The 56,096-nt window shown below is 70.4% G+C and carries 54 protein-coding genes, 1 tRNA gene and 3 pseudogenes; 29 read left to right on the top strand and 29 right to left on the bottom strand.

Annotated elements, in window-relative coordinates; translation table 11 throughout:
* Positions 1-171 precede the first annotated feature (171 nt).
* Positions 172-477 (bottom strand): hypothetical protein, encoded by a 306-nt coding sequence (locus FB457_RS32415; RefSeq protein WP_173534859.1) that lies wholly within the window; start codon positions 475-477, stop codon positions 172-174.
* 221 nt (positions 478-698) lie between these two features.
* On the opposite strand from FB457_RS32415, the gene FB457_RS32410 reads away from it, so the two are divergent.
* From FB457_RS32410 to FB457_RS32395, 4 genes are all read left to right on the top strand, one after another.
* On the top strand, positions 699-1,556 hold the full coding sequence (locus FB457_RS32410; protein WP_047016686.1) for a bifunctional DNA primase/polymerase: 858 nt from the start codon (positions 699-701) through the stop codon (positions 1,554-1,556).
* 133 nt (positions 1,557-1,689) lie between these two features.
* Positions 1,690-2,097 (top strand): VOC family protein, encoded by a 408-nt coding sequence (locus FB457_RS32405; protein ID WP_047016687.1) that lies wholly within the window; start codon positions 1,690-1,692, stop codon positions 2,095-2,097.
* 98 nt (positions 2,098-2,195) lie between these two features.
* Positions 2,196-2,283 (top strand) — tRNA-Ser (locus tag FB457_RS32400).
* Positions 2,284-2,868: 585 nt separating this feature from the next.
* The gene (locus tag FB457_RS32395) at positions 2,869-6,462 is read left to right on the top strand and encodes an NACHT domain-containing protein (protein ID WP_145784183.1); all 3,594 of its coding nucleotides are present in this window, start codon (positions 2,869-2,871) and stop codon (positions 6,460-6,462) included.
* A gap of 321 nt (positions 6,463-6,783) precedes the next feature.
* Here the strand turns inward: FB457_RS32395 and FB457_RS32390 are convergent, their stop codons facing one another.
* From FB457_RS32390 to FB457_RS32340, 11 genes and pseudogenes are all read right to left on the bottom strand, one after another.
* Positions 6,784-8,193, bottom strand: a complete 1,410-nt coding sequence (locus FB457_RS32390; protein ID WP_145784181.1) for a site-specific integrase — start codon at positions 8,191-8,193, stop codon at positions 6,784-6,786.
* A complete protein-coding gene (locus FB457_RS32385) occupies positions 8,187-8,411 on the bottom strand; it encodes a helix-turn-helix transcriptional regulator (RefSeq protein WP_486589221.1) in 225 nt (74 codons plus the stop codon). Before FB457_RS32385 ends, FB457_RS32390 begins: the two co-directional genes overlap by 7 nt.
* Positions 8,411-9,433, bottom strand: a pseudogene (locus FB457_RS32380) (AAA family ATPase). Before FB457_RS32380 ends, FB457_RS32385 begins: the two are co-directional and overlap by 1 nt.
* Positions 9,430-10,323: a bifunctional DNA primase/polymerase gene (locus FB457_RS32375; protein WP_145784179.1), complete on the bottom strand. Its 894-nt coding sequence runs from the start codon at positions 10,321-10,323 to the stop codon at positions 9,430-9,432. The pseudogene FB457_RS32380 and the gene FB457_RS32375 overlap by 4 nt, the downstream one beginning before the upstream one ends.
* 86 nt (positions 10,324-10,409) lie before the next feature.
* A complete protein-coding gene (locus FB457_RS32370) occupies positions 10,410-10,769 on the bottom strand; it encodes a hypothetical protein (protein ID WP_145784177.1) in 360 nt (119 codons plus the stop codon).
* Between the two features lie 11 nt (positions 10,770-10,780).
* The gene (locus FB457_RS32365) at positions 10,781-10,972 is read right to left on the bottom strand and encodes a hypothetical protein (protein WP_145784175.1); all 192 of its coding nucleotides are present in this window, start codon (positions 10,970-10,972) and stop codon (positions 10,781-10,783) included.
* Between the two features lie 15 nt (positions 10,973-10,987).
* On the bottom strand, positions 10,988-11,239 hold the full coding sequence (locus tag FB457_RS32360) for a hypothetical protein (RefSeq protein ID WP_486589219.1): 252 nt from the start codon (positions 11,237-11,239) through the stop codon (positions 10,988-10,990).
* 142 nt (positions 11,240-11,381) lie between these two features.
* Entirely contained in the window at positions 11,382-13,466 is a 2,085-nt protein-coding gene (locus FB457_RS32355; RefSeq protein ID WP_145784172.1) for an FtsK/SpoIIIE domain-containing protein, read from the bottom strand.
* Between the two features lie 92 nt (positions 13,467-13,558).
* Entirely contained in the window at positions 13,559-14,728 is a 1,170-nt protein-coding gene (locus FB457_RS32350) for a hypothetical protein (RefSeq protein WP_486589218.1), read from the bottom strand.
* A complete protein-coding gene (locus tag FB457_RS32345; protein WP_145784170.1) occupies positions 14,725-15,042 on the bottom strand; it encodes a hypothetical protein in 318 nt (105 codons plus the stop codon). The genes FB457_RS32350 and FB457_RS32345 overlap by 4 nt, the downstream gene beginning before the upstream one ends.
* An 81-nt stretch (positions 15,043-15,123) precedes the next feature.
* On the bottom strand, positions 15,124-15,501 hold the full coding sequence (locus FB457_RS32340; RefSeq protein WP_145784168.1) for a hypothetical protein: 378 nt from the start codon (positions 15,499-15,501) through the stop codon (positions 15,124-15,126).
* 324 nt (positions 15,502-15,825) lie between these two features.
* Here FB457_RS32340 and FB457_RS32335 point away from each other — a divergent pair, with 324 nt between their 5' ends.
* Positions 15,826-16,614, top strand: coding sequence for a GntR family transcriptional regulator (locus FB457_RS32335; RefSeq protein WP_145784166.1), 789 nt, complete (start codon positions 15,826-15,828; stop codon positions 16,612-16,614).
* A 5-nt stretch (positions 16,615-16,619) separates the two neighbouring features.
* Entirely contained in the window at positions 16,620-17,378 is a 759-nt protein-coding gene (locus FB457_RS32330) for a glycosyltransferase (RefSeq protein WP_145784193.1), read from the top strand.
* Between the two features lie 232 nt (positions 17,379-17,610).
* Here FB457_RS32330 and FB457_RS32325 read toward each other — a convergent pair whose 3' ends face one another.
* Positions 17,611-18,291: a restriction endonuclease gene (locus tag FB457_RS32325; RefSeq protein ID WP_145784164.1), complete on the bottom strand. Its 681-nt coding sequence runs from the start codon at positions 18,289-18,291 to the stop codon at positions 17,611-17,613.
* Positions 18,288-18,647, bottom strand: coding sequence for a PadR family transcriptional regulator (locus FB457_RS32320; RefSeq protein ID WP_186462080.1), 360 nt, complete (start codon positions 18,645-18,647; stop codon positions 18,288-18,290). Before FB457_RS32320 ends, FB457_RS32325 begins: the two co-directional genes overlap by 4 nt.
* Before the next feature lie 465 nt (positions 18,648-19,112).
* Between FB457_RS32320 and FB457_RS32315 the strand changes: the two genes are divergently transcribed.
* Genes FB457_RS32315 through FB457_RS32310 form a run of 3 tightly spaced genes read left to right on the top strand, consistent with a single transcriptional unit; the run spans position 19,113 to position 20,390 of the window.
* Positions 19,113-19,922, top strand: a complete 810-nt coding sequence (locus tag FB457_RS32315; RefSeq protein WP_145784163.1) for a GntR family transcriptional regulator — start codon at positions 19,113-19,115, stop codon at positions 19,920-19,922.
* A complete protein-coding gene (locus tag FB457_RS35535) occupies positions 19,915-20,091 on the top strand; it encodes a hypothetical protein (protein WP_018836450.1) in 177 nt (58 codons plus the stop codon). Before FB457_RS32315 ends, FB457_RS35535 begins: the two co-directional genes overlap by 8 nt.
* A complete protein-coding gene (locus tag FB457_RS32310; RefSeq protein WP_018836449.1) occupies positions 20,088-20,390 on the top strand; it encodes a hypothetical protein in 303 nt (100 codons plus the stop codon). The genes FB457_RS35535 and FB457_RS32310 overlap by 4 nt, the downstream gene beginning before the upstream one ends.
* An 84-nt stretch (positions 20,391-20,474) precedes the next feature.
* On the opposite strand, the gene FB457_RS32305 is transcribed toward FB457_RS32310, so the two are convergent.
* On the bottom strand, positions 20,475-21,404 hold the full coding sequence (locus FB457_RS32305; RefSeq protein ID WP_145784160.1) for an FkbM family methyltransferase: 930 nt from the start codon (positions 21,402-21,404) through the stop codon (positions 20,475-20,477).
* A gap of 113 nt (positions 21,405-21,517) precedes the next feature.
* Between FB457_RS32305 and FB457_RS32300 the strand changes: the two genes are divergently transcribed.
* Together FB457_RS32300 and FB457_RS32295 are read left to right on the top strand one after the other, a co-directional pair.
* Positions 21,518-22,123, top strand: coding sequence for a hypothetical protein (locus FB457_RS32300; RefSeq protein ID WP_486589217.1), 606 nt, complete (start codon positions 21,518-21,520; stop codon positions 22,121-22,123).
* Between the two features lie 162 nt (positions 22,124-22,285).
* Positions 22,286-22,714, top strand: a complete 429-nt coding sequence (locus tag FB457_RS32295; RefSeq protein ID WP_145784158.1) for a hypothetical protein — start codon at positions 22,286-22,288, stop codon at positions 22,712-22,714.
* A gap of 45 nt (positions 22,715-22,759) precedes the next feature.
* Here FB457_RS32295 and FB457_RS32290 read toward each other — a convergent pair whose 3' ends face one another.
* On the bottom strand, positions 22,760-23,209 hold the full coding sequence (locus FB457_RS32290; protein WP_186462079.1) for an HIT family protein: 450 nt from the start codon (positions 23,207-23,209) through the stop codon (positions 22,760-22,762).
* 36 nt (positions 23,210-23,245) lie between these two features.
* Between FB457_RS32290 and FB457_RS32285 the strand changes: the two genes are divergently transcribed.
* Together FB457_RS32285 and FB457_RS32280 are read left to right on the top strand one after the other, a co-directional pair.
* Positions 23,246-23,809 (top strand): TIR domain-containing protein, encoded by a 564-nt coding sequence (locus FB457_RS32285; RefSeq protein WP_486589216.1) that lies wholly within the window; start codon positions 23,246-23,248, stop codon positions 23,807-23,809.
* A 19-nt stretch (positions 23,810-23,828) separates the two neighbouring features.
* The gene (locus tag FB457_RS32280; protein ID WP_145784153.1) at positions 23,829-24,908 is read left to right on the top strand and encodes a TIR domain-containing protein; all 1,080 of its coding nucleotides are present in this window, start codon (positions 23,829-23,831) and stop codon (positions 24,906-24,908) included.
* Positions 24,909-25,403: 495 nt separating this feature from the next.
* Here the strand turns inward: FB457_RS32280 and FB457_RS32275 are convergent, their stop codons facing one another.
* Positions 25,404-26,414 carry an alcohol dehydrogenase catalytic domain-containing protein gene (locus FB457_RS32275; RefSeq protein WP_145784151.1) on the bottom strand — a complete coding sequence of 337 codons (1,011 nt, stop codon included), beginning with the start codon at positions 26,412-26,414 and terminating at the stop codon, positions 25,404-25,406.
* Between the two features lie 62 nt (positions 26,415-26,476).
* On the opposite strand from FB457_RS32275, the gene FB457_RS32270 reads away from it, so the two are divergent.
* Positions 26,477-26,893, top strand: a complete 417-nt coding sequence (locus tag FB457_RS32270; protein WP_486589215.1) for a VOC family protein — start codon at positions 26,477-26,479, stop codon at positions 26,891-26,893.
* 6 nt (positions 26,894-26,899) lie between these two features.
* On the opposite strand, the gene FB457_RS32265 is transcribed toward FB457_RS32270, so the two are convergent.
* Positions 26,900-27,355 (bottom strand): GNAT family N-acetyltransferase, encoded by a 456-nt coding sequence (locus tag FB457_RS32265; RefSeq protein WP_145784149.1) that lies wholly within the window; start codon positions 27,353-27,355, stop codon positions 26,900-26,902.
* 24 nt (positions 27,356-27,379) lie between these two features.
* On the bottom strand, positions 27,380-28,357 hold the full coding sequence (locus tag FB457_RS32260; RefSeq protein WP_145784147.1) for an aminoglycoside phosphotransferase family protein: 978 nt from the start codon (positions 28,355-28,357) through the stop codon (positions 27,380-27,382).
* Positions 28,358-28,587: 230 nt separating this feature from the next.
* On the opposite strand from FB457_RS32260, the gene FB457_RS32255 reads away from it, so the two are divergent.
* Positions 28,588-28,845 carry a hypothetical protein gene (locus tag FB457_RS32255; protein ID WP_047016690.1) on the top strand — a complete coding sequence of 86 codons (258 nt, stop codon included), beginning with the start codon at positions 28,588-28,590 and terminating at the stop codon, positions 28,843-28,845.
* A 381-nt stretch (positions 28,846-29,226) separates the two neighbouring features.
* Here FB457_RS32255 and FB457_RS32250 read toward each other — a convergent pair whose 3' ends face one another.
* Complete coding sequence (locus FB457_RS32250; RefSeq protein WP_047016691.1) at positions 29,227-30,849, bottom strand: S1C family serine protease; 1,623 nt, start codon at positions 30,847-30,849, stop codon at positions 29,227-29,229.
* Positions 30,850-31,045: 196 nt separating this feature from the next.
* On the opposite strand from FB457_RS32250, the gene FB457_RS32245 reads away from it, so the two are divergent.
* The 3 genes from FB457_RS32245 (at position 31,046) to FB457_RS32235 (ending at position 33,867) form a co-directional block, all read left to right on the top strand.
* Complete coding sequence (locus tag FB457_RS32245; RefSeq protein ID WP_145784145.1) at positions 31,046-31,990, top strand: glycerophosphodiester phosphodiesterase family protein; 945 nt, start codon at positions 31,046-31,048, stop codon at positions 31,988-31,990.
* Between the two features lie 134 nt (positions 31,991-32,124).
* Entirely contained in the window at positions 32,125-32,712 is a 588-nt protein-coding gene (locus FB457_RS32240) for an ATP-binding protein (protein WP_047016693.1), read from the top strand.
* Between the two features lie 177 nt (positions 32,713-32,889).
* Positions 32,890-33,867, top strand: coding sequence for a DUF5926 family protein (locus tag FB457_RS32235; protein WP_047016694.1), 978 nt, complete (start codon positions 32,890-32,892; stop codon positions 33,865-33,867).
* A gap of 351 nt (positions 33,868-34,218) precedes the next feature.
* On the opposite strand, the gene FB457_RS32230 is transcribed toward FB457_RS32235, so the two are convergent.
* On the bottom strand, positions 34,219-34,938 hold the full coding sequence (locus FB457_RS32230; protein WP_047016695.1) for a bifunctional DNA primase/polymerase: 720 nt from the start codon (positions 34,936-34,938) through the stop codon (positions 34,219-34,221).
* 531 nt (positions 34,939-35,469) lie between these two features.
* Between FB457_RS32230 and FB457_RS32225 the strand changes: the two genes are divergently transcribed.
* Entirely contained in the window at positions 35,470-37,320 is a 1,851-nt protein-coding gene (locus FB457_RS32225) for a PP2C family protein-serine/threonine phosphatase (protein ID WP_145784143.1), read from the top strand.
* A 139-nt stretch (positions 37,321-37,459) separates the two neighbouring features.
* Positions 37,460-39,001: an aminopeptidase P family protein gene (locus FB457_RS32220; RefSeq protein ID WP_145784141.1), complete on the top strand. Its 1,542-nt coding sequence runs from the start codon at positions 37,460-37,462 to the stop codon at positions 38,999-39,001.
* 210 nt (positions 39,002-39,211) lie between these two features.
* Here FB457_RS32220 and FB457_RS32215 read toward each other — a convergent pair.
* Both FB457_RS32215 and FB457_RS32210 read right to left on the bottom strand, forming a co-directional pair.
* Positions 39,212-40,360: pseudogene (locus tag FB457_RS32215) on the bottom strand (sensor histidine kinase); the annotation flags it as partial.
* 559 nt (positions 40,361-40,919) lie between these two features.
* Entirely contained in the window at positions 40,920-41,606 is a 687-nt protein-coding gene (locus tag FB457_RS32210) for a response regulator transcription factor (RefSeq protein ID WP_047016699.1), read from the bottom strand.
* Between the two features lie 130 nt (positions 41,607-41,736).
* Here FB457_RS32210 and FB457_RS32205 point away from each other — a divergent pair, with 130 nt between their 5' ends.
* Positions 41,737-42,270, top strand: a complete 534-nt coding sequence (locus FB457_RS32205) for a PepSY domain-containing protein (protein WP_145784137.1) — start codon at positions 41,737-41,739, stop codon at positions 42,268-42,270.
* 202 nt (positions 42,271-42,472) lie between these two features.
* Here the strand turns inward: FB457_RS32205 and FB457_RS32200 are convergent, their stop codons facing one another.
* Both FB457_RS32200 and FB457_RS32195 read right to left on the bottom strand, forming a co-directional pair.
* Positions 42,473-42,988, bottom strand: a complete 516-nt coding sequence (locus FB457_RS32200; protein WP_047016701.1) for an anthrone oxygenase family protein — start codon at positions 42,986-42,988, stop codon at positions 42,473-42,475.
* Positions 42,981-43,811 (bottom strand): NmrA family NAD(P)-binding protein, encoded by an 831-nt coding sequence (locus FB457_RS32195; RefSeq protein WP_047016702.1) that lies wholly within the window; start codon positions 43,809-43,811, stop codon positions 42,981-42,983. The genes FB457_RS32200 and FB457_RS32195 overlap by 8 nt, the downstream gene beginning before the upstream one ends.
* Before the next feature lie 80 nt (positions 43,812-43,891).
* Between FB457_RS32195 and FB457_RS32190 the strand changes: the two genes are divergently transcribed.
* The 3 genes from FB457_RS32190 (at position 43,892) to FB457_RS32180 (ending at position 46,879) form a co-directional block, all read left to right on the top strand.
* Positions 43,892-44,833: an AraC family transcriptional regulator gene (locus tag FB457_RS32190; protein ID WP_047016703.1), complete on the top strand. Its 942-nt coding sequence runs from the start codon at positions 43,892-43,894 to the stop codon at positions 44,831-44,833.
* A gap of 131 nt (positions 44,834-44,964) precedes the next feature.
* The gene (locus FB457_RS32185; protein ID WP_145784135.1) at positions 44,965-45,720 is read left to right on the top strand and encodes a calcium:cation antiporter; all 756 of its coding nucleotides are present in this window, start codon (positions 44,965-44,967) and stop codon (positions 45,718-45,720) included.
* A gap of 67 nt (positions 45,721-45,787) precedes the next feature.
* On the top strand, positions 45,788-46,879 hold the full coding sequence (locus tag FB457_RS32180) for a DUF3533 domain-containing protein (RefSeq protein ID WP_347613742.1): 1,092 nt from the start codon (positions 45,788-45,790) through the stop codon (positions 46,877-46,879).
* Positions 46,880-47,158: 279 nt separating this feature from the next.
* On the opposite strand, the gene gad is transcribed toward FB457_RS32180, so the two are convergent.
* From gad to FB457_RS32165, 3 genes are all read right to left on the bottom strand, one after another.
* Entirely contained in the window at positions 47,159-48,541 is a 1,383-nt protein-coding gene (gene gad, locus FB457_RS32175) for a glutamate decarboxylase (RefSeq protein ID WP_047016705.1), read from the bottom strand.
* A gap of 112 nt (positions 48,542-48,653) precedes the next feature.
* Complete coding sequence (locus FB457_RS32170) at positions 48,654-49,856, bottom strand: P1 family peptidase (protein WP_047016706.1); 1,203 nt, start codon at positions 49,854-49,856, stop codon at positions 48,654-48,656.
* A gap of 77 nt (positions 49,857-49,933) precedes the next feature.
* The gene (locus FB457_RS32165; protein WP_047016707.1) at positions 49,934-50,674 is read right to left on the bottom strand and encodes a hypothetical protein; all 741 of its coding nucleotides are present in this window, start codon (positions 50,672-50,674) and stop codon (positions 49,934-49,936) included.
* Positions 50,675-50,892: 218 nt separating this feature from the next.
* Here FB457_RS32165 and FB457_RS32160 point away from each other — a divergent pair, with 218 nt between their 5' ends.
* From FB457_RS32160 to FB457_RS32150, 3 genes are read left to right on the top strand one after another with little or no spacing between them, the layout of a single operon-like run.
* Complete coding sequence (locus FB457_RS32160) at positions 50,893-51,585, top strand: hypothetical protein (RefSeq protein ID WP_047016708.1); 693 nt, start codon at positions 50,893-50,895, stop codon at positions 51,583-51,585.
* Positions 51,586-51,598: 13 nt separating this feature from the next.
* On the top strand, positions 51,599-51,757 hold the full coding sequence (locus FB457_RS32155) for an SAM-dependent methyltransferase (protein ID WP_222439530.1): 159 nt from the start codon (positions 51,599-51,601) through the stop codon (positions 51,755-51,757).
* Complete coding sequence (locus FB457_RS32150) at positions 51,754-52,980, top strand: damage-control phosphatase ARMT1 family protein (protein WP_047020100.1); 1,227 nt, start codon at positions 51,754-51,756, stop codon at positions 52,978-52,980. Before FB457_RS32155 ends, FB457_RS32150 begins: the two co-directional genes overlap by 4 nt.
* Before the next feature lie 131 nt (positions 52,981-53,111).
* On the opposite strand, the gene FB457_RS32145 is transcribed toward FB457_RS32150, so the two are convergent.
* Positions 53,112-54,155 carry an NAD(P)-dependent alcohol dehydrogenase gene (locus tag FB457_RS32145; protein ID WP_047016709.1) on the bottom strand — a complete coding sequence of 348 codons (1,044 nt, stop codon included), beginning with the start codon at positions 54,153-54,155 and terminating at the stop codon, positions 53,112-53,114.
* Positions 54,156-54,249: 94 nt separating this feature from the next.
* Here FB457_RS32145 and FB457_RS32140 point away from each other — a divergent pair, with 94 nt between their 5' ends.
* Positions 54,250-54,846 (top strand): TetR/AcrR family transcriptional regulator, encoded by a 597-nt coding sequence (locus FB457_RS32140; protein WP_047020101.1) that lies wholly within the window; start codon positions 54,250-54,252, stop codon positions 54,844-54,846.
* 390 nt (positions 54,847-55,236) lie between these two features.
* A pseudogene (locus tag FB457_RS32135) lies at positions 55,237-56,096 on the top strand (hypothetical protein); the annotation flags it as partial.

Here is a 56,096-nt window from a genome sequence, read left to right as displayed (position 1 = left end):
GGGCGGGAGGCCCGTACGCGGGACGGCGGGGGGCGCGGGACGTACGCGGCACGCCCGGGCCCGTACGAGCCGGACACCCCCCCCGGGGGGGGCCCGGACGCGACCGCGCGGCCGCACCGTGACGGTGCGGCCGCGCGGCCATCCCCATGAGCACCCCGAACTGCGTGAGCCTTACCAGATGTTGGTGAAGGCGATCACGGTGTCCGACTGGTCGACGGTGTTGCCGAAGCCCTGGACGTTGGCGGTGTTGGACTCGTTGTAGCCGCCGTCGCCGTTGTTGACCTGCTGGGTCTGGGCGTTGTTCCCGAAGTTGTCGTCACCGACGCCGCCAAGCTGGCCGACGACCGCGGAGTGGGAGTCGTCGTTGGCGAACGCTCCGGCCCCGTTGTCCGCGTGCGCGACCCCTCCGAAGAGCGCGACAGCGAGTGGCAGTGAAGCTGCCGCAGCCAGGATGCGGGCCGTGCGAGTGCGTGCCATCTGCTTCCTCCTATGTAACGGAAGACGGTTCCGTTGCCGGGAGCGGGCCGGGGTCCGGCCGGCTCTCCGGCGGTTGTGCGACGTCGCGAGAGCATCGTTTCCCACGCGCCCCCGGACATTCGCGGACCTGCACCCATTTCCCCCGCAGGCATGATCGGCGGCGGGTAAACCCGCACAGCCGCCCACTTTCGCGTATCGAACACTTGTACGAGACTGGAGGGATGGACAGCTCCGTACACAGCCACGCCCTCACCACCGCGCTGGCCGCCGCCCGCCGCGGCCTGCCCGTCTTCCCGCTGTCCCGCGCGAAACAGCCCGCGGTCCGCTCCCCGCACCACGCTGACTGGCCGCGGGTGCCCTGCCGCGGGGAGTGCGGGCGCATCGGCCACGGCGTGTACGACGCGACGACGGACACCGCCGCGATACACGCCCTCTTCGCCGCCGCCCCCTGGGCGACGGGGTACGGGATCGCCTGCGGCCGGCCGCCGCATCACCTGATCGGGCTGGACCTCGACGTGAAACCGGGGACGGATGCGCGAGGGCTGTTCGAGTCGCTGCTCACGGCGCACGGCATCGTGCTGCCGCCGACGGTGGTGATCCTCACCCCGGGCGGCGGCCGTCACATCTGGCTCACGGGCCACCCCGACCACACGGTCCCCAACTCCGTGGGCCGCCTGGCGCCCGGCGTCGACGTCCGCGGCACCGGCGGCTACCTCGCCGGACCCGGCTCCCGCACCCTCCACGGCACGTACCGCCTGGCCCCCCGCTCGGCCCGCGTCCCGGCCCCCGTCCCGAGAGCCCTGCTCCGCCTCCTCGCCCCGCCCCCGCCGGACCCCCCGCCGCCGCCCCCGCACCCCCCGGGAGAAGAACGCCGGCCGGACGCCCTGATCCGCTTCGTCGCTGCCTCCCGCCCCGGCGAACGCAACGCCCGCCTGTTCTGGGCAGCCTGCCGCGTGTACGAGACGGGCCACGGCCGGGAGGTGGCGGAGGCGCTGATCCGCGCGGCGATGACGGCCGGGTTGCCGGAGCGGGAGGCGACGGCGACGGTGGCATCAGCGGCGAGGTACACGCCACGATGACGGGCGGCGGGCCCCTCGGCGAAAATCCGGGAGACGGGCCGGCCCACCGATGAGTCGGCCGCCCCCACGCCGTCTACCCCTGTGTAAGCGGCCCGAGAAGCCGACGACCGCAGCCCGGAGAGGGGCCACCACGATGCCGCACAAGATCTTCGTCAACCTGCCCGTGAAGGACCTGAACCGCTCGATGGCCTTCTTCACCGCCCTCGGCTACCGCTTCGACGAGAACTTCACCGACGAGAACGCCACCTGCCTCGTCATCTCCGACGACATCTACGCGATGCTCCTCACGGAGCCGTTCTTCAAGGGCTTCACGAAGAAGGAGATCGCGGACACCGGCACGTCGACGGAGGCGATCCTCGCCCTGAGCGTCGACAACCGCGAGGCGGTCGACGAGATCGTCGACAAGGCGCTGGCCGCGGGCGGCGGCGTGGCGAACGAGCCCAACGACCAGGGCTTCATGTACGGCCGCAGCTTCCTGGACCCGGACGGCCACCAGTGGGAGATCTTCTGGATGGACCCGTCCGCCGCCGCATCCGCGTAACGCACCCCACCCCCCCCTCACCCCCCACCGCCATCCCGCCCGCCACGCCGCCACCCGAACCGCTAGCCTTGGTCCCTGCCGCCGCGGAGCGGCGGCAGGGAGAGTTGCCCGAGCGGCCTAAGGGACCGGTCTTGAAAACCGGCGTGGCGTCCTGCGTCACCGTGGGTTCGAATCCCACACTCTCCGCCCCACGCGACAAAGCCCCAGCTCAGCAGGGGCACCGCCGCGTCCGGACGGCGCCCCTGCTGAGCTGGGGCTGTCTCACCTTGGCGCACCGAATCCCAGGTTGGACCAGTGCGTATGGGCCATGCGTGGGCCAGCAGAACCCGCTCCACACGTGTCGTTCAACCGAACATGATCGGTTGAACACGCACTCAGGGACTTCGGACCGTACCTGTATGTGACCGCCTCCCCCGTGTAGAACGCACAACCCAGGTCGCGGCCTCCAACTCAGCGCACGCTGCTACTACTTCCGCTCGATGCCCGCTCGTAACATCCGCCACAGCAAGCCGCACCCGCCTGGTGTGCTCCTCCTCCACCTGTATGACAGTGCGATGTTGAATCCACGCTCGCAGGAGCGAGACGATGGCACTCAGTGCGGCGAGCACGAGGAACAACACGGGGTGCGGAGCTTCCAGTGATCCCATGACGATCTCCCGGTCAACGAGGCGATGGTGGGTTGGGGTGCTCCAACTCTCCAAGTCGGCATGGGTTTCCCTCTAGGCTGGGGAAATCCCAGGAAACCGGGTCGCTGATGTGGTGGGGGGATCCATGGCCGGAGGACGTCCGCCGAAGGATGGCGGGGCTAAGCGCTACCCCGAACTGGAAGAACTGGCCTCCTGGTTCCGCCAGGCGATGGCCGACGCGGGCTATGAGAGCCCGAACGCCGTGGTCCGCGCGGAGATCGCCCACAAGAACGTCGTCTATGGCATCCACGGTGCGTCTAGGTTTCTGAAGCTGGAAGTCGTCCGAGCCCTGGCAGTCGGGTTGCGGCGTGACCCTACCGAGGTCGAACCACTGTGGCTCAGGGCGAAGGAAGCCGCGGATCGCGCGGCAGCGGCCCGCCACGCCGCCGAGATGCCTCGTCTCACCACTTGGACCCAGTTACCCCTGCCGGAGCTTGCCTTGCGCAACCTGTTGGAGGCACAGAGCCGGGCCGTGGAGCGGCTACCCTACGACAAACTCGGTGTGGAGGAGCCGCCGCTCTCCGCGGTGTACATTCGGCAGCGTTTTCGTGCCTCATCTCGCAGCGGGGACGGCTCTGCCCGAGGTGATACTCGGCCGGATGGCATCAGCGCGCAACGGACAGCTCAGCCCGGTCGGGGTGACGGCGCGCAAGCCCTCGATTCCATATTGCCCGTACCGGATGCGCTAGCACGACACGAACACCTTTTGATCACGGCAGAGCCGGGCGCGGGAAAGTCAACCCTGTCCAGTCATGTGGCGTGGACTCTCTCCAGGGTCTGGCTGCGCCAGGAAAGCAGTCTTGACGCACCGACCTCTGAACCTGTCCTCCCGATCCGCGTCGCGGCACGCACCCTTGTTGAGCAGGGTGGCTCATGGAGCGGAGTGCTCTGCCAGGCGGCCCGCCGCAGTCTTGGCCATAGTCTGGTCGCGGACCCTGACCCCAGCCTGTTCTCCGGGCGTGTCCAAGGCGCGAGGTGGCTCGTCATGGTGGATGGGCTCGATGAGGTAGCGGACCGTGACGCTCGCACGGGAGTCATCCGAACGATCGCGCAACACGCCCGCGCCGGCAGTGACTATCGGTTCTTGGTGACCAGCCGCCCGTTGCCGGAGTTCGAACTCGCGCCCCTGCGTGGGGCCCTCGTCGGCGCATACGACCTAGAACCCTTCGGCCCCGATGAATTGCGGGACTTCGCGCACAAATGGTTTTCAGCACAGTACGAATATAACGAGGAACGAGCCCGGGCCGCCGCCGACCGATTCCTAAAAGAGACCGAAGACGGTCGTTTGAACGAACTTGTGCGAAATCCCCTGCTTGCAACGATCGCTGCCGTAAACGCAACCGTTGACCGATCCCGCCCTCTACCCACCAGTCGACTGAGCCTTTACCGGCGCTTCTGTGATCATTTATTGACACGCGGTGCAAGCGCCTCCAAATTCCGCACGGACTTGAATCAACGCTATCGTGACGATCCCGAGCGGCACACTTTTCATCTTTGGCTCGACCAACACAAGCGCGAGTTACTGGGCGTGATAGGTAGATGCCGCATCAGCGGCGCGGGAGAACTATCGGAAGCGGCCTTTGAGTGGGTGCAAGAGCATACGGCTGAGAACAGGAGCCTGCCGGTAGGCTGGCAGACCGAGATTCAAGAATTTCTCCAGGGCACTGGACTGCTAGTTCCTGATGAAGAGGGCTACAGGTTCCTCCACCATTCCTTCGCCGAATTCATGGCAGCTCAATCGTACGCACTAGAGATCTCTCCCGATTTTCCAGATATTGAGGAATGGTTTCAACGGGCCTTTAAAGGTGACGAGCGAACCTATGCGATATTCGTCTTCTTGATGTGGTCCGAGCGCAACGAGTGTGCAGCGGACCTCATCGTGGACCAGCTGCTGCTCGGCACCTGGGGAGATCATGAGCGGCCATTACTGGCGGGGCTATTGTTGGCTGAGGGCGTTCCGCTCCATGAGGAGAATCAAGCACTGATCCTCGATCGCCTCGAAGCTGTAGCTCGAAATCATCATGAAATCCGGGATGATGCATTTGAAGTACTGGGAGCTCTAGGCGGGCAACCGGGCGTTCTCCAGCGACTCGAGCGCATGGCTGCGGCGGAGAACCTGAACCCAATGCTTCGGCTGTATGCCGTCGAGGCGTACAGCCAAGCGGGCGCCGCGGACGTGGCCGAGCAACTACTCAGCTCGGTGCTCGGATGGATCTACGGAGGCATTCCAGTGGCTGCTCGGGTGGCCTGCTCCATCAGTGAGAGAGCGCGCGAGCTAGTACGTCGACGGGCCTGGGCCGTCGCGGAGGAGCCGCATGACAAGACCTACCTGCTGGCTCGTGTCGCGACAGCTCTCGAACGGCTTGAACAACCACAGGAAGTCGCGGAGATTGCTCGCAAAGTGCTGGCGCACCCGCAGGCCGACACATTCGACCTGGAGCAAGCGGCAGAAGCCTGGATTAAGGCTACACCCGCCGAGGCAGCAATCCTGGCGCAGCTGGCGCTCGATCGTCCGGCAGCGGACCAACGTGGCCGGGCAGCCGTCGCCAAAATACTTGCGAAGTTTGCAGAACCGACCGCGGCCGCGAGCATTGCAGAGGAGGTACTTAGCTCGGGTACGTCCGACGCAGTAGCACTGACATCGGCGGCTGACATATGGATCAAGGTGCGCGGCGCAGAGGGCCGTTCTAGAGTAATGAAGGCCTTCACGAGTAGCAGCGCAGACTTGGGACACGACGTAGACACGCCGGCAGAACTGCTGTCGTCCATGGCCGCCTTCCTAGAGGACACAGAGATCGCCGACTGGGCTCAGGAGGTGCTCGGTGAACACCGCTGGGGAGCCTACTGCGGCGGCGAAGTGGTGTCCGCATGGCTGGCGGCTGGGGGCGCGGCCACGGCCGAGCAGGTCATGGAGAGAATCGGCCATGGACGACTGCTAGAGGCTTATTCCAGAGCTGATGCTGCGGCGGCGATGCTTGAGGTAGGAGCACGGCAAGAAGCAGGGGAACTGGCCGAATGCGCGTTGCGCACCCCTAACCTTTCCAAAGGTGGCTATGAGAAGGCGGCCGGCGTACTACTAAAGGTCGTGAGTGACGCGGCCTTTCGACTGCAGAGCATCTGGGTGGAATCGTCTGGCTTGGATGCTAATAGCGCTTGGCTACATGGCGTGCTGGACGCTCTCAGGGAACCAGAGGTAGGAACGCCACCCGTTGGCGCAGCAGCCTGCGGCTTCGCTCGCGAACTCATCTCTCTCGGCACCGCAAGTGGTGCGAACATAGTTCTCGCGTTGGACATCCTCGGGGCGTTCGAGGGACGGGAAGTAATTCCATATATTGTTGATACAGTGAAGACTCACTCTAAGCTCCACGTGTCACATCAATGTGACGTTGCGAAAGGCCTGGCGGCTTGGGGGGAACGAGCTGCCGCACTGGATGTGTGGCGATACGTAGTCAGCCTCTCCTACCCGCCGCAGAGCTACTCGGAGTTGCGACTTCTGATGGATCTCGAGGCAGCCGAAGCTACTCAAGAAGCCGCAGGTTGGATGCGCGAGCTGATTGCTGACCCAAGCACCTACCCCCCACGCCGCCTCCGGCTCCGCCAGATGCTTGCGTGGCTCACGGCGGCAGATTCCCACACATCGGCGGATACGGACGGGCTCACCCCTACCACTCAAGGATGAGCCCGTGCCGCATACCCGATCATGTCAGGGCTGGGGACACAGTCCGACTGCCGGTGGTTGCTGCTGAGCAGCGCATTCGCCGGGCAGATTGGTGCGCAACTACGCAAGACATCATTACAGCTCGGCGGCGCCACGGATCACGATCAAACCAGGAGTTCTGCGCTGGCGGTAGGGTCCAAGTACGCCCCCGGTTCATCGGCCCTGGCCACGATACAATGCGCGCGCTTCCGGGGAATTTCAATATTCTTTGACGGCTGCGCACGTCACTAGAGGCAGGTTCGGGCCGAGTGCCAGGTGACAGGAGCCCTATCGTGGTATTTCTTAATCCGCCTCCGCGAGCTGCCTCGCGATGAGCTGGTTGGAACGGGCCTCATCGCCGCGGAGAATCTTGGCGTAGAACCGGAACAGCACGGCAACACTGTGTCCGGCCCGGCGGGCGACCTCGACGGGGTCGACCCCAGATTTGATCCACAGGGACACACCGGCGTGCCGCAGCGAGTAGGGCACCCGCGCGAGCGGCGTCGCCACGTCCTTCTCCGGCAGCACGGCCCGACGTGCTGTGTCCCACAGACCGCAGTACTCGGTTGACCGGACCCGTCCGCCTTGAGCCGCACGGAACAGCCGGCCGTCCGGGGCCGTGCCGTACCGATTGATGTGCGCCCGCAGCATCCGCACGAGGACAGGCGGGATCGGAACGGAACGCGTCGCCCCACGGGCCCGCCGCTTCAGGCTCCGAACCTCGAACGAGGCGCCGTCGTCGGTCCAACCGCCACCGACCTCCGGGCGGCTTTCCCCGAGCAAGAGTTCTCCCCACTCGTCGGCGGCTGCCTGAGTGTCCGGCGGCAGCTTGCAGTCCTCCTCCTTGAGTGAGGCAATCTCGGCTGGACGCATCGCGGCGTAGTAGAGACATCCGAAAAAGGCTTCGAGATGTTCACCACGCACCCCGGTCTCGCTCACAGCCTTGAGGAACGAGCGGGCGAGCGAGGGACCGGGAACGTACCGAAAATCGATCTCGTCGCCCGTGTCCGGCGGTGTCCAGTCCACCCGCGGCAGCGGATTCGCGGACAGCAATCCCTTCTCATCCACGGTGTACCGAAGGAAGTTGCTCAGCACCATGCGCTTGCGGCGTGCCGTGTTCTCCGCCGCCTTCTTGCCGTCCAGCCGACGCGAGAGCGCTTCGAGCGTCGGCCTCAGCAGCTCCGGGTTCTCCAGAGCGTTGACCTTCATCGAGTGGCCCGCGATCCACGACAGCGCGCCGCGGACGTCCGCCGGGGGCTCCTCAACAGCGTGACGAGACACCCATACGCCGTCAGTGGTCTTCGACGCACGGAATGCCCACTGGTAGAGCGCCGCACGAAGCACCTTGGGGGCGGGCGCGCCCCGCGTGGTCGTGACGAGCGTGGCCACGATGACGGCCAGCGCATCCGCGATGCCTTCACGATGCTTGGCGGCGGCGCGCGGCCACTTCATCAGCGCGTACGCCGTCGCGTGCTCGAACCAGGTGGGCGAGGTACGCGCGGCCAACTCGCGTGCCGGAAGCCCCGTTTCCTCGTCGAACTGCTCACCATTTCTGAGCGCGGACATCAGCTCTGAGCGGCGCCCATCAGCCTGCGTCTTGAGCCTGTAACTCTTGGAGTGCCGACGAGAGCCGACACGCCACCGAAGCTCATACGGCTTCGGCCGTCCAGCCCGCTTGCGGATGGACCAGATGTCAGCGTCGTAGGTCAGCACGCCAGGTCCTCCGTCCACGACTCAAGCCAGGCGTCCAGGTCGACCCGGCGGAAACGGAGTTGGCCATTGGGGAGCTTGATGCACCGCGGGGCCTTGCCGCGAGCGCGCATCCGGTAGAAGGCCGCACGCGACATACCCAGTTCTTCGAGCACTTCGCAGAGCTTGAGGTGACGGGCACGTGCTCCGGCGGCGGTGACGCTGTGACGGGTGTGACTGATCACTCCTGTGCCTCCTCGCGGTTCGGGACGACGTAGCCGCCGGACTGCCGGATGAGTTGGACGTCGTTGGCCATGCGGGCGCAGGTCTGCCGGACGAGGTCCGGGGCCAGGCCGGTGGCCTGGGTGATCTGCTTGGGTTTGGCACCCGGGTGGTCGCGGACGTAGCGGAGGATGACCGCTCGGGTCTGGTTGAGGGTGTGGTCGGCGGCGGGGCCTTCGAGGAGCTGCCAGGCGCCGGCGCCCGCGTGGAAGCGCAGGGCGTATTCCGCCTCGTCCACGTCGCGGCCGGTGACATGCAGGACGCCGTCCGCTTGGCCGCGGGAGCGTTTCAGGACCAACGTTGCGTCGGCGGCGCCGGCCAGGCCGTTGGTGCCGGAGACTTCGGCAAGGAAGTCGTCGGAGGCGGCCTTGCGGACGTGGTGGACCAGGACGACGGCGATGCCGTAGTGGTCGGCCAGCCGCTTGGCGTGGCCGACCGCGGCGTAGTCCGCGTCATAGGCCGAGGCGCCAGGGGCGGAGGGGCCGCGCATCTTCGCGAACACGTCGATCACGATCATGCGGGCGTCCGTGTGCCGCTCGACCCACTACGCGATGGCTTCCCCTCCGCCCTGCGGCAGCGGCGGGCAGGAGGTGGCGAGCGTCAGCGTGGCCGGTGCGCGGTTGGAGTCGAGGAGCTTACGCATGCGGGTCTGGAGCCGCCGCGGGGTGTCCTCCAACGCCAGGTAGAGCACGGGGCCGCCGTCCACGGGGATGCTGTCCATCGCCTGTCCGCCGGCGGCGACGGCCAGGGCCAGGCCGAGGGAGAGCCACGACTTGCCCACCTTCGGCGGGCCGGCCAGAAGATTCACGCCCTCGGAGATGATCCCGGGCACCGCCCAACGCGGCTCCGGGAACTCCGTGGCCATCAGCTCGTCAGCGGTCCAGGCGGTACGGATGCGCTGCTGTGCCGGTTGCAGAGGGCTGGGCTCCGGTCCGGGTGGGACGGAGTACAGGTGGGGCAGGGTGACCGGGTCTTGCGTCATGCGGCTGCCCTCCGGGCGACCGTGCGGGGCCGGTGGGCGCCCGCGCGTAGGCCGGAGGCGATGGTGCGGTGGGCGGCGCGCTCGTCGAGGCCGACGCCTACGGCGGCGGAGGCGAGTAACGCGGTGACGTCCCCGGTGCCCAGCTCGCCTCCGGCGACGAGCTGGCCGAGGGCAACAGAGGCGCGGTAGAGGGCGGTGTTGCGGGTGCCGACTGGGGCGCCCGTGACCCGCTGCCACTCACCCTCCATCGCGCCGCGCAGATACGCGCTCAGCCGCCGCGGGCCCAACTCGGGCAGCGGAACTGGTCGCTGCGGCGGCAGCGGGGCAGGGGTGAGGAGTTCGGCGAGCCAGTCCGGGAGCGGGGCGGGCGGCGCGTCGTGGAGGATCGTGTATCGCTCGCGGCCGATGGTGCTGTCGGCTCCGACGATGTACCCGCCGCCGGCCCGGGTATCGATCTTCCAGCCCAGTTTCCCGGCGGTGTTGCGGAGCCGGCTAGCCGCCGGTGCGGTGAAGTACAAGTGCGTGCCGCCGCTCACGGTGCGGACCGCGTACGTCTGCGTCGGGAGCTGCTGGCTGTGCTCGTCGGCGAGGACGGCGAGCATGTCCGCGCCGTCGACCACTCCGGCGGGCGTACCCGGCGGCGGGGTGTCGTCGTGCTTGGGCACGTCCAGGTCGATGACGACCAGCCGCGAGGGGCCGGTGGCGATGCCGAGGTTGTACGCGCCGCTCGACCAACAGCGCGTGATGCGCGTGTGGTCGACGGTGGCGCGCTGCTCCCACGCGGCGACGGCGGGGCGCTTGGCGCCGGGGACGAGGGGGAAGACGTGCCAGCCACGTTCGGCGGCGGCGATTGCGGCGTGGTGCAGTGGGCGGGTGGAGCCGTAGGGCATCCTGAAGACACCTCCTGATTCCTGATGGGATGGGAGGCCGGGGCAGCGGGCTTCGTTGACCCGTCGGCCGCTGCCCCGGGCCCTGGTCAGCCGAGGTCGGTGTGAGCCGCCTCGTACTGTCGGCGGACGTAGACGCGGAAGTCCTCGTCCGTCGCCAGTTCCTCGCCTCGGAAGCTCAGGCCGTGGAACGAGGCGTCGTAGTCGGCGAGTTGGCGCGCGGCGCGGCCCGCGGCGGTGACCGCCTCGGCGGCGGCGTCGGGGGTGAACGTGGCCTCTTCGCGGAGCGCGATGCGGTCCAGGAGCGCCGCTTTGCGGAGCCAGAATTCGCGGTCGATGCCGTGGCTCAGTGGGTACTTGCGGAGGGCGCGCAGGACCCAGGAGATCTCCCACGCGATGCTCGGGGCGTTCGCGTACGCGGTGTCCGTGCTGGTCTCGGGCTCGTTCATGGCGTCCCCTTTCAGCCTGCGTCGTTCACGGCGTCGGCGAGTGCGGTCATGATTTGGTCGATGGAGTCGGCGGCTCCGGTGCGGGAGAGGTAGAAGCCGAAGAGCAGGGCGACGACGGCGGCGGGGACGCCGACAGCGCGGAAGCGGATCAGCAGCGCCAGTAAGAGGCCGAACAGGGCGAGTGCGGTGATCGTGATCGTCACGTGGACTCCTCGGGGTCAGCGGGTGCCTTCGCGGCGCATGCCGGAGAGGGAGTTGTAGACGTGGCGGCCGAAGCGGATGCGGCGTCCGTTGCCGCGGCAGGGGCGGCAGTCCCGGCCGCGGACGAGCCGTCCGCGGCGGGTCTGGCGCATGCGGAAGCCGAAGCCCCGGCAGCGGCGGCAGCTTCCGAACGGGCTGATCGCGCAGAGCGCGGCGTAGCAGAGGGTGACGATGAGGATGCCGGGCATAGCGGAGAGCAGGGAGGACACAACAACCCCTCTCAGGGCCGGGATCAGGGGGTGGGAGAGAAGGGCCGCTAGACGCTAGGAAGCAGGTCAGCGGCGCATTGATGTGCTAGCGGGGGTGCTAGACCTAGCAGGGGTGCCCGCTAGGTCTAGCGGCCCCCGCTAGTCAGGCAGCGACTGCGCTGCCGTCACGTTCAGCGATGGCGCGGAGGATGTCATCGCGGCGGATGCCGCGGCGGTTGGCGCCCTTGCCGTCCTCGGTGGTGCCCCAGACCTGGACCGTGCGGATGCCGTACGGGCGCAAGGCGGCGGTGAGTTGGTCCGTGTTCCACTCGTCGTAGACCTCCGGGCGGAGGTCGGCCAGGCGGGCAAGCACGGACTCGTTCCAGAGCTTCGGCTTTGCTGCCGGGATGGCGGCGGCCAGGTCGCTCAACAGGTCGTACGAGAAAGCGGGATCGGCCTCCGGCTGTTCGCCGAGGGCGTGTCCGGCGAGGGTGCCGGCGCGTTCCCGCGCGGCGCGGGCGCGGAGGGCGATCTCGTCGGCCTGCAAGGCGTCGATGTTGGCGGAGCGGACGATACGGGCGTCGGCACCTTCGCCGAGGAAGTAGCAGACACCCTTGTCACCCCACGCGAACATCGACGCTCGAACGCCCCGCTTGTACGCGCCGGTGCCCAAGACCATGTCGTTCTCGACCTGGCCCATGACCTTCAGACACCAGCGGGCGGAGGCGTTGGCGCTGATCGCGGTCGGGATGCTGTCCTTGTCCGGCCGCTGCGTCGACAGCAGGAACACGATCCCCAGAGCCGGGCCGCGCTTGACCAGGTCGGTGCAGATCTCCTTGAACTCCGCGCCGTGCTTGTGGTGCTCGAACCACACCTGGCACTCGTCGACGCCGACCACGATCGGGTGCAGCCCCAGGGAGCGCTTCGAGGCCAGCTCCGTCGTCACCTTCGACTCCGGGCACACATCACGCGGCAAGGACCGGATCACCTTCGCGCGGCGACGCAGCTCGCCTTGCAGCTCGCGCATAGCGGCGATGCCGTACGCGATGTCCTCGGGCTCCTCGCCGGCCCGGTGGCGGTAGGCCACGCGGCCGAGGGGGTCCAGGTCGCCGGTGCCCTTGAGGTCGTACGTGTGGAGTTCGGCCCGCGGGTCCAGGGCGGCGATGAGGAGGAGCAACCGGAGCAGGAACGTCTTGCCCATCCGCGGGATGGCTCCGATGACGCCCGCGATGAACATCAGCGTCACGCCGACCCACCGGCCGCGCTGGTCCGTACCCCAGGACACGGGACGGAAGAGGTCCACCGTGCCCGACTTGGCAAGCGGCCAGGGCTCCTGCCGTGCCTGCGACATGTCCTGATCACCGACCCACAGCCGCAGGCGGCCGGTGTGCTCGTCCGGCACCGGCTCCGGCCACACCGTGCCCAACGGGCGGCGCAGGCCGGAAGCCAGCTTGTCCCGGCGCTCGATGACGTCCGTGACGGTCACGCCGTACGGGAGATCGCCCTCGGCGAGCCAACCGGGCCCGTCGCGTGTGATGGGTGCCGAGAAGGAGAAGCCGGGGCCGCCCTTCGCCTGCTCCTGGTTGATCGCCTGGATACCCAAGGCACCGAGGGCGCGAAGGACGATGTTCGACGTGAGCTTGGTGGTCTTGGGGATCTCGACGGCGCGGTGGATCACTGGTTCGTCGGCTGGCTGGCCCAGCCAGCCGAGGGCCGTGGCGACCACGTAACCCGACAGCGCTAGCAGCCATGTGGGCGCCAGGACAAATAAGGCGAGTGCGGCGGCGAGTCCGGCGACGGAGGCCATCAGGGCGACGACCGTACGCCACCTGACCCGGCGGTCACGCTGCCGGGAGAGCTTCAGGTAGTAGTCGATGTCCTCTTTGCTGGCCGCCGCGCTGCGGAACGGCTGCCCCTCGGCGTCGGCAACCCACCGCAGCGCGCCGCCGACGAAACGGGCCGTGCCCCGCGGCAGTTGGAGGGTGAGCCGGAGCTGGTACCAGGGCGTACGCACCGCGTGGTACGCCACCACGTGCCACCCGTACGCCGCCACGCCGGAGCTGGCCGCCTTGAACTCACGCCAGGAGCGGGCCCAGGGCGGGACGACCGGCCGTCGCTTCGAGCCAGTGACTCGGTCCATGAACCGTACGGCGGAGGAGCCGCCGGGCCGGTCGACCAACGTGACCTCGTGGGGAGGAGGGCCGCCGGAATCGGCCGCGCTCTCCTCGTTCTCGTCGTCGTGCTTCACTGAATCTTCCTTCCGGTTCGGAGGGAAGCCAGGGCCCGGCCCTACCCGTCAAAGCAGCGGCCGGGCCCCGGCGGTGAGCGATTCAAGGGGCGCTACGGCCGCCCAGCAGCGGCGGGCCGCGGGCCGCGTTCGGTGTCAAGCCGCACGAACACGCCGTGCACGTAACTTGGCGCGCGGGTCGCCCGCTTCGCGGTCTCGCGTACGGTCTGGCCCTCGGCCCAACCGTCCTCGATGACACGCTGGGCCTCCGCGGTGCTGAGCTTGTCCGGCTCTGGCTCGGGGACGTGTTCAGGTGAACGGTCACCCCTGTTCAGGGCGGCACCGAGGGTGAACACGCCTGGCTGGCCTCCCCGCCGGATGCTGTCGGTCGCCCGCCGCATCTGCCCGCGAACCTCCTCGGCGAGCGCGGAGGCAACCGGATCTCCGGCCGCTTCCGTCCACGGTGAGGCCAGCGGCACCGTCGCCAGGTCGGCCGCGTGCCGCCGGGCTGCGAGCAGTTCAAGCAGCTTCCGCCGCTGCTCCCGGTCTGCTCCCACCGACGCCTTCGCCACCGCGGCCGATAGCCGCCGCGCGATGCGTCGCCCGCGCCGCCCGGCCCGCTGCTCCGGCTGCAGAGCCGCAAGGCGTGCCGCCAACTCGACCGCGCGAACAGTGGCGCGATCCCGGCTGATCTGCGCGGCGTTCCGGTCCCGTTCAGTGATCCCCAACCGGGAGAACAACCGCTCGCGCAGTTCCCTCCCGGCGACGGCGAGCATGCCGCGCGACTCGGCGCCGGGCCTGCGGTGCCTGAGTTCGATGCCCATGGCCAGATGCCAGAGCACGGCTGCCATGACCGGCCCGACAAACGCGCGGACCGTGCCGCCGAGGGGCCCGGACTCGGCGTACGCGGGGATGACCTGAACACCCGTGATGAGCCAAACCAGGAGCCCGGGGGCGCCAGGCGCCTTCAACGGCCCGTTGAGGTTCTGCCGCGCCATGAGCGCCGAGGCGAACAGCCCCAGTTCCGCGGCGGCGAACATCGCGGCTCGTTCGGCCGTGCTCCCCATGCCCAAGTAGTCCTCGGCGAACCGCCAGGATGTATCCGCGGTGTACGCCGTGCAGCTCGCGGCGGCGAGCGCCGCGACCCGCACGGCGGGGGTGTCGAGCTTCGCGTACCGGGCCAGCCGGCGCAGCGTGAGCCAGAGAAGTGCCAGCCCGAGGAGCACCGCCGTGGCGGCAACCACGGTGTTCGCCCCCCAGGGGACGTGAGCGACGGGCGTCATGCCGCCCGCCTCAGCCGCGGCGTCCACCGCCGGCCCTTGGCGTACCGGCTGAGCCGCGCCGCGTAGCGGGCATTTGACCGGGAGACCTCGTCGCCCGCGGCCTGGTCCTGCAGTTCGGCAAGTACGTCGTCGGCAACGGCGAGCCGCGCCGCGCGCTCCTCCGCCGACTCGACCCGGCTGGCCGGCTCGTCCGCCGCGGTCGGGCCGAGGAACAACCTGCGGAAATCCTCGGCCCACGTGGTCTCGAAGCCGAGCGCTAACGCCTCGGACTCGAAGGCGTCCAGGCTCCCCTGGCCGCCGTCGTAAGCACGCATGATCTCTCTGCCTCCTCGATGGGATGGGCGAGCCGGGCGGCGGGCTTCGTGACCCGTCGGCCGCCACTCCGGCGCGGGTGGTCAGACTCGGAAGCGTCGCGGGCCCGTGATCCGCTGCAACCCGCGATGCGCGGTCACGACGGCGGTGAAGGCTCCGTATCCGGACAGGAAAGTCAGCAGCCATCCGGCACCGGCCTGCTGCGCGGACAGGCAACCGACGTACGTCCCAACGACGGCCAACACCAGCGCGGACAGCGCCACCAGCCCTCGGGCGGTCGACGCGGGGGTGGGCCTTCGGGCCGCGACCGTCAGTTCGTCGGGCGGCATCGGGCGGAGGCCGGCGCCGGGGATGTCGACGAGGACGAAGCGGCCGGTGCCGTGGGCGGCGACGCCGACGACGGCACCGAGGGCGTTGTTGCCGCCGCGCTCTTGAACGATGTCACCGATGGCGAGCCACATGGGAACCCTTCGCGTGCACTAGCGGATGGGCTGGGTCGATCACTCGGCGGAGCGAGTGGTCATGACCTCCGACGCCGCTCGGCGGCGGCGCCAAAGATCAAAAACACTCGTTCGCTCGTCACGCTGTGGAGTTCTCAAGGTGCAGACCGTTCGAGGTGACTCCTTAAGAGGTCAAGTCATCAAGTTCTCTTTAGGAGTGCCACGACTATGGCGTACGCCTCCCGACTCGTCAAGTCCTCTTTATGAGTTGTACGGTGGGTGTCCGCCCTACTTGCAAGACAGCGGCGCCGACCTGGGCTCCGAGACACGACGAGGGATACGACCGTGGCGAAGGAATACGAGCGCATCGCGAACGACCTCCGCGGGTCGATCCGCGACGGCGACCTCAAACCCGGCGACCGGCTCCCCTCCGAAGCGGAGTTGGTGGAGCGGTACGGGAAGAGCGGGCCGACCGTGCAGGCCGCCCTCCGGGTCCTGCAGTACGAAGGATTGATCGACAAGCAGCACGGCAGGGGCAGCTTCGTCCGGCGCCCGCGGAGCACGGTGCTGCGGACCAACGAACGCCACCAGTGGGAGAAGGACCGGGCGCGCGAGGCGGAAGAGCACCGGCTGAAGACCGGCGCGACCGAGTACGACACCGGCCTCAAGGTCGATGACCTGGTCTTCCACGCCTCGTACAAGCAGATCGAGGCATCGAAGGACATTGCCGACGCCTTCGGCGTGCCCCAGGGCACGGCCCTCGTCGAACGCACCTACCGCACGCGCTACGCCGCGGAGCGGGCGCCGTTCGCGCTGGTCACCTCGTACCTCGTCCGCGACATGGTCGCGGAGAACCCGGACCTCCTGGACGAGACGAAGGAGCCGTGGCCGGGCGGGACCATGAACCAACTCCACACAGTTGGCATCGAGCTGGCCCGGATAGAAGAACGCTTCACAACCCGGCCACCGACGCCGGAGGAGGCGGAGGAGCTGGAACTTCCGCCGGGGATGCCCGTCCTCCTGGCGCGCAAGATCTCGTACGACACGACCGACCGGCCGGTGGAGATCTCAGACATCACGCTGCCGGGTGACCGGACCCACGTGCACGTCGTCACACACCTGGACCGGTGGTGACCACGATGGCCCGCCGCATCTCGGTCGTAACCGCCGTCCACGCGCCGTCCGCCGCGTACCTTCAGGATGCGTACAAGTCCCTGGAGATGCAGGAGCTTCCGGCCGGCTGGGAGTGGCACTGGTCCATCCGCGAGGACGGCACGGGCGAGGAAGTGGCGCCCCACGCGCCGAACGACGTCCGCGTGACGTTCCGCCAAGGCCGCGGCGGCGGCCCCGGAGTGACGCGGACGATGGCGCTGGCAGAAGCGCACGGCGAATACGTGAAGGTGCTCGACGCCGACGACCAGTTGACCCCGGGCGCGCTGGCCCGGGACATCGCCGTCCTGGACGCCAACCGGGATGTCGGCTGGACGACTTCGCGCGTCCTCGACCTCCTACCGGACGGCTCAACGGCCGACTTCGACCAGGACCCGAACGACGGCCCGGTGGAGCGCGGAGCAGTGCTGGAACACTGGGAGGCGAACAACTTCCGCGCCCAGGTCCACCCCGCAACCCTCTGCGTACGCCGTGACTTGCTGCTCGCCCTCGGCGGCTGGATGGCCCTGCCGGCCTCGGAGGACACGGGTCTCCTCCTCGCCCTCAACGCGGTCAGCCGAGGCTGGTTCATCCGCGAATCGGGACTGCTCTACCGCAAGTGGCCAGGCCAGGTGACCAGCCTGGCCGCACACAGCAACGCGGCGGAGCTAGAGGCACGCATGTCCATCATCGCAGCCAGGGCCCACACGCTGACGGACTTCGACTGGACAACCCCAGCCAATGGCTGACCACGCGCCTTCCGCCCGCCAAGCCACCGACTTGCGCAACGCCTACCAGGCTGCCGCCTCCAACCCCATTGGTGTGCTCCACCAGCACGGTCGACGCCTCAACAGCCAGTCTTCCCCAGTGCGATCAGTTCGTCAGTTCCCACCGCTCGCCAACTTGGCCCGCCTCATCAGCGGCTCGACGACGCCGGCCTGGGCAACAGCAGGGTTGCCCAGGCCGCGCAGGTGATGTTCGTCAGCGCCTGAGAATCTCGTCCAGGGATTCGCCCCCATTCCGCCACCGCCGGAGCACATCTCCGTCGATGACACGGATCCTGCGGGCACTCGCAATGCCGCGCGCCGACAGAGACAATGACCCGTTGGTGATCAAGACGAGCTCATCGATGACCAAGTGAGCGCCGTAAGCATCAAGGCGCTGGAGGGTCTCGGGCCCAACACGCCGTTCCGGATCGCTGTACATCTTGCACTGAAATGCGATCCTCCGGCCGTCCGGCGCGGTGGAGACTACGTCGATCCCCACGTCCATTAGCCCTCCGACGACACTCGCTGACCTGAACCCGTCGCGGGTAGCCAGCGCCGCTGTCATCGACTCGAACTCAGACGGGCTGAGGGACTCTATGGAGCGGATCCACATGGAGACCGCCCCCTGCTCCCGTGCCTCGCGACGTCGATGGATCCTCCGCATGGTGAAGGTGGAGCGGATCACCATCCATGAGGCGAAGGCGAGTTTGACGACCTTGCCCGGTCGCTCCTCCAGCAGAGCCAGCCACTCTTCCTCGTATCGCTCGGCGTTTCCCTCACCCGGGATGCGCCGTGCGGCCCACCGCAGCAGCAGCCGCGCAAGATGCGACGAGACATCACACATCTCATTGACGAGCAGACCGAGGATAACGGCCAGAAGCACCTCAGTGATCATCGAGCCGCCTCCCAGCGGAACCTGAAGCCGAGGGCGGGACGGGGTGGCTGGCCGACTGCCGACGCCGGCGTCGGCAGTTGCCCCCGCCGCTCAAGCACGACAGCTCGCGCGGAGGCCATACCGTCGGGCGTCAGCTTATAGAAGCGCCGGCGAGGCCGACCAGGGTTCGGGTGCTCCGTCTCCCACCGGCTCTCCAGCCACCCCGCTTCCTCCATCCTCGCGAGGATGGGGTAGATACTGCCTGTCGGCTTGCCTGCAGCTCGCGCGACAGCGAACCCGTGCAGGTCTTCACCAGTCGCCAGGAACGCTTCCAACACGTCCAACGTCGCAGACGTGATGCGGAACGGAGTTTTCATGACCTCAACACTACATATGTAGAGTTAGCGCCGTCAAAGACGTTCGCAGCCCCGGCTTCACTGAACTTCGTTGGCCCCTGCCGGCGTTGGGGCAGGCGAAGCTCAGGGGGGCGTTCCGGTCTCGGCATCCCGGTCCGCGTAGTCGCTCCCGGCCCTCGGTGGTGAAGGTCACGCGCGCGCACGCGCCGAACAGGCCGGACAGGACAGCACCCTCCTGTACGGCGAGGGGCGCCTACCCCTCCCTGTCGCCGCGCAGGAGTGGTCACCGCTTGACTTCGGATCGCAACTCCTTAAGATAACTTAAGGAGTTGCCATCGCTTCTCCTCCCCGGACGCTCATGAGGGAGGAACACGTCCTCATGCCCACTCGCGGACCACGCGCCGGTGCACGCACTCTCCGGCGCGGCAAGGGGCAGTCCCGTTTCACCCCCGTTGCCACACGAGCCGATTGGAGGTGATCACACGCATGGCGACCCAATATTGGGACGTCGCTGAGCAGTTGAGAACGCTGATCAGCCAGGGGAACTACCCGAACGGCACGCGGCTCCCTGCCGAGGACAAACTTGCAGCTCAGTACGGCGTCAGCCGCCCCACCCTCAGGCTCGCGCTCGAACAACTACAGAACGAAGGCTTGCTGGACAAGCGCCACGGCAGCGGCAATTTCGTGCGCTGGCCCCCCGACCGGCTGACCTACCCCGGCACGGCGCGCAGGACGGACGTGCACGACCTCAACACCCTCGTCAGTACGACGGAGACGAAGGCAGACGCGTCCGTTGCTGCTCTCCTTGAGATAGAGCAGGGCGACACGGTGATCGCGTACACCTACCTCGCCCGCCGGGGTACTCGCGTCCGGAGCCTGACCCACGCTCACGTGCCGGCGCGGCTGGCTGCGCTGATCTCGCCGAACCGCTCCATGCACCCCTGGGGGCACGACATCCGTCAGCAGTTGACGGAGTCAGGCGTACAACTGGCGTCCAACACAGAGCGGCTCTTTGCGCGACTACCCACGTCCGCCGAGGCCCGCACGCTGCAAATCAGTCCCAGGGGGACTGTGCTGGTGGTCGGACGGACCCTCATTGATGTCTCCGGCCGGGTGGTCGAAGCATCGGTGGTCGTCCTCCCGGGCCAGTGCGCGGAGGCGATTTTCACCACGCACTTCGCGCTCCGCAGCGAAGAGCGCGAATCCTCAGCACCGACAACCGAGCAGCATGCAGCAAGCCAGCTCGTCCACGGCCCGAACCCGGCAGAGAGGGACAAGGAGGCATCACGTGATTGATGACTGGAGGAACGACATCGCGGACGAGAACTGCGACGAATGCCTGACCCTGGACAAGCAATTGCGCGTCGCGCGACTCAACTACGACTGGAGCGGGGTCACGGACGTCCGGGTGCTGCGGAAACGGCACGTCGAGCGCGACCACGCGGAGGCGGGGGCGCAGCCGTGACCACACCGCAGCCTCGCCCCCGGTTGCTGCCCTGGACGAACGAGTCTGGCCGCCCCTGCTACGCAGAAGAGGGCGGATGGATCTCGAAGTACGCCGACCGCATGGAACGGCAGCAACTCGACACCGGAAACGACATCCTGCGCATGTCCCGCGACTTGGTCACGGACAAGGCCGAAAGCACCGAACTGCGATTCGTGGCACAGCGACTCACTGAGGCGCTAAGCGACGCCCTACGCATCGCCGAATCCCGGGGCGCCCGCTTGGGCGCGCGCGACGAGGACGAGGACGAGCCGACTTGAGTCCAGCCCACCCGGGCACGCAGTAGAACCCGGACGGTCCCCGACGCATCAACGCATCGGGGACCGTCCCGCTCTTCTCACCGCTCACATCAGGTCGTCAGCGTCGATCCTGGAGAAAATCAGGTCACTCTCACCGTCGACCTTCCCCCGAAGCCGCGTCGGCACGGCCGGCGGCTGCCGCAGCGCCCGCGGGTAGCTCGCCGGCGCGTAGTCGTTGGCCAGGCGGTAGGCGTGGAAACCGGCCCGCGTCAAGGTCTCCATCAGCTCGTCGACGGAGTCGCCCAGTTGCGCCATGCGCTCCGGAGTCACTTCGATCGTGATCTCCGCATCGGGCCGGAGCTGGTCCAACAACGGGGCCATACCCCGGGCAACCTTCCCCTCCGCACCTTCGACATCCACTTTGATGACCCGCGCCCGCGTGACCTCGGCCGACTCCAGCAGCTCCGGCAGCGGACGCGCCTCAGCCTCGAACGACGACTCAACCGGCCCGTCATACGGAACGATGCTGTTGGCCCCCGTGTTGATCGAACTCGCCAGGATGAACGTCAGGGTCTCCCGGCTATCCGACACCGCGGCATTGACCGCCCGCACGTTGCCCGAACTGTTGAGGCCCACATGGTGCCGGAGCCTGCCGTAGAACTCCGGAGACGCCTCGATGGCCACCACCTGGCCGGCATCCCCCACCAGCCGTGATGCGAGCATGCTGAAGTACCCAACGTGGGCACCAACGTCCACGAACGTGTCCCCAGGGCGGAGCCTCCCCTGCAGCCAGCTCGTCATGTTCGGCTCCCAGATCCCGAACAGGTACACGTACCGCTGGATGAGGTCCCGCGTGTCGACGGCGAACCGCGCCCCGAAGCGAGCCTCCGTGACCCGCTGCCTGGGGTGATCGCGGAGATAGGGGTTCAGGAAGCGCGCAGCCAGCGCCGCCTTCCCAACGGGCACCGGTGCATCGCGTACGTACCTCCGGCCGAGGGTGACCAGCGTCTCAGCGATCGTGCTCCTCATGCGCATGCCTCTCCGCCGGGGGTCACCCCGAACGATAACGCCGCCGCCGAGAAGCCCCAGGACTGGCTCAGGACGCCGTTCCCCAGCACCGACCCGTTCCCTAGAATCCTCAAGACGTCTTGACGAGTCTGGCCGGGGAGGGTGGAAACGACGTGGAGGTGGGTCAGCAACTCCTCACGATCTCCGCGGTGCTCGTCGGCGCTGCGATGACCTACGTGACCAACACCCTCGCGGAGCGCCGACGCCTCCGACACGAGTTACACACCCGGTGGGATGACAGGAAGCTCGACGCCTACGGCGACTACATCGACCAGGTCCGCGCCTGCGTCTTCCTCGCCTCTTCCCTCTACCAGCACCGGGAAGGCATGTACGAGGCCGAGCGGAGCGAACAGGACCTCACAACGGAGCTGGCTGAAGCCACTCGCCTACGCGGACGAGCTTTCGAGCGCATCATGCTCCTCGGCAGCGACCGAGTCGTAGAAGCCGGCCACGAGGTCAACGCCATAGCCCAGGAGATCGACTGGCAGGCCACCGGCCGCACCACGGGCACCCTCGCCGAGTGGCGCCAACGCCACCGCACAGTGTTCCAGCGCATCAACGCCTTCCACGACTGCGCCCGCGAAGACCTCGGCGTCTTCGGTCGCGTAACCAGCCAACAGCACCCTCCGCGAGATCTCCTGCTCCCACCGGCCCGAGGGGGGCAGGACGACAACCAAATCGCTTGAGCCCTCGTAGTTCGAGAGTGGGAGCTGCAACATCTGGGGCGTCACAGCCGTCACGGTGTCACTTGCCCCGGACTCACGGGGCCGTCCGCCTCCTACAGATCTAGTAACAGTCACCCACCACTGCCCACGGGCCGAGATGCACCTGAACAGAAATTGGACAAGATGACCTCACCCATTGAGCAGCCTTTACCTGAGCAGCGAGTAAAGCATCTGGAAATGATACAAGCTGTCATTGCAAGATTAGGCAATGGGTCCTTTCTGATAAAGGGCTGGACAATGACCCTTGCCGGACTTTTCTTGGGATTCGCAGCCAAAGAATCGAGCGGCAAAATAGCCGCAACCACTCTGCTCCCGGTCATCGGTTTCTGGCTTCTTGACGGGTACTATCTTCGCCAAGAGAGATTATTTAGGCATCTCTACGAGGACGCTCGACAATTGAATACGCGTGTCGAGATGTTCTCCATGAACGTGGCGCCGTATCGCCCGGCCTACAAATGGAAAGACGTAGTGCTCTCGCACACACTAGTAAACTTCTATGGAGTCCTATCGCTTGCAGACAGCACCGCCACCATTTGGCTAATCATCGACTAAAGGGGGCAGCTAGCACGCAATCCAGTCGATAGGCACAGCACATCGCTAATCTCGCAAAACCCGGGAGACACCGCCTCTAATCACTGCGGCAACCTCCCTTCTACGACTTGCCGACCATGGCCGAGGTGAGGGCCAAATCTCGCCCATTCCGTCATCCTCCCATCTTGGCACTAGATGCATATGAAGATGAGGCACGGACTGTGATGCGGCAACCCCAGAAGAGTTGATTAGGTTGAGTCCGCTAGGGGAAATGGAATCGCTGATTGCTTGAGAAAGTATTAGAACCGCTTCCATGAGTGGCGCCAGAGCTTCTCTAGGCAATTCCCAGAGGTTACACACGTGCACCCTCGGGATCACAAGCGTATGACCAGTAGTAGCCGGGGTCAAAGGAAGAAAGCCAACTGCGTCCACCGAGTCGAAAACCACATCGGCCACCTGAACGCAAGCGCTAATCCTGCAGAACTCACAGTTCTCATCTACACACTCCCGCACCATGAACCCCTTACACCTCAAACGTAACGTATTGCGATCATGTCGCGCACGCAATACCATCACCCGCCATACTGCGCGCCATCACGTGCACTTACGGAGGAGGACTTCGTGACCAGGAGATCATTCTACAGTTTCCACTACATTCCTGATAACTGGAGAGCAGGACAGGTCCGAAGCATGGGCGTAATCGAGGGTAACCGACCTGTATCAGATAACGACTGGGAGCAAATCAAGCGTGGCGGAGATTCAGCAATCAGGCGCTGGATCGATGACCAGATGCATGGCAAGTCATGCATTATTGTCCTAGCTGGAAGTGCAACAGCCGGTCGTAAATGGATTAACTACGAAATCGAGAAGGGTTGGAACGACGGAAAAGGTGTAGTGGGGATCCACATCCACAGCCTTCTAAATTCTCAAGGACAGCAGTCCACTAAAGGGGCAAACCCTTTTGCGAGTTTCACCTTGCGCGATGGTAGGCGCCTGTCATCAGTTGCGAAGTGTTACGATCCTCCGTATTCTACAAGCCAATCGGTCTACGGATACATAAAGGATAACCTTGCGGCATGGGTGGACGAAGCAGTAGAGATTCGACAGTCTTCATAGATCGAAAAACGGGGAGCCCGTGACCATCCAAACGTTCGATTTCGATATTGCACTCTCTTTCGCCGGAGAAGATCGAATATTTGTGCAGCGCATCGCCGCACTACTCCAGGACACTGGAGTCCGCATATTCTACGACGAGTACGCGGCTGCCGATCTGTGGGGGCGGGACTTATACGCTGCTCTAGATGACGTATACAGGAAGCGCGCACGATTTACGGTAGCCTTTATATCGCGCCATTACGTTAGTAAGCCCTGGACTCAACACGAGCGCATGAGCGCACAGGCCCGAGGTCTTACGGAGTCTGATCCATACTTTCTTCCGGTGAAGCTGGACGATAGCGAGCTACCTGGCTTGCGTCCTACGATCGGGTACGTGGATGCTCGCCAGACCACGCAAGAGGCGCTTGTTGAGTTAATCAAGAAGAAGCTCGCGGAGACCCCTGGAACGATCAAGTTGGAGGCACCTGTCCTCCGCGTTCCGCGCACGCCCGACCAGCAGCGAGAACTGCTCGCCCAACGGCCCGATGGATGGGAGTATTTGCTCTACGGCGGGGCACTTTGGCTGAGCAGAGGCGCTCTAGAAGAAAAGTGGCGAGACCACGAATTGGGATACGCGGACCGTACAGGTAAGCATTACCAGAACGATCAGGCAATCACTCTTCTTCAGAACTCACTAGAAGATCTGCGGGCCTATGCTTCGAATGTCATGAAGCTGCTCACCCCTGAGGTGCAACTGCGCGCTTTTTCTGCCCCAGGTGAGCCTGGAAACCCAGAACTCATCGAACATATTGCAAGACGTCTGGTGGGAATCTACGAGCAGATGATGTCCATAGCTTCCACGCTAAGAGGAAGCGGCGTCTCAGCAGAGATGCGGGAAGTCATGGAAGTTACCGCTCAGCTGACGGATCTACCTCTAAGGCAGATCCGAAACTTCATCGATCGACTGGTAGCAGAGTTCGATAATATTCCCGAACTCGCCGCTCGCAACGAACCCCTTCATATCGAGATGGACCTCATCCTGTCCATCGATGAAGAGGTACTGGAAGCTCAGGCGGAAGCAATGCGCAAAGCACAGCGGCAGCTCGGAATAAGCATATGAAGCCTAACGATGCACCTCCGAATGCCGTGCGTGCCTCTGTCGTGGCCGTTGCAGATCTCGTAAAGAAAGCGAAGGTGATCAATCCTCGGCCGTAGGCTGCGTCTTGCACCACGATTCGTTTGTGTGCCCTCCTCGATGATCAGGAGCCATCTCGCTGTGGTACTTGGACCGGAGAGCAGGCGATGGGGTCCGCACGCGCAGAACGGCCTGGTGAGCCATGTATGGGCCAGGGCGGCCTCACTGGCGCGGCTTAGCAGCGTTTGTGCAGGTTAACAGCTATGTGGGCGGTGCGGACGCGGCGGTCTTGAAAACCGGCGTGGCGTCCTGCGTCACCGTGGGTTCGAATCCCACACTCTCCGCCGAGCAGCCCCACCCCCACAGCCCAGATGCGGCACCGTCGTGGCGAGACCGGCCGCGTGACTTCGTCGGCTCCGCTGCCGTGCTCCCCGCAGGCGCGGGATGCCCTCCGCCTATGTCCCCGTCCGCTCCCCGGCCTCAGGCGAAGGTGATGACCGAGCGGTTGGGCGGGGTGGATCTGGCCATCGCTTCCAGGGCTGCGTTTGCGCCCTCCAGGCCGATCGGGGTGTAGTCCGGCACGATGCCGTGCGTCGCCGAGAACGCCAGTGTGTCGCGGGCGTCGTGCGGGGAGCCCGAGGGGTTCAGCATCACGTGGAGGCGGTTCAGGACCATCGGGCCCGGGGGGAGCTCCAGGGGCGTGTCGTCGTAGCCGCAGAGGACGAGGGTGCCGTCCGGGGCCAGGCCCTCCACCGCCGCGGTGGCCGCGGCGGTGGAGGGGGCCGCGTTCAGGATCACGTCGGCGCCGCCGTCCCAGGCCCGTAGCGCCTCGGCGGGATCCGTGTCGCGGGTGGTGATGTAGCGCTCCGCGCCCAGGTCGCGGGCCGCCGCCTCGCCGTGCGGCGAGCGGCCCAGCGCGGCGACGCGGGCGCCCATCGCGACCGCGTACCGGATCGCCAGCGCCCCCACACCGCCCGCGCCGATCACGGCGACCCGCGAACTCGCGGTGGTCCCCGCCTGCCGCAGGCTGTTGTGCGCCGTCAGCCCCGCGCACATCAGCGGCGCCGCCCCCACCGGGTCGAGCCCTTCGGGCAGCGGCGTGACGAAGTCGGCCTTGAGGACCGCGTACTCGGTGTAGCCGCCGTCCATGACGATGCCCGTGATCCGCTTCGCGGGGCAGAGGATCTGCTCGCCGCGTACGCAGTAGTCGCAGTGCCGGCACGAGTCCCCGAGGAACTGCGCACCCACCGCCGTCCCGACCGCCGGCCAGGAGACGCCGGGCCCGAGGGCCGCGACCTCGCCGGTGATCTCGTGCCCGGGGACCACCGGGAAGCGGGCGAGGGGCCAGTGGCCCTGGAGCAGGTCCAGGTCGGTGTGGCAGACGCCGCACGCGATGACCCTGACCAGCACCTCCCCCGGCCCGGGCTCGGGCACCTCGCGTTCGGTGAGGGTGAGCGGCGCGTCGGCCGCGGTGGCTACCGCCGTGAGCATGAGGGGCCTCGTTCCTTCGCCTTGTCGGGACGAATTTAGTCCGCTTTCCCTCTGTTTCGGCGATGACCGGCCGTCACCCCCGTCGTTCGCCGATCGCCGCGACGGCCGCCGGGTCGACCGTCGCCGCCAAGCGCCGCCCCGGCTACGCCACCTTCGCCATCGCCGAGCCCCCGCTCAGGCTCGTCCTCATCGAGGGCGAGCCCGGCGAGGACACCCGGCTCGACCACCTCGGCGTCGAGGTCGAGACCACCGAGCAGGTCACCGCCGCGACCTCCCGGCTGCGGGACGCGGGGCTGGCCGCGTTCGAGGAGAGCGGCACCTCCTGCCGCTACGCCCTCCAGGACAAGGTCTGGGTGCACGGGCCCGGGCGTGAGCCCTGGGAGGTGTACGTCGTGAAGGTCGACGCCGAACGGCTCGCCAAGGAGGAACGGCTCACCGGCGACGCCGGCCCCCGTGCCGGCTCCTGCTGCGGGAGCTGAGGCCGGCTACAGCGGCAGGTCCCGGCCGAACACCACCATCGGGCGCCCCGCCCCGTCGTAGTCCTCCTCCACCCGCGCCGCGAACCCCAGCCCGCGGTGGAACGCCTGCGATCCCGTGTTGGCCACCGACGTGATCGCCTTCAGCCGCTCCGCCCCCTGCCGCGCCGCCGCCGCCGCGAACGCCCCGTACAGCCGCCGCCCCAGCCCCGTGCCGCGGGCGTCGTCGCGGGTGGCGATCAGGTGGACGTATCCCGTACGGGACGGGGTGACGAAGCCGAAGACGTAGCCGCGGATGCCGTCGCCGGCGCGGGCGACCAGGCAGGTGTCGCCGAACTCCTGCACCATCGCCAGCAGATGCAGCGCGCGCAGGTCGCGCTCGCCCCAGTAGCGGGGGTGGTCGGCGAGCACGCGGTGGAAGTCCGCCACGCCCGCCGGCCCGATGTGCGTCGCTTCAGCGGTCATACGTCTCGCTCCTCGCGGCCGCGGTCACGGCACCGTGTCCGCCAGGGCCTCGGTGATCTGGCGGGTCGTGTTGCGGGCGACGAGCGGGTTCGTCGCCGCGTACGCGGTGTAGGCGCTGAGCGCCGTCGTCAGCGCCCAGCCCCGCCCTCGCGCCCACGCCGCGTCGTCCGCGCCCAGCGCCGCGCGGAACACCGCGCGCGGTCCGGCGTCCAGCAGGGTCCAGGCGATGACCAGGTCGCAGGCCGGGTCGCCGACGCCCAGGCCGCCGAAGTCGAGGACGGCACTCAACTGTCCGCCGCGGGTGAGGAGGTTGCCGTTGTGCATGTCGCCGTGGAACCAGACCGGCGGCCCGTCCCGTTCCCCCGCCTCGACGGCCGCCTCCCACACCGCCGTCAGCGCGCGGGCGTCGAACGCCCCGGCCGCGTCCACCGCCGCGATCGCCGCCCGCGTCGTACGGTCGCGGTCCCGCAGCGGCACCGCGGGGGAGAGCAGCCCGGACGACCCGCCGGAAGGCAGCGCGAGGCCCTGCAACGCGCGCAGGAACGCCGCCACGTCCGCCGCCGCCTCCACCGGATCCGCGAGTCCTCCGGGGGTCGCCGTCCGGCCGTCGAGCCAGCGGGACACCGACCAGTGCCACGGGTAGCCGAACGCCGGCTCGCCGACCTCCAGCGGCGCGGGCACGGCCAGCGGGAGGTGCGGGGCGAGGCGGGGCAGCCAGAGGAGTTCCTTCTCGGCCTGGCCCGCGGCCCAGTCGCCGCGCGGGAGGCGTACGGACATGGCGTCGCCGAGCCGGAAGATCACGTGGTCCGAGCCGCCGGGGTGCAGGGGGCGGAGCGGCAGATGGGCCCAGCGCGGGAACTGCGCCGTCAGCAGGCGCCTGGCCAGCGCCTCATCGACGGCGGGGGTGACGTCCGGGGTGGCGGCGTCGGGGGTGACGGCGTCGGGGGTGACGGCGGGGCTGTCCGCGGCTGCGGTGGCGCCTGCGGTGGTCTCGGACGGCACACGACTCTCCTCCCGGCCTGCGGTCCGCCTCATCCCATCCCCCGGACGCCCGCGCTGTCGAACGGTTTTCCGCCGCGGCCCGCCGCGCGACACGCGCCCACCGCCCGCCGCCCGCGGGCCGTCGGTGATGCCGTCCGCGGGCGGCCGGGCGCGGCGCACGGGTGCGGTGGCGGGAGGGGATCCGGTGAAGACGCGTGACTCGAAAATCGAACACGTGTCAGAATACCTGCGTGACCCACACCTTCCCCGAAGACCTCGTCCAGACCCAGCGCGACTGGTACGCGGTGTACCGCAGGCTCGCGGAAGAGCCCCGGCACAGCGCCAGCGAAACGGCGGTCCTGCGGCGGCGATTGCTGCGGCTGTCGGTGCGGGTGTCCACGCATCCGTACTGGCAGACGACGGGCGGCCGGCTGCCGGCGGCCCGGATGGCGCTGAAGGAGGCCGCGTGGGCCGAGGTGCGCGCCGAGACCGCCGCCCGCAAGGGCTGATTGGCGGTCCGGCGGCCGGCCGGGGCCGGCGGGGCGGCAGGATCCGGTGAGCAGCCGGGTCCGGCCGGCGGCCGGGCCGGTGCGGGGAGGTTCCGGCCGGGGCAGTGACGGGCCCCGGGCCGAGCCGGTCCGGGCCGGGTGAGGGGCGGGGCCGACGAGGGACGGCCCCGAACACCCGGCCCGGACCTCCCGCCCCGCGGGCTCTGTGCATCGCGCGGGCGCCCGGCTCCGCCCGTGACCGCCACCGGCCTTGCCCGGCCGGCCGCGCGCGACCCGGGATGCCGACGCCCCTTACCGCCAAAGCCCTCAGCCCCCGGCACACACACCGGCGGCCGGGCACCCGCGTGGGGTGACCGGCCGCCGGGGCGCCGGCGCTGTGCGTCAGTCGTCGCCTTCGCGTTCGCCGAGGGTGAGCTGCGTCGTCTTCTGGTCGCCGCCGCGTTCGTAGGTGATCTCCACCTTGTCGCCCGGCTCGTGCGCCCACAGTTGGGCGATCAGCGTCGGGCCGCTGTCGACGATCGTGTCGTCCAGCTTCGTGATCACGTCGCCCGGCTGCAGCCCCGCGTCGGCCGCGGGCCCGCCCGGCGTCACCGGGTCGCCCGTCGAGTCGCTGCCCGACTCGCTGACCTTCGCGCCCTTGCCCTGGTACGAGTTGTCGACGGAGACGCCGATGATCGCGTACACCGGCTCGCCGGTCTCGATGAGGTTCTGCGCGACGCGGTCCGCCTGGTTGATGGGGATCGCGAAGCCCAGGCCGATGCTGCCGCCCTGGCCGCCGCCGAACGGGCTGCCGCTGTCCGCCGGGCGGATCGCGGAGTTGATGCCGATGACGTTCCCGTCGTGGTCCAGCAGCGGGCCGCCGGAGTTGCCGGGGTTGATCGAGGCGTCGGTCTGCAGGGCGTTCATGTACGACTCCTGCTGGCCGCTCGCGTCGCCGGAGGCCACCGGGCGGTTCTTGGCGCTCACGATGCCGGTGGTGACCGTGCCCGATAGGCCGAACGGCGAGCCGATGGCGATGGTCTGGTCGCCGACGTCGACCTTGTCGGAGTCGCCGAGCGGCAGCGGCGTCAGCTTGGCGTCGGAGGCGTCGGTGAGCTTGATGACCGCGACGTCGTAGCCGCTGGCCTGGCCGACGACCTCGGCGTCGTACGTCTTGCCGTTGGAGAACGTCGCCGTCAGCGACCCGCTGCCCTCGGCGCCCGCCACGACGTGGTTGTTGGTGAGGATGTGGCCCTGCTTGTCGTAGACGAAGCCGGTGCCGGTGGCCGCGCCCTCCTCGCCGGAGGCGCCGTCACCGCCGCCGCCGCTCGCCTCGATGGTCACGACGCTGGGCAGCGCGTTGCCGGCGATGCCGGCGACGGAGCCGGGCGGGTTCTCGATCTTCTGGCCGTCCTGCGTGCCGGAGACGGTCGTGGACGTACTGCCGGAGTCGTCGCCCTCGGCCGCCCAGTACCCGATGCCGCCGCCGATGCCGCCGCCGAGCAGCGCGGCGACGAGAGTGGCCGTGACCACCGTGCCCACGCGCCGGCCGCCGTTGCCCGAGGGCCTGGGGGCGGCGTCCCAGCCGGTGCCGCCGGGCGGCGGGGCGCTGCCCCAGCCGGGCTGGGTGGGGGGCGGGGAGCCCGCCGGGCCGGGGCCCGCCGGGGAGGCGTCCGCCGAGAGCGGGGGCGGGGGCCACTGCGGGCCGGCGCCGCCGGGGGGACCGGCGGCGCCGCTGGACCCGGCCTGACCTCCGGCGGGACCGGTGTGGCCGCCGGAGCCCGTGCCGCCCGCGGCGCCGACCGCGGCGAACTGCTCCGTACGCGCCCCACCGTGCCCCCCGGCACCCGGGCCACCCGGAGGGCCGGCAGCGTCCGAACCACCCGGCCTCTCCGGTCCCGTCGGCCAGGCGCCGCCGGCTCCGCCGCTCGCGCGCTCAGGAGACTCGACCGGAGACCTCGCTCCCGCGTCCGGCGGCGGGAAGTCCGGCCGCCGGGGCGTCGCGCCGTCGTTCTCGGTGCTCACAGCTCTCTCCTTCACGTTTCACGCCAGGTGCCAGTTGCGCCTACCCGCCCAACCAGGGTCCCGCACCGCTTGTCAGCGGACGGTAAACCGCACCTAGTCTTTGGCTGACATCCTTTACTTCGGACATTCCCGGCGCATCCCCTGGGAGGCTGACGAGGGCCGGGCCACCCGGCGCGCCGGGTGGCACGATGAGCCGGTGAGCCAAGCACCAGCGGATCGGCCGTCCGGGCGTACGGGGCCGGGTCGGCCCGCCGTCGTCGCGCACCGGGGCGCGTCCGAGGACGCGCCGGAGCACACGCTCGCCGCGTACCGCAGGGCCATCGAGGAAGGCGCCGACGCCCTGGAGTGCGACGTGCGGCTCACCGCCGACGGCCATCTGGTCTGTGTCCACGACAGGCGCGTCAACCGTACCTCCGACGGCCGCGGCGCCGTCTCCGCACTGGAGCTCGCCGACCTCGCCGCCCTCGACTTCGGCTCCTGGAAGGCCCGCGAGGCCCGCCGCGACGAGACCGGCCGGCGCCAGCGCGAGACACCGGAGGAGCCCGACTGGGAACGTACCTCGGTACTCACCCTGGAACGCCTGCTGGAGCTGGTGACCGACGCCGGCCGCCCGGTGGAGCTGGCCATCGAGACCAAGCACCCCACCCGCTGGGCCGGCCAGGTGGAAGAGAAACTGGTCGAGCTGCTGCGCCGCTTCGGCCTCGCGGGTCCGGCGGCCCCGCCGGCCGGGGGCGCCGCACCCCCCACCGCGCCCGGCCCCCGCGAGACCGGCGGCGAGCCCTCCCTCGTCCGGGTGATGAGCTTCTCCGCACGCTCCCTGCACCGCGTCCACGCCGCCGCGCCCGCCGTCCCCACCGTCTTCCTCATGCGGTTCCTCCTCCCCCGCTTCCGCGACGGCCGGCTGCCCCGCGGCGTCGGCATCGCGGGCCCGAGCGTGCGCATCGTCCGCGGCAACCCCGGCTACGTCGCCCGCCTCCACCGCGCCGGCCACCGCGTCCACGTGTGGACCGTCGACGAACCCGAGGACGTCGCCATGTGCGCCCGCCTGGGCGTCGAGGCCGTCATCACCAACCGCCCCCGCCACGTCCGCGCACAACTGGACCGCCTCGGCTACGACACACCGCCGACGGGCGATGCGTGACTACGCGTAGTACAGCGGCGCGCGCACTGCGTTCGGTTACGTAACGAGTCCGTCAACGGTCGCCGGTTGGCCGGTTTCCGATCCACCCCGCGGGGGCATTGACTCCCTGTTGCGGGGCGAGGAGATCGCTGGGGGTGGTGATGTTCGTGGTGGCACAGCAGGCGCCGGCTTCGTCCATGGCCGTTCCCCACGGCCCTGACGGGGTGGGGCTCGCCCGCCGCCGGCTGCGCGCGGACCTGCGCGCCCGGGGCACCGCGGAGGCGACCGTGGACGACGCCGTGCTCGTCCTCTCCGAACTGCTCAGCAATGCGTACAGGCACGCCAGACCGCTGGCCACGGAGGCGGCGACCGCGGACGCGGAAGTGCTCGTGCGCGGCCGGGCGGACCCCCGCCCCGCCGGCGGCCCCGGGCAGGAACCGGCACCCGGCGCGGACGCAGCGCCCGCCGCCCAGGCCGCGGAGGAGGCGCCCGCCGCCCCCGGCCCCGGTACCGCGGACACGCGCGTACGGGCCGACTGGCACATCGATCCGGACGGCCGCGTCACCGTCGCCGTCACGGACGGTGGCGGACCCACCCGACCACTTCCCGCCACACCCTCGGTCACCGCCAAGGGCGGCCGCGGGCTGGCCATCATCACCTCCCTCGCCTGCGACTGGGGCGTGCGCTACGACGCGGGCCCCCTCGGCGAGGTCACGGTCTGGGCCTCCCTGCCCGGCCGCTGAACCGGACGCAGACCCCGCGCCGGAACCGCGCCCGAGCCCCGCCGCCCCCGAGCCGGACTCGCGCCGATCCCGCGCCCGCCGCGGCCGTCCCCGGGCGGTGCGCCCGGCGGCCCCGCGCTGGGACTAGGCTCCGGCGGTACGTGACACCGTCCGCGCCCCGAACGGAGCATTCCAGCCATGGCGAAGAAGCGCCGCCCCCGTACGAAGGCATCCCAGCCCGCCGCCGTGCCCGACGGCGACATCCCCGTCGTCGGCGCCCGCGAGCCCTGCCCGTGCGGCTCGGGCCGGCGGTACAAGGCATGCCACGGCCGCGCCGCCGCGCAGGCCGTCACCGAGCTGGTCCGCCGGCCCTTCGAGGGACTGCCCGGCGAATGCGACTGGGTGGCGCTGCGCGAACTCGTCCCCGCCGGCACCGCGGAACTCACCCTCGCCGCCGGCCTCCCCGACGACGTGCCGTCGCTCACCCTCGCCACCGTGCTGCCCATGGCCTGGCCGGCGCTCCGCCGCGACGACGGCACGGTGCTCCTCGGGCTGCAGAACGACACCGCCTCCGGCGACATCAGCCGCGACCTCGCCGACGTCCTCACCCGCGCGCTGACCGCCACCCCCGGCTCCCCCGTCGAACCCGCCGCCCCCACCGGCACCGGCGAAGGCCCGCGCCTCCAGGACCTCCTCGACACGTCCGCGGCGCTGAGGCCCGTGGTGCACGACGGGTTCGCGTTCTGGCTGGACGACGCCGAGTCGGCGTCCGGCGAGGTCGCCGCCTCCCTGGAACGGGCCAACGCCGCCGCCATCCCCACCGCCCGCCTCGGCGGCGTCGAGGCCGCGTACTGGTGCGAGGCGCCGGAGAAGAACCACCTGCGCTGGGTCATGCCCCACCCCGAGGAGAAGCTCCTCGACGCCCTCGCCCGGCTGCACGCCGCCGGCCACTCCCAGCTCGCGGAGGACACCCGGCTCGTCGGCTCGTTCCGCGCACACGGGCTCGTGGTGCCGGTGTGGGACCTGCCGTCGTCGATGACCGCGGAGGACTGCGAGAAGCCCGCCGCGGAGTTCGGGGAGCGGCTGGCGGAGGCGCTGGCCGTCACCGAGCCGCTGACGGGGACGGAACGCAAGGCCCGCGGCGGGCTCGCCAACCGCCAGGTGACGCTGAGCTGATCAACACCATACCGTGCGGTATGACGGGTCCATCATTTGACGGGAATTACGACGTTCGAATTTGCGAAACGCCAAAGTGTTGTTACCGTCGCTTGTAGCCCGGTCGCTGGTGCATCCCCCGTCGCCAGCGGCCGGGTCTTTACATGCGCGGACACGGGACGGCGCGGGGACTTTACCCGCCGCACCGCGCACACCCGAAGGCGGGGGACAGAGCGCCATTTCGGCGGCGCGGGGCAGACAGGACGGACGCGGGACGGACGGGCCGTGCGTACGGGCCGCCTCGCGGCATCCCTGCCCGTACGCACCGCTCCACCTCTCGTACGCCCCGCCGGGCCCGGCGGGGCGCGCTCTTCAGCCGACGAACCTGCTGCCGCCGCCCGGAGCCGCCGCCACCGCCGCCACCAGCACGTCGACCACCGACGCCACCGGCGGCAGCCACGGCGCACCGCCGTCAGGCCCCGGCCGCGGCGCCCGCTCCCAGCGGACACGGCCCGCGCCCGTCTGCGACGGCGGCAGCGCCAGATAGCCGCCCTCGCCGTGGAAGGCCAGCGATGCCGGCACCCAGCCGTGCTCGCCGAGCAGCTCGCCCAGTTCCTCGTAGCCAAAACCGGCCACCAGCAGCGCCCAGCGCTCCGGCGTGGCCACCACCGGGCCCGTACGCACACCGAGCCGGTCCAGCCGCGCCAGCGCGCGCGCCGCGGTCACCGCGGGCAGGCTCACCGCGCTCGGCGCGCGGCCGCCGGTGGCGAGCAGCACCGGCGCGTCCGGCTGCCGCTCCCACCACCAGCGCACCATGCGCGGATCCGTCGTCGCGGCGAGCACGCCGGGGTCGTAGGGATGCGCGCCGGGTGCGGCGCACTCCGCGTAGGGGCACGCGCAGCCGCGGTCCCGCGGCTGCGCGGTCGTCTCCTGTGTCCTGCTCTGCGTCCGGTCCCTGCGGCTGCGCCGCTGCGGTTCCAGGCCCGCTCCGGGTACGACGGGCCACTGCCACTGCGAAGCGAACGTCAGCGCCGCGTCCGGCAGCGCCCGCTGCCCGTTACGCCTGCGCCGCTTTCCGGGATATTCGCGCATAAGCGCTCATCCTTCCGTGGCACCAGGGTCTGCTGGCCGATTCACCTTGCGAGGGTCATACAGTCACTGCGGTCTCGGTGCGGTGTCTGTGCTGCATCGGTGCGCTGATTCGGTGCGTCGGTGCGGTCGGTCGTGCGATGGCGCGCCACGCGTTGGCCGGGCCCGGGTTCTGTCCTCTAGGACGCGCTGCCGCCCGGGCGGGTTCCTGCCGTTGCCGGCTTGTGTGGGGACCTCCGTGTCGAAATCCAGTCGACCGCAGTTGAACAGAGCACCCATCGATTTTCAGCCAATCACAGATGCCCCGCGGACACCACCATGCCGGGGCCGACAACACTGGACATCGCATCACCAGTCCGTGTAAATGTGGATCTATTGCGAGTGGTACAGCATGAGATGGGGGTCTGCAATGCCGCTGAGCGCGATGCCTGTGCCGGTCAGGCCCGTACGGACGGGCCGCGCCGGAACGCGGGCCGCGGGTGCGGAACCCCTGGGCGAAAGCCACCGACGGTGAGCACCCCACCGTTCCCGAATGTGGCCGGAATTGAGCTACAGCGGCTGCTGCGACCCGCCATCGCCCACCCCACCGAGCCCCCCGCGGCCTCGTACGACCGCCTCTCCGCCTGGGCCGGCGACCTCAGCGCACTCCACGAACTCACGGGACGACTCGCCCGCACGACGGAGTTGGAACAGGCGCTGCACGAGATCCTGCGCGCCGGCGCGGAACTCCTCGGCGCGCGCCGGGGGTTCGCCGTCCTGCAGCCCGCCGACGGCCGCGGCCCCGACACCCGCGTCGGATACGGCATCGGCGCCGCGGAACTCGGCGCCATGGAAACCGTGCCACGCGCGTCCACGTCGTACGGGCGCATCCTCGACGCCCCCGCCGCCACCCGCCCCGCCGACGTCTGCCGCCCCGACCTCGCCGCGGAACCCGACCTCCACCCCCGCCACCGCGACATCGCCATGCGCCTCGGCTACGGGGCGGGCTACGCGGTACCGCTCGCGGCCGCGGGGGCCCCGGGCGCGGCGGGGCCGGGGGCGCCGGGCGCAGCGGAGGGCTCTGGACACCCGGGGCCGGGACAGCAGGACCAGGCGGGTATGGCACAACCGGGCCAGACGGGATCCGGACAGCGGACACCCCCGGGGACCGGCCATCCGGGGGTCGGCAATCCGGGGCTCGGCTATCCGGGAGCGGGACTCCCCGGGGCCCTGTTCCCGGGAGGGGCACTCCCGGGAACAGGGCACGCCGGCTACGGGCCGCAGCGGCCCGCGGCGGCCGGACCCGCGCCGGCCGACCACGCCGGCCCTCACGACCACGGGCCCGCGGCTCCCCGGCCGCCGGCCGCCGGACCCCCGGCACCCGGCCGCCCGCACCCGCACCCGCACCCGCACCCGCACACCGGGCAGCCGCTGCCGGGACAGCCCGGGGACGCCCCCGGACCCGTACACCCGGAGACACCGGGACCCGTACCGGCCGGCCCGCCCGCCTACCGCACCGGCACCCACCCCGCCCCCGCCGCGCCCCCCGCCCTCCTCGGCGCCGCCGAGTGGCTCTACGACGGGCCCGCCCGCCCCACCGACCGGCAGCGCCGCATCGCCGGCCTCTACACCCGCCGCGCCGGCGACCACCTCGCCCGGCTCCTCGACCTCACCCGCGCCCGCACCGCCGCCGACGGCGTCCGCGCCGCCCTGCTCCCGGCCCGCCTCCCCCGCGTCGCCGGCGCCCGCGTCGCCGTCCGGCACCGCACGGGCCCCCTCGGCGGCGGCGACTTCTACGACGTCCTCCCCCTCCCCGACGGCGCCCTCGGCCTCGCCGTCGGCTCCGCGGGCGGCGGCGGACCCGCGGCCGTCGCCGCCATGGGCCAGTTGCGGGCCGGACTGCGCGCGTACGCCGTCATGGAAGGCGAAGACCCCGTCGCCGTCCTCTCCGACCTCGAACTCCTCATGCGGCTCACCGAACCCGGCCGCCGCGCCACCGCCCTCTTCGCCTACGCGCCGCCCGGCCGCCGCAGCATCGTCGTCGCCGGCGCCGGACACTGCCCGCCGCTCGTCACGGGCCCCTGGCGCACCGAGTACGCCGAGACCACCCTCTCCGCGCCGCTGAACATGCTCACCTGCTGGGAAGCGCCCAGCGTCACCATCGACCCCGCGCCAGGAGAAACCGTCCTCCTCTACACCGACGGCCTCCTCCACCGCACCGGCCGGCCCACCGACCAGGCCATGACCCGCCTCCACCACGCCGCCGCCACCGCCCCCGCACCCGTACGCGACGACCCCGAAGCGCTCACCGACCACGTCCTCGCCCGCCTGCTGCCCGCAGGCCCCCACGACGGCGCCGACCATCCCGAGGACGTCGTCCTCCTCGCCGTACAGCTCACCGGCTGACCGCCATCCGGACCACCGGCCGCCCGCCGGGCGGCGCGCCCCGGCCCGCGTCGTTCGAAACGTCACTGCTCGCGGGGTCTGCGCGGCGCGCCCCCGGCCGTACGCTGGGAGCGGCCGACGCATCGCAGAGGAGGAAGCCGTGACCCAGGAGCAGCCGCAGACCCGGACGCCCGAGACCGCGGAGACCGCGGAGACCGCGCCCGGAGCGACCGCGGAAGGCGCCGAGGGCGCGGAGGGCGCCGAGGAGAAGCCCGTCAAACAGCGGAAGAACGGCCTGTACGGGGCTCTCTCCGACGAGCTCGCCGAGAACATGAAGTCCGGCTGGGCCGACACCGAGCGCCACGACCTCCAGCCCCTCCCCCAGGCCCCGTACGCCGCCGAGCGCCGCGCCGCGCTCTCCGCGCGCTTCCCCGGCGAACGCCTCGTCATCCCCGCCGGCAACCTCAAGGTCCGGGCCAACGACACCGAATACCCCTTCCGGCCCTCCTCCGACTACGCCTACCTCACCGGCGACCGGACCGAGGACGGCGTGCTCGTCCTGGAGCCCGTCACCACCGGCGACGGCACCCCGGGACACGAGGCGACCGCGTACCTGCTGCCGCGCTCCGACCGGACCAACGGCGAGTTCTGGCTTTCCGGCCAGGGTGAACTGTGGGTCGGCCGGCGCAACAGCCTCACCGAGAACGAGAAGCTGCTCGGCCTCCCCGTCAAGGACGTCCGCAAGCTGACCGAGCACCTGGCGGAGGCCACCGGCCCCGTACGGCTGCTGCGCGGCTACGACGCCGCCGTCGACAAGGCCCTCGACGACAAGGTCACCGGCGAGCGGGACGAGGAGTTCCGCGTCTTCCTCTCCGAGATGCGGCTCGTCAAGGACGAGTTCGAGATCGCGGAGCTGGAGTACGCGTGCGAGTCGACCGCGCGCGGCTTCGAGGACGTCGTGAAGGTCCTCGACCGGGCCGAGGCCACCAGCGAGCGCTACATCGAGGGCACGTTCTTCCTCCGCGCGCGCGTCGAGGGCAACGACGTCGGCTACAGCTCCATCTGCGCCTCCGGCCCCCACGCCACCACGCTGCACTGGGTGCGCAACGACGGCCCCGTCCGCTCCGGCGAACTGCTCCTGCTCGACGCCGGCGTCGAAACCCGCAACCTCTACACCGCCGACGTCACCCGCACCCTCCCCATCGACGGCACGTACACGCCGCTGCAGCGGCGGATCTACGACGCCGTGTACGAGGCGCAGGAGGCGGGCATCGCCGCCGTCCGGCCGGGGGCGGCGTACCGCGACTTCCACGACGCGTCGCAGCGGGTGCTGGCGGCGAAGCTCATCGAGTGGGGGCTGCTCCAGGTCGAGGACGTGGACAAGGTGCTGGAGCTGGGGCTCCAGCGGCGCTGGACGCTGCACGGCACGGGGCACATGCTCGGCATCGACGTCCACGACTGCGCCGCGGCCCGCACCGAGGAGTACGTGGGCGGCACGCTGCGGCCGGGGATGTGCCTGACGGTGGAGCCGGGGCTGTACTTCCAGGCGGACGACCTGACGGTGCCGGACGAGTACCGGGGCATCGGCGTGCGGATCGAGGACGACATCCTGGTGACGGAGGACGGCTGCCGGAACCTGTCGGCCGGGCTGCCGCGGCAGGCGGACGAGGTCGAGGCGTGGATGGCGCGGCTGCGGGCCTGATTCGCGTGACGGTGCGGAGCACCGGCCGGTGCGTACGGGCGGACACCGGCCGGTGCACTGGAGAAGACGCAGACGGGGCGCGGAAGGTTTGCACGAATTCGGCGCGCCGCTCGGCTGGTCGGCTCTGTGACGCCTGACGCCTGCCAACTGACGGCTGACAGATTTTGGAATCTGCCAGCCGTCAGTCGTTAGACGTTACCCGCATCCTCGTCAGTCGCCGGCCGGCGGTCCGCTCAGCGGCAGCCGTACGGTGAACAGCGCCCCGCCGCCCGCCGCCTCGCCGACGCCGATCGTCCCCCCGTGGCGTACGACCACGTCCCGGACGATCGCCAGGCCCAGGCCCGCGCCGCCCTCGTCGCGGCTGCGGGCGTCGTCGAGGCGTACGAACCGTTCGAAGATCCGCTCCCGGTCCGCCGGGGGCACGCCCGCGCCGTCGTCCGCGACGTCCAGCACCGCCCACGCGCCCTCGCGGCGCACGCTGACGTCGACCCGGCCGGCGGCGTGCCGTACCGCGTTGTTCAGCAGGTTGCCGAGGACGCGCTCCAGTTGGCCGCGTGATCCGGCCACCGTGGCGTCCGCCAGTTCCCCGGTCACGACCGCCGCCTCGCGCCCCGGACCAGCGCTCTCCCGGCCCTCCGCGTGGCGGCGTTCCACAGTCTCCCGTACCAGCGCGCCCAGCGCGACCGGCTTGCCCAAAGGCTCCTCCCCGGCGTCCAGCCGGGCCAGCAGCAGCAGGTCGGCGGCGAGGTGCTGGAGCCGTACGGTGTCCGCCACCGCGCCGTCCAGGTCGAGGAGTTCGGGGTGCGCGGCGGCGACCTCCAGTTGGGTGCGGAGCGAGGCGATGGGGCTGCGCAGCTCGTGGGAGGCGTCGGCGACGAAGCGGCGCTGGCGTTCGACGGACTCCTCCAGCGCGGTGAGGGTCTCGTTGGTGGTACGGGCCAGCCGGGCGACCTCGTCGCGGCTGGCGGGCTCCGGCACCCGGCGGGAGAGGTCCGTGGAGGCGGTGATCGCGGCCATCTCGCCGCGGATGCCCTCGACGGGGCGCAGCGCGCGCCGCGTGACGAGCCAGGTCACCCCGGCGACCACGGCGAGGAGCGGGACCAGCCCGGCGAGCATGGCGCGGCCGACGGTGCCGACGGCGTTCTGCTCGGTGTCGAGGGGGACGCCGGCCCAGACGGTGTAGGTCTGGCCGTCGGGGGTGGTGACCTTGAGGCCGGCGAAGCGGTAGTCGGCGCGTTCGCCGTCGAGTACGGCCGTGCCGGTGTGGCGTTCCGCTTCGTCCTCGACCTCGCCGCGGCGCGGCGCGGGGTCGTCGTCGCCGGAGTCGCCGGAGTCGTCGGAGCCGTCGGCCGAGTCGTTCCCGGAGTCGTCGGAGTCGTCGGAGTCGTCGGAGTTCGCCTCGTCCTCGGCGTCCTCCGCCGCGTCCTCGGCGTCGTCGTCCGCGTCGTCGCGGTCCCCGCCGTTGTCGTCGCCCGAGTCCCCCGAGTCCTCCGGGTCGTCGGAGTCGTCCGAGTCGCCCGTCGGGCTCGGCGTGGACGTCTGCGTCTGTGTCGGCGTCTGTGTCGGCGTCGGCGCGGGGCTCGGCGGCGGGCTTTCCGTGCGGGCGTCCCGCGGCGGTTCCGTGGGGCCGTCGCCGGCGCCGGTGATGCGGCCGAGGTCCTCGCTTTCGAGCACCATCCGGTCCCTGTCGTCGCGTACGACCGTGGGGTTGTCGTCGGGGAGGTCGAGGTCGGCGAGCGGGATGCCGTTGCTCAGTTCCGTCGCGATGCGGCGCGCGTTGACCTCGGCGCGCAGTTCGGCCTGGTCGTGCAGGTTGGAGCGGAGGACGAGCAGGACGGCCACCCCCGCCGCGACGAGCGCGAGGGCGACGACGGCCGTGGCGCCGACCGCGGCCTTGGCGCGTACGGAGGAGAAGGGGCTACGCACGGGCGCTGCCGCCGGCGGTGTCAGGGTCGGCGAGGCGGTAGCCGGCGCCGCGTACGGTCTGGATGGTGCGGGCGCCGAGTTTGCGGCGCAGGGCGCTGACGTAGACCTCGACGATGTTGGGGTCGCCGTCGTACGCGAAGTCCCAGGCGTGGTCGAGGATCTCGGACTTGGCGACGACCTCGCCGGCGCGCTGCGCGAGCACTTCGAGGACCGCGAACTCCTTGGTCGTCAGCGTCACCTCGGTGTCGCCCGCGTGGACCCGGCGCGCGGCGGGGTCGACGGCGAGGGCGCCGACGCGCAGGACGGGGGCGGCGGTGCGGCCGCGGCGGCGCAGGAGGGCGCGTACGCGGGCGAGGAGGACGACGTAGCTGAAGGGCTTGGTGAGGTAGTCGTCGGCGCCGGTGTCGAGGCCCTCGGCCTCGTCGTACTCGCCGTCCTTGGCGGTGAGCATGAGGATGGGGGTCTCGTCGCCGGCGGCGCGGAGGGCGGCGCAGACGCGGTAGCCGTTGAGGCCGGGGAGCATGATGTCGAGGACGATGAGGTCGTAGTCGGTCTCGGTGGCCCGGTGCAGGCCCTCGACGCCGTCGTGGACGACGTCCACGGCGAAGCCCTCGGCGGCGAGCCCGCGGGCGAGGGAGGTGGCGAGACGTCGCTCGTCCTCGACGATCAGCAGTCGCATGCCCCTAAGGGTCGCAAACCGAACCTGAAGAACTGTTCAGGTGCCTTCAGGATGCCTTCAGGGTCGCTCAGGCAGCTTGGTCCCTGTCAGCACAGAGCGGCACGGGCCGTCGACAGCAGGAGGAACCCTCATGAAGCGCAACATCGTCATCGCCGCCGTCGCGTCGGCCGCTCTGATCACCGGCGGCACGGTGACCGCGGTCGCGGCCTCGGACGGCGGCGACAGCGGCGCGGACGCCGCCTCGGTGCCGGCGGACGTACAGGTGGCCGGCGACGACCGCGACGACGGCCAGGACGACCGGGACGACCGGGACGACCGGGACGACGACGGCCGGGACGACGACCGGGCCGAGGCGGAGGCGCTCGCCGCGGCGAAGGTGAGCGTGGACGACGCGATCGCCGCGGCGCTGCGGGAGCACGCCGGGACGGTGGGTTCCGCCGAGTTCGACGCCGCGGACGACGAAGGCAAGAACGAGGCGAGCAAGTGGGAGATCGACGTCCTCGGCGAGGACGGCAAGTGGTACGAGGTGAACGTCGACGCCGCCAGCGGTGACGTCGTCGCCGACCGCGGGGACGACGACGGTCAGTCGGACGACGGCGACGACGACAGCGACGACCGGGGCGACGACTCCGGTGACGACGACTCCGACGACTCCGACGACTGAGCCACCGGCCGGTCCGCTACGCCCCTCTCCACCCCCTGATCCATCCCCCCGGCCCCCGGCGGGTGCCGCCCCGTGATACTCCCCGGTTCACACGGAGGCGGCCCCGGCGGGGGCTTTCCCCTGTGCGCGGGTACGCCCGCGCACGACGGAGTCCGGCCCGGGGGCCCCGTGCCCCCGGCGCCGGCCCCGTCGCGCCACCCGGCTATCCCTTGCCGGTGGCGCGTCCGTACTGCAGCAGCGCCCAGCTCACGCTGCCGAAGGAGAGCACCGTGACGACGGAGCGGACGTTGTTCCAGCGCACCCACCTGTCCTCCACCCGCTCGCGCAGCCCGGCCAGGTCCTTGATCTGGTCGACGGCGCCGGCGGCGTCGAGTTCGTTGTTCATCGGCACGTTGATCGCGAAGGTGATGGCCAGCATGGCGACGTAGAGGACGAGCGCGGCGACGAGCCACGGGAGCGGCTTGGAGCGCTGGTCGCCGTCGGCGCCGAGGAGCAGTCCGCCGGCCAGCAGGAGGAGGACGAGGGCGCCGCCGAAGGTGAGGGCGAACCAGCCGTTCATCATGGCCCGGTTCATCTGCTGGAAGCTTTCGGCGAAGGTGCGGTCGGAGGCGCGGGCGAGGCCGGGCATCACGGAGTACGACCAGACGTAGAAGAGGCCGGCGCTCAGTCCCGTGGTGAGGACGGCCGCGAAGAGCGCGGCGGTGCGGAAGTCAGACATTCCAGGCTCCTCTGGCGGCCGCTTCGCGCACGAAGTCGGTGAAGTCGCGGGGGGCGCGTCCCAGGGCTTTCCGGACGCCGTCGGTGAGGTGGGCGTTGCGGCCGTCGAGTATGCGGGTGAAGAGTTCGGCGAAGATCTCGACGAGTTCCTGCGGCAGGTGCCCTGTGACCGCCTCGCGGAATTGTTCGGGGGTGACGGGCACGTAGCGCACGTCGCGGCCCGTGGCCTTGCCGATCTCTGCGGCGGCCTCGCCGAAGGTGAGGAGGCGGGGGCCGCTCAGTTCGTAGGTGGTTCCACTGTGCCCGTCTTCGGTGAGGGCCGCGACCACGACGTCGGCGATGTCGCGGGTGTCGAGGAAGGGCTCGGGGATGTCGGCGGCGGGGAGGACGAGTTCGCCGGAGAGGACGGGTTCGAGGAGGAAGTCCTCGTCGAAGTTCTGCATGAACCAGGCGCAGCGGACGATGGTCCACTGGGCGCCGGATTCCTTGACGGCGTCCTCGCTGGGGTGGCATTCGGGTTCGCCGCGGCCGGAGAGGAGGACGAGGCGCTGTACGCCGGCGCGTACGGCCGTCTCGGTGAAGGCGCGGATGGCGGGGGCGGCGGCGGGGTCGGCGAGGTCGGGGGCGTAGGTGAGGTAGGCGGTGCGGACGCCGCGGAGGGCGGGGGGCCAGGTGCCGGGGGCGTGCCAGTCGAAGGGGGTGTCGCTGCGGCGGGAGACGGCGCGTACGGCGTGGCCGCGGGCGGCCAGTGTCCGCGCGACGTGGCGGCCGGTCTTGCCGGTGCCGCCGATGATGAGGTGGATGTTCTGGTCGTTGTTCGTCATATGGCCAGTGAAGCGGCGCGGGGCTGGACGCTCCATGGCTCAGAGGCTCGATCGCATACGTGAGCGTCTACGCTGGGGGTATGGATTCGTTCGCCGGACTCCTCGACAGCCCGCATGCCCGCGGCGCGTTCATGATGCGCGCGATCCTGGAGCCGCCGTGGGCGGTGCGGATCATGGACCGGGCGCCTTTGTCCCTCGTGGCGCAGGCGCGGGGTACGGCGTGGGTGACGTACGACGACGCGGAGCCGGTGCGGGTGGGGGAGGGCGAGATCGCGATCATGCGCGGTCCGGATCCGTATGTCTTCTCCGACGATCCGGCGACCGAGCCGCAGGCGCTGATCCACCCGGGCGGGCGGTGCGAGACGCCGGACGGGCGGAGCCTCGCCGGCGAGATGGATCTCGGGGTGCGGACCTGGGGGCACAGCGGCGACGGTTCGGCGATGATGCTCATCGGCTCGTACGAGAACACCGGCGAGATCAGTGCCCGGCTGCTGGACGCGCTGCCGCGGCTGGTGGTGCTGCGCCGGGACGCGTGGGACTGCCCGCTGCTCCCGCTGCTGGGGGAGGAGATCGCGCGGGACGACCCGGGGCAGGAGGTCGTGCTGGACCGGCTGCTGGATCTGCTGGTGGTGGCGGCGCTGCGGGCGTGGTTCGCGCGGCCGGAGGCGCGGGCGCCCGGGTGGTACCGGGCGCAGGGGGATCCGGTGGTGGGGCGGGCGCTGAAGTTGCTGCACAACGATCCGGCGCATCCGTGGACGGTGGCGGAGCTGGCCGTGCGGGCGGGGGTGTCGCGGGCGGCGCTGGCGCGGCGGTTCGCGGAGCTGGTGGGGGAGCCGCCGATGACGTATCTGACGGGGTGGCGGCTGGCGTTGGCGGCGGATCTGCTGCGGGAGCCGGACGCGACGGTGGGTGCGGTGGCGCGGCGGGTGGGGTACGGGAGCCCGTTTGCGCTGAGTACGGCATTCAAGAGGGTGCACGGGGTGAGCCCGCAGGAGCACCGGCTGGCGGCGGCGGGGGCGTAGGGCGGAGGGACAGGGGGGTACCGGGCGGGAACGCCCGGGGCCGTACGGGCCGGGACGCCCGGGGCCGTTCGGGACCGCCGTCCGGCTGCGCACGCTGAGCAGGGGCGCGCGCCGCGTGCCACTGTCGGAACATGTCCGTCCGTACGGCTTCCCGGCGCATCCACTGGTCGGTCGTCGTGCCGCCGGCGGCCGCGGTGGTGCTTGTTTTCCCGTGGCAGCGTTCGCTCTCGGGCGTCATGACGGGTGTCGTCTGCTTCTTCCTCATCACCGCGGTGCTGGCGGCCGTGTATCACGCGGAGGTGGTCGCGGAGCGGATCGGGCAGCCGTACGGGGCGCTGGTGCTGGCGGTGGCGGTGACGGTCATCGAGGTGGCGCTGATCGTCACGATGATGGTCGACGGGGGCGAGAGGGCGAGCGCGCTGGCCCGGGACACGGTGTTCGCCGCGGTGATGATCACGTGCAACGGGATCGTCGGCCTCAGTCTGCTGCTGGTGGCGCTGCGCCGCGGGGAGGCGTTCTTCAGTGCGGAGGGCACGGGGACGCAGTTGGCGACGGTGGCGACGCTGGCGGGGCTGAGTCTGGTGCTGCTGCCGGAGTCGATCGCGGCGGTGCGGGAGGCGGGCAGGGACCGGGTGCAGACGAGCCTGAACCTGGCGTACGGGTCGGCGATCCCGAGTATCGGGCTGACGCTCCCGGCGGTGGCGATCGCGTCGATCTGGCTGGCGGGGCCGCTGAAGCTGGGGCTGGGGAGCAGCCAGTTGGTGCTGCTGACGATGACGGTGCTGGTGGGGACGCTGACGGTGACGCACGGGCGGGCGACGCTGCAGCAGGGCGGGGTGCATCTGGCGTTGTTCGCGGCGTATCTGGTGCTGGCGGTGATGCCGTGAAGGGGGGCGCGGCCCGTTCGGGCGTATCCGCGGTGCGGGGGCGGGGGGTGTCGCGGAGGCTGGGGGCATGCGTCTGGACAACGGGGACGGCCTGGGGGGCAGCGGGGCGGCTGACGGCGGGGTACCCGGCGGGGGTTCGGGGGGCGGGGGGAGTCTCCGGCAGCAGGTGAAGGACGCGGTGACGCCGCGGTCCGCGCTGCTGGTGCTGGGGGTGCTGGCGCTGGGCGTGCTCTTCATCACCTCGTACGCGGGTGCCTTCCACTCGCCGAAGCCGAAGGACGTGCCGGTCGGGGTGGTCGCCCCGGCGCGGGAGCGGGGGAAGGTGGTCGACGGGCTGAACGGGCTGCCGGGTTCGCCGCTGTCGGCGCGGGCGGCGGCGTCGCGGGACGAGGCGGTGGACCGGATCCGGGACCGCGGTCTGGACGGCGCGCTGGTCGTCGACCCGCGGGGGTCGAAGGACGTGCTGCTGGTCGCGAGCGGCGGCGGGCCGTCGCTGTCGGACGCGGTACGGAAGGTCGTGACGGCGGCGGAGCGGGCGCAGGGCCGGGACGTGCGGACGGTGGACGTGGCGCCGGCGGACCCGGGGGACGCGCGGGGGCTGTCGGCGTTCTACCTGGTGGTGGGGTGGTGCGTCGGCGGGTATCTGTGCGCGGCGATCCTCGCCGTGAGTTACGGGGCGCGGCCGGCGGACACGCGGCGGGCGGTGATCCGGCTGGGGGTGCTGGTGCTGTACGCGATCGCGCTGGGGGTGCTGGGTGCGGTGGTGATCGGGCCGGTGCTGGGGGCGCTGCCGGGCAGCGTGCTGGGTCTGGCGGCGCTGGGGGCGCTGTTGGTGTGTGCGGCGGGGGCGACGACGTTCGCGTTCCAGGGGATGCTGGGGATCCTCGGGGTCGGGATGACGGTGCTGGTGATCGTCATCGCGGGCAACCCGAGCGCGGGCGGGCCGTATCCGTATCCGCTGCTGCCGCCGTTCTGGCGGGAGATCGGTCCGGCGCTGATCCCGGGGGCGGGGACGTGGACGGCGCGGTCGATCGCGTACTTCGACGGGCGGGCGATGACGGGGTCGCTGCTGGTGATCGCGGCGTGGGCGGTGGGCGGGGCGGTGCTGACGCTGCTGTTCGCCCGTATCGACAAGGCGGACGCCCGCCGCCTGGTCTGATGAGGCCGGCCCGGCACCGGCCACACCCGGCACCCGTATCTTCCCCGCACTCCCGCCCAAGGGTAGACGGCCCCACCGACAACGATTGGCCGCCAGGACACAGCAGAGAGCCGAGACACCGCCGCCGCTCGCACCCGCCCGGTTCCGGCCGCCGGGCCGGGTGTCCGCCGGGACCTCTTCGCCTGACACCCGCCCGGCACCACGCCGGTCACCCGCCATGACGTCCGCCGGGCGGGCCGCCGTCAGGCGCCGGCGCGGCGCGCCGGCCCGTCCCGCGGCTCAGTGGTGGAAGGCCGGCTGCTGCGGCGCCGGTGTTCCGGCCCCGTCCTTCAGCCGGTCGAGCGCCTCCCGTACGTCCGCCGCCAGCAGCTCGATCTTGTCGTGGCTGATCCCGTGCCTGATCAGCACCCGCTGGATGACCGTCTCCTGCCGCCGCGGCGGCAGCGGGTACGCCGGGACCTGCCAGCCGCGCAGCCGCAGTTGCTCCGTCACGTCGTACAGCGTGAAGCCCGCGCCCGCCGGGTCCGTCAGCGTCCACGACACCGCCGGCAGCGCGCCGCGCCCGTCGTACAGCAGCGTGAACGGGCCCATGCCGGCGATCTGCTCGCCCAGCCACTCGGCGCTGCCGGCCGCCGCGCGGTAGATGCGGCGGTAGCCCGCGCGGCCCAGCCGCAGCAGGTTGTAGTACTGCGCGACGACCTCGCCGCCGGGCCGGGAGAAGTTCAGCGCGAACGTCGGCATGTCGCCGCCGAGGTAGCTGACGCGGAAGATCAGGTCCTCGGGCAGCAGGTCGGCGGAGCGCCAGATCGCCCAGCCGACGCCGAGGGGCGCCATGCCGTACTTGTGGCCGGAGGAGTTGATGGACGCCACCCGCTCCACCCGGAAGTCCCACTCCAGCTCGGGGCGGAGGAACGGGGCGACGAAGCCGCCGCTGGCGGCGTCCACGTGCACGGGCACGTCCAGGCCCGTGTCGGCCTGGATCGCGTCGAGTTCCGCGGCGATCTCCTTGACCGGCTCGTAGTCGCAGGTGTATGTGACGCCGAGGATGGCGACGACGCCGATGGTGTTCTCGTCGACGTACTCGCGGAGTTGGTGCGGGCGCAGCCCGGTGGCGTCCGGCTCCAGCGGCACCTGGCGCAGCTCGACGTCGAAGTAACGGGCGAACTTCTCCCAGCACACCTGCACGGGACCGCACACCAGGTTCGGCCGGTCGGCGGGCTTGCCCTCGGCCTTCCGGCGCGTGCGCCAGCGCCATTTGAGCGCCAGGCCGCCGAGCATCGCGGCCTCGCTGGAGCCGGTGGTCGAGCAGCCCATGGTCGTCTCGCCGTGCGGGGAGTGCCACAGGTCGGCGAGGATGTGCACGCAGCGGTTCTCGATGTCCGCGGTCTGCGGGTACTCGTCCTTGTCGACCATGTTCTTGCCGATGCACTCGTCCATGAGGCTGTGCACCTCGTCCTCGGCCCAGGTGGTGCAGAACGTCGCCAGGTTCTGCGCGGCGTTGCCGTCGAGGGCCAGCTCGTCGCGGATGAGCGCGTTGACGGCGCGCGGGTCGGAGACCTCCTCGGGCATGAAGTATTTGGGCAGCGCGTGCTCGCTGATGGGCATCGCGTAGACGTCGTCGTACGGTCCGGCGACGCCGCGCTCGGTCTGGTGCAGGGCCACGGTGCGGCTCCTCTCGCCTCGGCGCACCCATCGTGGGCGCCGCGGGCGGCGGGGCAGGGACCGACACGCCGCCCACGGGCCCCCGGGGAGGGCCGGGCGCGGCGTCCGCGTGTCAGTCCGTACGCGCCCCGCGCAGCCCGGCGAGGGCCGCGAGCGGGAACGCGGGCACGTGGTGGCCGTCGCGCCCGGTCATGGGCCCGGCGGCGGTCAGCACGTTGAGCACGGCCTCCTCGACGGCTTCGACGACGGCCGCGTGGAAGGGGTCGACGCGGCCCCAGGGTATGAAGCGCAGCGTCTCGTACGGAGCGTCGTCACCGGCGCCGCCGGCGTCCCCGTCCGCGGCGGGGCGCGGCGGGAACGTGCTGGTGAGGGCGCCCTGGTTGGCGGTGGAGAAGGCGAGGAAGAGATCGCCGGAGAAGTGGCTGCCGGTGGTGCCCGTACGGGCCAGGCCCAGCGGCACCCGCCGGGCGAGGGCCTTGCACTGCCCGGGCAGCAGCGGCGCGTCGGTCGCGACGACGACGATGACGGACCCGGCCCCGGGCGGCACGGGCCGCTCGGCGCCCGGGCCTCCGCCCGCGCCCGTACCGCCGCCGCTGCCGCCTCCCCCCTCACGCGCCGCCTCCGCGGCCTCAGCCACCTCCGCGGCCTCCGCAGCCGCCCGTCCCAGCGGCGTCCCCGCCACGACCAGCTCCCGCCGCGCCCCGAAGTTGGCCTGCACGAAGACGCCGACCGTGTACCGCTCCGACCCGTACCGCACCACGCGCGAGGCGGTCCCCGAGCCGCCCTTCCACCCGTAGCACCGCATCCCCGTGCCGCCCCCGACGCCGCCCTCCGCGACCGGCCCGCCCGCCGCCGCGTCGATCGCCGCGCCCGCGTGCGCCGGGGTGACGTGCGCCCCGTGGATGTCGTGCAGGTAGCCGTCCCACGTCTCGGTGACCACCGGCAGCAGCCACTCCGGCGCGATGTCCCTGCGGTGCGTGCGTACCCACTCGACCACGCCGCGGTGCACCGGCCCGACCGCGTACGTGTTGGTGAGGAGCACCGGCACCGCCAGCGCGCCGCTCTCCTCCAGCCACGCCGTGCCGGTCATCTCGCCGTTGCCGTTCAGCGAGTGCCACCCCGCCGCGCAGGGCGTCCCGACGCCGTCGCGCCCGCGCGGCAGCAGCGCCGTGACCCCGGTCCTCACGTCGTCGCCCTCGACCAGCGTCACGTACCCGACCTGGACGCCCGGCACGTCCGTGATCGCGTTCCACTCCCCCGGCTCGCCGGTCAGCGGGATGCCGAAATCCCGTGCCCGCCCGCGCTCTTCGCTCATGCGGACCAGTCTCACACCGGGGACTGACATCGCGGCGACGCGCGCGGACGGGCGGCGGGACCGGCTCGGCCGGGGCGTCAGCCGCCCCAGGGGACGGTCTCGCCGGCCGGCGGGGTCTTGTCCGGGACGGGCTGGTCGAAGGTGAAGTTCGTCGTCTGCGAGTCGCCGTCGCCCTTCGAGGTCGCCCGCACCGGGAACGGCTTGCCCTGGGTGGAGACGGACAGGGTCAGGTCCATCCCGTCGTGCTTGCCCGTGACGTCGATGACGGGCTTGCCGTCGACGGTCGTCTCGCTGCCCTTCTTCAGGGTGCCCGCGGAGGTGGCGTCCTTGAGGGTGTCGCGGTACTCGTTGATGCTGCAGATCCTGGCGAGGTCGGAAAGGCCCTGGTCCTGGGTGGTGCCCTGGAGGAACTTGCCCTCCAGCTTCTGCACGTCCTGCGACTCGCCGGCCGGGAGGTTGTTCCGCAGCCAGGCGGCGTCGGCCTTGAGCCACACCTTGTCGGCGTGCCGGACGACCTCCAGGCTGCCGCCGTCGGCGGCGAAGCCGACGGTGCCGACGCAGTTGTTGTCGCGGTCGGCGCTGACGTCGAGGCTGGTCGCGTCGGTGCGGCTGAGCCCGGACCCCGTCCTCTCCGTGGTGACGTGCAGGGACCGGGCGTCGTTGAACGCGGACACGGCCCGGTTGGCTATGTCCGTGGCGCTCTCCTTGGCGACGCCGTTGTCGTCCTGTGCGTGGGCGGTCCCTGCGGTACCGACCAGAACGGTCGCGCAAAGCGTGGCGCCGAGGGCGCCGAGGGTCGCTTTCCGAGTACGGGGCATCGGAGTTCCTTCCAGGAGGGAACAGCAACGCCAGAATCGTACATTTAGGGCAAAACGGCCGCACTGCCGGAGCAGCCGCCGCGGGTACGCCCCCTGCCGGCCCATCCGCGGACACGCCTGGAACCACGGTGATCCGCGGGGGCGCGCGCCGGGGCGTACGCCGGAGTGAACGGGGCGCACTGCTCGTTCAGAGGGGTGTCCGGAGGTAGAACGGAGTAATGAGCCGCGCCCTGGCCCCCACCGTGGCGGCCGTGACAGCCGTGGTGACCCTGTTATCAGGCTGCACGGACACATCGCACCGCTGCGACGACCGCCCCGAGCCCTCCGACGTCAGCGGCCGCCGGCGCCCCGTCGCGATCCGCCCCGGCGGCGGCATCCCCGCCCTGACCACCGCCGCCGCCGCACGGGCCGTACCGGCGGCGGGCCCCGGCGCGACCGGCACCGACCGGCTCCTCGTCCGCCTGCAGCGCGAGACGCTCCTCATGGCCGACGACCTCCGCCCCGTCCGCCCGGGCCGCTGCACCGGCACCCTCCCGACACGCGCCGGAGCCACCGCCCGCTGCACCGTCTTCTACGCGGACGTGGAGGTGCCCTGGAAGGTGGAGCGCACCGGCACCCCGCGCGGCACCCGCCCCCGCTCCACCACCACACCTCTCACCGGCGTCCACACCGCCAGAGCCGTCTACGCCGCCTACGCCCGCCACGTAGCCCGCAGCGACGCCGACGGCCCCCTGGCCCCCCGCGACCCGCGCTGCGACCGCCTCCCGGACGTCTTCACCGCGCCACCGGGCGAGGACACCGGCTACTTCTGCCAGGACATCCTCTGGTCATGCCGCAGCGGCGACTTCGACTTCACCTGGAACGACCTCCCCGTACGCACGGACGACCACGGCAAGGTGACCTTCGAGTAGCCCCGCGCCTCCGGTGTCGATCACCGCCCGGAGCCGGGAGGAGGTCACGCGGTTCTTCGGCAGACTGGAGCTGCCGGAGCCGGGGATCGTCTCGTGCTCGCGGTGGCGGCCGGATGCCGACGCCGAAGAATCAAGCGCCGATGAGCGGAAAGCGAAGGCTTGGACACCATGACAGAGACCACTTCCGGCTCCGCGGGCGATGAGGCCGGCCGCGGCACCGGCACGGCTGCCGGAAACGGCGCGCCGGTCATTCTGAGCAACGAACCCGGCTCGTTCGCCCGGGACGTCCTGGCCGAACGTCATCCGGCCCTGATCGAACAGGTACGAGACGCCTTCCCCTACGGCCGCCGCCAGCACGACGCGCTCGACGCCCTGCTGGACGAGATCACCAACGGTGTCGTCGAACCGCTCCCCCGCTCAGAGCACGATCACGCGGCTTGGTCCGAGTGGGGACAGGGGCACTTCGGGCGATCGTGGTTCGACGTCCCGTTCCTGTGGGCCGAGAGCTACTTCTACCGCAGGCTGCTCGGCGCCATCGAGTACTTCGGCTCGGGCCCGTGGCAGGGCATCGACCCCTTCGCCCCCTTCAAGGAGGCTGAGCTGCGCGGTACGGCGGTGGACAACGAACTGCGGGCCCTCGACGCACTCGCCGGCGCCCCCGCCGGCGAGCGGGCCGCGGCACTGCTCCACGCCGCGCTCTGGGGCAATCGCGCAGACCTCGGATTCCGCGTGACGGCCGCGGAACCGGCGGCGGGCGACACTGACGGCGGCCTGGTCGCCGACGACAGTGCGGTGCTCTGGCGGCTGCTGCCCGCCGGAGCCCTGGCACCCGTCGCCGTCGTGGCGGACAACGCGGGGCGAGAACTGATCCCGGACCTGGTCCTCGTCGACCACCTCCTTGAGCACGGGCACGCCGAGCAGGTCGCGCTCCACGTCAAGCCGGCCCCGTACTACGTCTCCGACGCGACGCTCCCGGACGTCGTCGACTGCCTCCGCCGCCTCACCGAGGCGCCCGGTGAAGCCGGCACGATCGGCGGGCGCTTGTGGAAGGCCATGGCAACCGGGCGCATGGAGGTACGTGCCCACCCGTTCTTCTGCGCCCCGCTGCCGTACGAGGAGATGCCCGGGGACCTCCGGAAGGAGTTCGAGGCCGTCTCGCTCACGATCTTCAAGGGGGACCTCAACTACCGCCGTCTCGTGGGCGACCGGAAGTGGCATGCCACGGTGCCGTTCGCGGAGCGCACCGCCCATTTCCCACGGGCGGTCGCGGCGCTCCGCACCCTGAAGTCCGATGTCGTCGTGGGGCTGGAACAGGGGACCGTGGAGACTCTTGAACGGTCCGGCGCGGCCTGGCGCACCGACGGTACCCACGCGCTGACCCAGGTTCGCGAGTAGGTCCTGGCGCCGACCGGACTCACCGAGGACATGTGTGCTCGGCAGGGTGAAGTCGGCCTTGGATGACGTCTCCCCGGTCGTCCGGGCGGCTCTCGTGGTTGTCGCCGGCCTGCTGTGGGACAAGCCGCCGGTCAGTCCAGGTCGGACATGTCGAGTACGAAGCGGTAGCGGACGTCGTTGCGTTCCAGGCGTTCGAGAGCGGTGTTCACCTGGGACGACGGCAGTAGTTCGATGTCTGCGGTGATGTCGTGTTCGGCGCAGAAGCGCAGCATGGCCCCGGTGGACGGGCGGCCGCCGCTGCCGGCGGAGCTGAGCTTCTTGCGGCCGATGAGCAGGTCGAGGGTGTCCACGGTGACCGGTCCGAGGTGGCCGAGGTGGCTGAGGGTGCCGTCCATGGCGGTCATCCGCAGGTACGGGGCCAGGTCGTGGGGGGCGGAGATGGTGTCGATGACCACGTCGAACCGGTCGCGGACCGTGTCCGTCTGCGTGGAGTCGGTGGACACGACGAATCCCCGCGCCCCCAGGGCGCGCGCTTCGCCGGCCTTGTCCGGAGTGCGGCTGATGACGGAAGTCGTGGCACCGAGCGCGGTCGCCATCTTGACCGCGAGGTGCCCCAGTCCGCCCAGTCCGGCAACGGCGACGGTGCTGCCCGGGCCCACTCCGAGCGCCTGCAACGGTTCCCAGACGGTGACTCCGGCGCAGAGCAGGGGGGCTGCGGCGGCCGCGTCGAGGCCCGCGGGGAGGTGGTGGGCGAACCGATGGCTCACCACGTACTCGCGGGAGTACCCGCCCAGCGTGGTCGTCCCGTCCTGCCGGTCGGCTCCGCCGTAGGTCAGCGTCGGAAACTCACGGCAGAAGTTCTCCTGGCCGGCCTGGCACATGCGGCAGATGCGGCACGAGTCGACGATGTTGCCGACTGCCACGGGAGCGCCCGGGGAGAAACCGGAAACCGCACTGCCGGCCTCGGTGACGACGCCGGTGAACTCATGCCCGGGTACGAGCACGCCGTCCGCGTCGCTCTCGTGGGCGTGCAGCGCGTGGAGGTCCGTGTGGCAGACGCCGCAGTACTCCACACGTACCGCGATGTCGTCCGGGCGCAGCTCCCGTCGCTCCAGCGCCGTGCGGCGCAGGGTCCGCGTCGCGCTGTCCGCGCGCCATCCGGTCGTAGGGCGCATCACCATCTCCTCAGACAGACTGTTCGGTCTGTTTGACGGTAGGCGCAGGGGAGCCGAGAAGCAAACAGACAAGTCGGTCTGTAAGATGCGGAGCATGCCTGAGCAGCCGTCCAGCAGCCGCGGAGCCGCGACGTACCAGCGCATCGTCGACGCCGCCACCCGGGAATTCGCCCGGCACGGCATCGCCGGCGCACGCATCGACCGGATCATCGCCGCCGCACGCACCAACAAGGCACAGCTCTACGGCTACTTCGGCAACAAGGACGCGCTCTTCGACGCGATCTTCTTCGCCTCACTGGAGCGGATCACCAATGTCGTCCCCATCGACGCCGCGGACCTCGCCGACTGGGCGGTGCGCCTCTACGACGAATACCTCAGCCGCCCGGATCTGATCCGGCTCGCGACCTGGGCGCGCCTGGAGCGGCGCCCGACCGGGAACCTCGTGCCGGACCACGACCGCTATGACGACCACAAACTCCGCGCCATCGCAGAGGCCCAGGCCGCCGGGCGCATCAGGCAGGCAGACCCCTTCGACCTCATGGCCATGGTCATCGCCATGTCCATGGCCTGGTCCCCGGTGAGCAACGTCTACGCCGCCTCCGCCGGGGAGACCGCGGCCGTGCACGACCAACGGCGCGCCCTGCTCCGAGACTGCGTACAGCGCGCGGTGGCCCCGGACCCGGGAGCCTGAGCACACCACGACGCCTGGGCACGGCCCGCACACACCCGCGAGTGCGGGCCGCGCGCACTACACCTGCGAGGTGTGCCCTGATCGGACCGAAGGAGCAGGTCAGAGCGGTATTCCACTCCTCAGGCCGCCTGCAGCGGAGCGTCCTCGCGCCATTTGAGGATCAAGTGCCTCCACCACCGCGGTGACCTGCGGGTTCACCACCGGAACGCTACTGACCAGCAGGAATTTCCTTCACTGGTACCTGCTGGTCGGTGCCGTTTTCGAGCCTCATGTGCCCTGCATGTGCCCCGAGTCGCCTGCCAATGCCGTTGAGGAGCACTTGGCGTGAGAAGACAACCCACACCCATACGAGTGATTGCTCAGTTCTGGCCGACAGTGTGAGCTGATGGCATGCATCGCTGGTCTCCCTTGAACGGCCGACAGCGCGCCCTGCTGGGCCGCTTGGACGCCGGCGAAGATCTCGGCGCACAAGATCCAGGCGAGCGGCGTTCCGCCATTGCACTTCGTGATCGTGGACTGCTGACGATCCAGCGCAAGAAGGGCGTCGTGACCGCGCAAGTCACCGCAGCTGGGAAGTTCTACCTCAAGCACGGCCACCACCCGGACGATCCCGCGCACAGCACCACCAAGGCCGCGGCCCCTACGGTCACCCACCCCACGAACAAGCGCTCGACGTCACGGGGTGAGAAGCCGACCGCACTTCGCCAGCGCAGCCGAAGCTCCGCGAAGAAGGCGCCGACGCCCTACAGCGAGCGGCCGATCCCACGTGCTCGACGGGCAAAGGCGACCAAGCTCGTGGAGCAGCTCGTCGCCGAGCGCCAGGTGATCATCAGCGAGCCGGACGAAGCAGAGGTCACCGAGTGGCGACGGGTGGTCGACTACGCCAAGCGGCACAACCTCGTTCCGGCCGGCAAGCGGATCGAGAAGCAGCGGCTGTGGGCGCGCGACCTGCAGATCTCCCTGCTGGACGGAACTCACCCCAACTCGCGACAGCAAGGGCCCGAGACGGCAGCACCCGTTTCTGTGCCCAAGCAGCTACGGTCCCCGCATCCGGTCGTGGCCGGGCTCCGGGAAGACCGAAGCTGCCTGGCGATGCCTGCGCAACTGCGCCACCGTGCCCTGCTGATTCTCCAAGGTCTGGTGGCCGAAGCCGTCCGGAAAGGCCACAAGGTGCGCCATCATCCGATGCAGCACCGGGGCCGTACATCAGGATCCTCCTACGGCAGCCTCCACTACCCCACCCGCCACTC

The organism is Streptomyces sp. CNZ287 (assembly GCF_007827615.1).
The sequence above is the reverse complement of the archived record's forward strand: the minus strand, read 5'-3'. Positions and strand labels throughout refer to the sequence as shown.

Bases quoted from the DNA above. Each gene is read 5' to 3' on its own strand.
- FB457_RS32415 (WP_173534859.1), bottom strand. From the start codon at position 477: ATGGCACGCACTCGCACGGCCCGCATCCTGGCTGCGGCAGCTTCACTG.
- FB457_RS32410 (WP_047016686.1), top strand. From the start codon at position 699: ATGGACAGCTCCGTACACAGCCACGCCCTCACCACCGCGCTGGCCGCC.
- FB457_RS32405 (WP_047016687.1), top strand. From the start codon at position 1,690: ATGCCGCACAAGATCTTCGTCAACCTGCCCGTGAAGGACCTGAACCGC.
- FB457_RS32395 (WP_145784183.1), top strand. From the start codon at position 2,869: ATGGCCGGAGGACGTCCGCCGAAGGATGGCGGGGCTAAGCGCTACCCC.
- FB457_RS32375 (WP_145784179.1), bottom strand. From the start codon at position 10,323: ATGCCCTACGGCTCCACCCGCCCACTGCACCACGCCGCAATCGCCGCC.
- FB457_RS32370 (WP_145784177.1), bottom strand. From the start codon at position 10,769: ATGAACGAGCCCGAGACCAGCACGGACACCGCGTACGCGAACGCCCCG.
- FB457_RS32350 (WP_486589218.1), bottom strand. From the start codon at position 14,728: ATGACGCCCGTCGCTCACGTCCCCTGGGGGGCGAACACCGTGGTTGCC.
- FB457_RS32345 (WP_145784170.1), bottom strand. From the start codon at position 15,042: ATGCGTGCTTACGACGGCGGCCAGGGGAGCCTGGACGCCTTCGAGTCC.
- FB457_RS32340 (WP_145784168.1), bottom strand. From the start codon at position 15,501: ATGTGGCTCGCCATCGGTGACATCGTTCAAGAGCGCGGCGGCAACAAC.
- FB457_RS32330 (WP_145784193.1), top strand. From the start codon at position 16,620: ATGGCCCGCCGCATCTCGGTCGTAACCGCCGTCCACGCGCCGTCCGCC.
- FB457_RS32325 (WP_145784164.1), bottom strand. From the start codon at position 18,291: ATGATCACTGAGGTGCTTCTGGCCGTTATCCTCGGTCTGCTCGTCAAT.
- FB457_RS32320 (WP_186462080.1), bottom strand. From the start codon at position 18,647: ATGAAAACTCCGTTCCGCATCACGTCTGCGACGTTGGACGTGTTGGAA.
- FB457_RS32315 (WP_145784163.1), top strand. From the start codon at position 19,113: ATGGCGACCCAATATTGGGACGTCGCTGAGCAGTTGAGAACGCTGATC.
- FB457_RS32305 (WP_145784160.1), bottom strand. From the start codon at position 21,404: ATGCGCATGAGGAGCACGATCGCTGAGACGCTGGTCACCCTCGGCCGG.
- FB457_RS32295 (WP_145784158.1), top strand. From the start codon at position 22,286: ATGACCTCACCCATTGAGCAGCCTTTACCTGAGCAGCGAGTAAAGCAT.
- FB457_RS32290 (WP_186462079.1), bottom strand. From the start codon at position 23,209: ATGGTGCGGGAGTGTGTAGATGAGAACTGTGAGTTCTGCAGGATTAGC.
- FB457_RS32285 (WP_486589216.1), top strand. From the start codon at position 23,246: ATGTCGCGCACGCAATACCATCACCCGCCATACTGCGCGCCATCACGT.
- FB457_RS32275 (WP_145784151.1), bottom strand. From the start codon at position 26,414: ATGCTCACGGCGGTAGCCACCGCGGCCGACGCGCCGCTCACCCTCACC.
- FB457_RS32270 (WP_486589215.1), top strand. From the start codon at position 26,477: ATGACCGGCCGTCACCCCCGTCGTTCGCCGATCGCCGCGACGGCCGCC.
- FB457_RS32265 (WP_145784149.1), bottom strand. From the start codon at position 27,355: ATGACCGCTGAAGCGACGCACATCGGGCCGGCGGGCGTGGCGGACTTC.
- FB457_RS32235 (WP_047016694.1), top strand. From the start codon at position 32,890: ATGGCGAAGAAGCGCCGCCCCCGTACGAAGGCATCCCAGCCCGCCGCC.
- FB457_RS32230 (WP_047016695.1), bottom strand. From the start codon at position 34,938: ATGCGCGAATATCCCGGAAAGCGGCGCAGGCGTAACGGGCAGCGGGCG.
- FB457_RS32210 (WP_047016699.1), bottom strand. From the start codon at position 41,606: ATGCGACTGCTGATCGTCGAGGACGAGCGACGTCTCGCCACCTCCCTC.
- FB457_RS32205 (WP_145784137.1), top strand. From the start codon at position 41,737: ATGAAGCGCAACATCGTCATCGCCGCCGTCGCGTCGGCCGCTCTGATC.
- FB457_RS32200 (WP_047016701.1), bottom strand. From the start codon at position 42,988: ATGTCTGACTTCCGCACCGCCGCGCTCTTCGCGGCCGTCCTCACCACG.
- FB457_RS32195 (WP_047016702.1), bottom strand. From the start codon at position 43,811: ATGACGAACAACGACCAGAACATCCACCTCATCATCGGCGGCACCGGC.
- FB457_RS32190 (WP_047016703.1), top strand. From the start codon at position 43,892: ATGGATTCGTTCGCCGGACTCCTCGACAGCCCGCATGCCCGCGGCGCG.
- FB457_RS32185 (WP_145784135.1), top strand. From the start codon at position 44,965: ATGTCCGTCCGTACGGCTTCCCGGCGCATCCACTGGTCGGTCGTCGTG.
- FB457_RS32180 (WP_347613742.1), top strand. From the start codon at position 45,788: ATGCGTCTGGACAACGGGGACGGCCTGGGGGGCAGCGGGGCGGCTGAC.
- FB457_RS32170 (WP_047016706.1), bottom strand. From the start codon at position 49,856: ATGAGCGAAGAGCGCGGGCGGGCACGGGATTTCGGCATCCCGCTGACC.
- FB457_RS32165 (WP_047016707.1), bottom strand. From the start codon at position 50,674: ATGCCCCGTACTCGGAAAGCGACCCTCGGCGCCCTCGGCGCCACGCTT.
- FB457_RS32160 (WP_047016708.1), top strand. From the start codon at position 50,893: ATGAGCCGCGCCCTGGCCCCCACCGTGGCGGCCGTGACAGCCGTGGTG.
- FB457_RS32150 (WP_047020100.1), top strand. From the start codon at position 51,754: ATGACAGAGACCACTTCCGGCTCCGCGGGCGATGAGGCCGGCCGCGGC.
- FB457_RS32145 (WP_047016709.1), bottom strand. From the start codon at position 54,155: ATGCGCCCTACGACCGGATGGCGCGCGGACAGCGCGACGCGGACCCTG.
- FB457_RS32140 (WP_047020101.1), top strand. From the start codon at position 54,250: ATGCCTGAGCAGCCGTCCAGCAGCCGCGGAGCCGCGACGTACCAGCGC.